Source organism: Desulforadius tongensis, assembly GCF_016907915.1.
In the GTDB taxonomy this organism is placed as follows: domain Bacteria; phylum Bacillota; class Desulfotomaculia; order Desulfotomaculales; family Desulfohalotomaculaceae; genus Desulforadius; species Desulforadius tongensis.
This window is the reverse complement of record NZ_JAFBCW010000008.1, coordinates 1-57,671: the sequence shown is the minus strand read 5'-3', so window position 1 is coordinate 57,671 and position 57,671 is coordinate 1. Positions and strand designations below refer to the sequence as shown.

The 57,671-nt window shown below is 48.1% G+C and carries 54 protein-coding genes, 4 tRNA genes and 1 riboswitch (1 of these 59 running past the window's edge); of the genes, 52 read left to right on the top strand and 6 right to left on the bottom strand.

Translation table 11 applies throughout. The annotated features are described in order from the left end of the window. Positions 1 to 1,672, top strand: the 3' portion of a protein-coding gene (gene htpG / locus JOC37_RS04640) for a molecular chaperone HtpG (RefSeq protein ID WP_204616626.1). 176 nt of this gene lie to the left of the window's left edge; the window shows 1,672 of its 1,848 coding nt (coding positions 177–1,848); its start codon lies beyond the left edge, outside the window; it ends in the stop codon at positions 1,670 to 1,672. A 113-nt stretch (positions 1,673 to 1,785) separates the two neighbouring features. Here the strand turns inward: htpG and cydB are convergent, their stop codons facing one another. Then, positions 1,786 to 2,826: a cytochrome d ubiquinol oxidase subunit II gene (gene cydB, locus JOC37_RS04635; RefSeq protein WP_238480754.1), complete on the bottom strand. Its 1,041-nt coding sequence runs from the start codon at positions 2,824 to 2,826 to the stop codon at positions 1,786 to 1,788. Then, positions 2,826 to 4,163 carry a cytochrome ubiquinol oxidase subunit I gene (locus JOC37_RS04630; protein WP_204616624.1) on the bottom strand — a complete coding sequence of 446 codons (1,338 nt, stop codon included), beginning with the start codon at positions 4,161 to 4,163 and terminating at the stop codon, positions 2,826 to 2,828. The genes cydB and JOC37_RS04630 overlap by 1 nt, the downstream gene beginning before the upstream one ends. 277 nt (positions 4,164 to 4,440) lie before the next feature. Between JOC37_RS04630 and JOC37_RS04625 the strand changes: the two genes are divergently transcribed. Together JOC37_RS04625 and JOC37_RS04620 are read left to right on the top strand one after the other, a co-directional pair. After that, positions 4,441 to 5,682, top strand: a complete 1,242-nt coding sequence (locus JOC37_RS04625; protein WP_204616720.1) for a putative DNA modification/repair radical SAM protein — start codon at positions 4,441 to 4,443, stop codon at positions 5,680 to 5,682. A gap of 25 nt (positions 5,683 to 5,707) precedes the next feature. Continuing rightward, entirely contained in the window at positions 5,708 to 6,445 is a 738-nt protein-coding gene (locus JOC37_RS04620) for a TIGR03915 family putative DNA repair protein (RefSeq protein WP_204616622.1), read from the top strand. Between the two features lie 19 nt (positions 6,446 to 6,464). Here JOC37_RS04620 and JOC37_RS04615 read toward each other — a convergent pair whose 3' ends face one another. After that, positions 6,465 to 7,574 carry an HD-GYP domain-containing protein gene (locus JOC37_RS04615; protein ID WP_204616620.1) on the bottom strand — a complete coding sequence of 370 codons (1,110 nt, stop codon included), beginning with the start codon at positions 7,572 to 7,574 and terminating at the stop codon, positions 6,465 to 6,467. Positions 7,575 to 7,597: 23 nt separating this feature from the next. After that, positions 7,598 to 8,662 (bottom strand): potassium channel family protein, encoded by a 1,065-nt coding sequence (locus tag JOC37_RS04610; protein WP_204616618.1) that lies wholly within the window; start codon positions 8,660 to 8,662, stop codon positions 7,598 to 7,600. A 288-nt stretch (positions 8,663 to 8,950) separates the two neighbouring features. Beyond that, positions 8,951 to 9,049, top strand: a riboswitch (glycine riboswitch). Between the two features lie 169 nt (positions 9,050 to 9,218). On the opposite strand from JOC37_RS04610, the gene JOC37_RS04605 reads away from it, so the two are divergent. The 6 genes from JOC37_RS04605 (at position 9,219) to JOC37_RS04580 (ending at position 14,943) form a co-directional block, all read left to right on the top strand. Then, a complete protein-coding gene (locus JOC37_RS04605) occupies positions 9,219 to 10,610 on the top strand; it encodes an alanine/glycine:cation symporter family protein (RefSeq protein ID WP_204616617.1) in 1,392 nt (463 codons plus the stop codon). Positions 10,611 to 10,732: 122 nt separating this feature from the next. Then, positions 10,733 to 11,371: an LUD domain-containing protein gene (locus JOC37_RS04600; protein WP_204616615.1), complete on the top strand. Its 639-nt coding sequence runs from the start codon at positions 10,733 to 10,735 to the stop codon at positions 11,369 to 11,371. Between the two features lie 144 nt (positions 11,372 to 11,515). Beyond that, on the top strand, positions 11,516 to 12,910 hold the full coding sequence (locus JOC37_RS04595; RefSeq protein WP_204616613.1) for a hypothetical protein: 1,395 nt from the start codon (positions 11,516 to 11,518) through the stop codon (positions 12,908 to 12,910). Between the two features lie 122 nt (positions 12,911 to 13,032). Then, positions 13,033 to 13,506, top strand: coding sequence for a LysM peptidoglycan-binding domain-containing protein (locus JOC37_RS04590; protein WP_204616611.1), 474 nt, complete (start codon positions 13,033 to 13,035; stop codon positions 13,504 to 13,506). Further along, positions 13,487 to 13,993, top strand: a complete 507-nt coding sequence (locus JOC37_RS04585; protein WP_204616609.1) for a hypothetical protein — start codon at positions 13,487 to 13,489, stop codon at positions 13,991 to 13,993. Before JOC37_RS04590 ends, JOC37_RS04585 begins: the two co-directional genes overlap by 20 nt. A 137-nt stretch (positions 13,994 to 14,130) precedes the next feature. Continuing rightward, entirely contained in the window at positions 14,131 to 14,943 is an 813-nt protein-coding gene (locus tag JOC37_RS04580) for a histidinol-phosphatase (protein WP_204616607.1), read from the top strand. Positions 14,944 to 15,160: 217 nt separating this feature from the next. Here the strand turns inward: JOC37_RS04580 and sigK are convergent, their stop codons facing one another. After that, positions 15,161 to 15,862, bottom strand: a complete 702-nt coding sequence (gene sigK, locus JOC37_RS04575; RefSeq protein ID WP_204616605.1) for an RNA polymerase sporulation sigma factor SigK — start codon at positions 15,860 to 15,862, stop codon at positions 15,161 to 15,163. A gap of 161 nt (positions 15,863 to 16,023) precedes the next feature. On the opposite strand from sigK, the gene JOC37_RS04570 reads away from it, so the two are divergent. From JOC37_RS04570 to JOC37_RS04510, 13 genes are all read left to right on the top strand, one after another. Next, a complete protein-coding gene (locus tag JOC37_RS04570; protein ID WP_204616598.1) occupies positions 16,024 to 16,239 on the top strand; it encodes a hypothetical protein in 216 nt (71 codons plus the stop codon). A 167-nt stretch (positions 16,240 to 16,406) separates the two neighbouring features. Next, a complete protein-coding gene (locus tag JOC37_RS04565) occupies positions 16,407 to 16,898 on the top strand; it encodes an HIT family protein (protein ID WP_204616596.1) in 492 nt (163 codons plus the stop codon). Positions 16,899 to 17,036: 138 nt separating this feature from the next. After that, positions 17,037 to 17,113, top strand: a tRNA-His gene (locus tag JOC37_RS04560). Positions 17,114 to 17,130: 17 nt separating this feature from the next. Continuing rightward, positions 17,131 to 17,205, top strand: a tRNA-Gln gene (locus JOC37_RS04555). Positions 17,206 to 17,214: 9 nt separating this feature from the next. Continuing rightward, positions 17,215 to 17,290, top strand: a tRNA-Lys gene (locus tag JOC37_RS04550). 12 nt (positions 17,291 to 17,302) lie between these two features. Further along, positions 17,303 to 17,387, top strand: a tRNA-Leu gene (locus tag JOC37_RS04545). Positions 17,388 to 17,669: 282 nt separating this feature from the next. Beyond that, the gene (gene tig, locus JOC37_RS04540; RefSeq protein WP_204616595.1) at positions 17,670 to 19,010 is read left to right on the top strand and encodes a trigger factor; all 1,341 of its coding nucleotides are present in this window, start codon (positions 17,670 to 17,672) and stop codon (positions 19,008 to 19,010) included. A 33-nt stretch (positions 19,011 to 19,043) separates the two neighbouring features. Further along, positions 19,044 to 19,634 carry an ATP-dependent Clp endopeptidase proteolytic subunit ClpP gene (gene clpP / locus JOC37_RS04535; RefSeq protein ID WP_274380918.1) on the top strand — a complete coding sequence of 197 codons (591 nt, stop codon included), beginning with the start codon at positions 19,044 to 19,046 and terminating at the stop codon, positions 19,632 to 19,634. A gap of 15 nt (positions 19,635 to 19,649) precedes the next feature. Then, positions 19,650 to 20,900: an ATP-dependent protease ATP-binding subunit ClpX gene (clpX, locus tag JOC37_RS04530; RefSeq protein WP_204616593.1), complete on the top strand. Its 1,251-nt coding sequence runs from the start codon at positions 19,650 to 19,652 to the stop codon at positions 20,898 to 20,900. Positions 20,901 to 21,038: 138 nt separating this feature from the next. Continuing rightward, a complete protein-coding gene (lonB, locus tag JOC37_RS04525; RefSeq protein WP_204616586.1) occupies positions 21,039 to 22,757 on the top strand; it encodes an ATP-dependent protease LonB in 1,719 nt (572 codons plus the stop codon). A gap of 204 nt (positions 22,758 to 22,961) precedes the next feature. Continuing rightward, a complete protein-coding gene (gene lon / locus JOC37_RS04520) occupies positions 22,962 to 25,382 on the top strand; it encodes an endopeptidase La (RefSeq protein ID WP_204616577.1) in 2,421 nt (806 codons plus the stop codon). Next, positions 25,379 to 25,963, top strand: a complete 585-nt coding sequence (gene yihA, locus JOC37_RS04515) for a ribosome biogenesis GTP-binding protein YihA/YsxC (protein WP_204616576.1) — start codon at positions 25,379 to 25,381, stop codon at positions 25,961 to 25,963. The genes lon and yihA overlap by 4 nt, the downstream gene beginning before the upstream one ends. A 91-nt stretch (positions 25,964 to 26,054) precedes the next feature. After that, complete coding sequence (locus tag JOC37_RS04510; RefSeq protein WP_204616574.1) at positions 26,055 to 27,164, top strand: GerAB/ArcD/ProY family transporter; 1,110 nt, start codon at positions 26,055 to 26,057, stop codon at positions 27,162 to 27,164. Positions 27,165 to 27,176: 12 nt separating this feature from the next. On the opposite strand, the gene JOC37_RS04505 is transcribed toward JOC37_RS04510, so the two are convergent. Continuing rightward, positions 27,177 to 28,265, bottom strand: coding sequence for an ABC transporter substrate-binding protein (locus tag JOC37_RS04505; RefSeq protein WP_204616572.1), 1,089 nt, complete (start codon positions 28,263 to 28,265; stop codon positions 27,177 to 27,179). Between the two features lie 151 nt (positions 28,266 to 28,416). On the opposite strand from JOC37_RS04505, the gene JOC37_RS04500 reads away from it, so the two are divergent. From JOC37_RS04500 to proB, 30 genes are all read left to right on the top strand, one after another. Continuing rightward, on the top strand, positions 28,417 to 28,869 hold the full coding sequence (locus tag JOC37_RS04500) for a TIGR04086 family membrane protein (RefSeq protein ID WP_204616570.1): 453 nt from the start codon (positions 28,417 to 28,419) through the stop codon (positions 28,867 to 28,869). Between the two features lie 406 nt (positions 28,870 to 29,275). Then, positions 29,276 to 31,918, top strand: coding sequence for a valine--tRNA ligase (locus JOC37_RS04495; RefSeq protein ID WP_204616568.1), 2,643 nt, complete (start codon positions 29,276 to 29,278; stop codon positions 31,916 to 31,918). 86 nt (positions 31,919 to 32,004) lie between these two features. Continuing rightward, complete coding sequence (locus JOC37_RS04490) at positions 32,005 to 32,235, top strand: type II toxin-antitoxin system HicB family antitoxin (protein ID WP_204616561.1); 231 nt, start codon at positions 32,005 to 32,007, stop codon at positions 32,233 to 32,235. A 4-nt stretch (positions 32,236 to 32,239) separates the two neighbouring features. After that, positions 32,240 to 33,550 (top strand): bifunctional folylpolyglutamate synthase/dihydrofolate synthase, encoded by a 1,311-nt coding sequence (locus JOC37_RS04485; RefSeq protein WP_204616559.1) that lies wholly within the window; start codon positions 32,240 to 32,242, stop codon positions 33,548 to 33,550. Positions 33,551 to 33,624: 74 nt separating this feature from the next. Next, positions 33,625 to 35,472 (top strand): spore germination protein, encoded by a 1,848-nt coding sequence (locus tag JOC37_RS04480; protein WP_204616557.1) that lies wholly within the window; start codon positions 33,625 to 33,627, stop codon positions 35,470 to 35,472. Next, the gene (locus tag JOC37_RS04475; RefSeq protein WP_204616555.1) at positions 35,378 to 36,700 is read left to right on the top strand and encodes a Ger(x)C family spore germination protein; all 1,323 of its coding nucleotides are present in this window, start codon (positions 35,378 to 35,380) and stop codon (positions 36,698 to 36,700) included. The genes JOC37_RS04480 and JOC37_RS04475 overlap by 95 nt, the downstream gene beginning before the upstream one ends. Before the next feature lie 11 nt (positions 36,701 to 36,711). Then, positions 36,712 to 36,942, top strand: a complete 231-nt coding sequence (locus JOC37_RS04470; RefSeq protein WP_204616554.1) for a hypothetical protein — start codon at positions 36,712 to 36,714, stop codon at positions 36,940 to 36,942. A gap of 137 nt (positions 36,943 to 37,079) precedes the next feature. Then, complete coding sequence (locus tag JOC37_RS04465; protein ID WP_204616716.1) at positions 37,080 to 37,718, top strand: redox-sensing transcriptional repressor Rex; 639 nt, start codon at positions 37,080 to 37,082, stop codon at positions 37,716 to 37,718. 207 nt (positions 37,719 to 37,925) lie between these two features. Continuing rightward, positions 37,926 to 38,183 (top strand): DUF4321 domain-containing protein, encoded by a 258-nt coding sequence (locus JOC37_RS04460; protein ID WP_204616552.1) that lies wholly within the window; start codon positions 37,926 to 37,928, stop codon positions 38,181 to 38,183. A gap of 14 nt (positions 38,184 to 38,197) precedes the next feature. Next, a complete protein-coding gene (locus tag JOC37_RS04455) occupies positions 38,198 to 38,782 on the top strand; it encodes a Maf family protein (protein WP_420797275.1) in 585 nt (194 codons plus the stop codon). Positions 38,783 to 38,904: 122 nt separating this feature from the next. Continuing rightward, positions 38,905 to 39,588 carry a RadC family protein gene (radC, locus tag JOC37_RS04450; protein WP_204616550.1) on the top strand — a complete coding sequence of 228 codons (684 nt, stop codon included), beginning with the start codon at positions 38,905 to 38,907 and terminating at the stop codon, positions 39,586 to 39,588. A gap of 30 nt (positions 39,589 to 39,618) precedes the next feature. Next, on the top strand, positions 39,619 to 40,650 hold the full coding sequence (locus JOC37_RS04445; protein ID WP_204616548.1) for a rod shape-determining protein: 1,032 nt from the start codon (positions 39,619 to 39,621) through the stop codon (positions 40,648 to 40,650). A 16-nt stretch (positions 40,651 to 40,666) separates the two neighbouring features. After that, on the top strand, positions 40,667 to 41,527 hold the full coding sequence (gene mreC / locus JOC37_RS04440) for a rod shape-determining protein MreC (protein WP_204616546.1): 861 nt from the start codon (positions 40,667 to 40,669) through the stop codon (positions 41,525 to 41,527). Further along, positions 41,520 to 42,029, top strand: coding sequence for a rod shape-determining protein MreD (mreD, locus tag JOC37_RS04435; protein WP_238480753.1), 510 nt, complete (start codon positions 41,520 to 41,522; stop codon positions 42,027 to 42,029). The genes mreC and mreD overlap by 8 nt, the downstream gene beginning before the upstream one ends. Positions 42,030 to 42,045: 16 nt before the next feature. Next, entirely contained in the window at positions 42,046 to 44,010 is a 1,965-nt protein-coding gene (mrdA, locus tag JOC37_RS04430; protein WP_204616544.1) for a penicillin-binding protein 2, read from the top strand. Between the two features lie 135 nt (positions 44,011 to 44,145). Then, positions 44,146 to 44,562 carry a septum site-determining protein MinC gene (gene minC, locus JOC37_RS04425; RefSeq protein ID WP_238480752.1) on the top strand — a complete coding sequence of 139 codons (417 nt, stop codon included), beginning with the start codon at positions 44,146 to 44,148 and terminating at the stop codon, positions 44,560 to 44,562. A gap of 49 nt (positions 44,563 to 44,611) precedes the next feature. After that, on the top strand, positions 44,612 to 45,406 hold the full coding sequence (minD, locus tag JOC37_RS04420; protein WP_204616536.1) for a septum site-determining protein MinD: 795 nt from the start codon (positions 44,612 to 44,614) through the stop codon (positions 45,404 to 45,406). 17 nt (positions 45,407 to 45,423) lie between these two features. Then, positions 45,424 to 45,693: a cell division topological specificity factor MinE gene (minE, locus tag JOC37_RS04415; RefSeq protein WP_204616535.1), complete on the top strand. Its 270-nt coding sequence runs from the start codon at positions 45,424 to 45,426 to the stop codon at positions 45,691 to 45,693. Positions 45,694 to 45,813: 120 nt separating this feature from the next. Next, complete coding sequence (rodA, locus tag JOC37_RS04410) at positions 45,814 to 46,995, top strand: rod shape-determining protein RodA (RefSeq protein ID WP_204616534.1); 1,182 nt, start codon at positions 45,814 to 45,816, stop codon at positions 46,993 to 46,995. Positions 46,996 to 47,158: 163 nt separating this feature from the next. Continuing rightward, a complete protein-coding gene (locus JOC37_RS04405; protein WP_204616533.1) occupies positions 47,159 to 47,947 on the top strand; it encodes a murein hydrolase activator EnvC family protein in 789 nt (262 codons plus the stop codon). 16 nt (positions 47,948 to 47,963) lie between these two features. Beyond that, a complete protein-coding gene (locus tag JOC37_RS04400) occupies positions 47,964 to 48,839 on the top strand; it encodes a M50 family metallopeptidase (protein ID WP_204616532.1) in 876 nt (291 codons plus the stop codon). Between the two features lie 196 nt (positions 48,840 to 49,035). Next, positions 49,036 to 49,158 carry a hypothetical protein gene (locus tag JOC37_RS13435; protein WP_274380917.1) on the top strand — a complete coding sequence of 41 codons (123 nt, stop codon included), beginning with the start codon at positions 49,036 to 49,038 and terminating at the stop codon, positions 49,156 to 49,158. Between the two features lie 37 nt (positions 49,159 to 49,195). Further along, positions 49,196 to 51,058, top strand: coding sequence for a TIGR03960 family B12-binding radical SAM protein (locus JOC37_RS04395; RefSeq protein WP_204616530.1), 1,863 nt, complete (start codon positions 49,196 to 49,198; stop codon positions 51,056 to 51,058). Next, on the top strand, positions 51,045 to 51,737 hold the full coding sequence (locus JOC37_RS04390; protein WP_204616528.1) for a TIGR03936 family radical SAM-associated protein: 693 nt from the start codon (positions 51,045 to 51,047) through the stop codon (positions 51,735 to 51,737). Before JOC37_RS04395 ends, JOC37_RS04390 begins: the two co-directional genes overlap by 14 nt. A gap of 53 nt (positions 51,738 to 51,790) precedes the next feature. Next, positions 51,791 to 53,464, top strand: a complete 1,674-nt coding sequence (locus JOC37_RS04385) for an Rne/Rng family ribonuclease (RefSeq protein ID WP_204616527.1) — start codon at positions 51,791 to 51,793, stop codon at positions 53,462 to 53,464. A 215-nt stretch (positions 53,465 to 53,679) separates the two neighbouring features. Next, entirely contained in the window at positions 53,680 to 53,991 is a 312-nt protein-coding gene (gene rplU / locus JOC37_RS04380; protein WP_204616525.1) for a 50S ribosomal protein L21, read from the top strand. 48 nt (positions 53,992 to 54,039) lie between these two features. Beyond that, positions 54,040 to 54,312, top strand: a complete 273-nt coding sequence (rpmA, locus tag JOC37_RS04375; protein ID WP_204616518.1) for a 50S ribosomal protein L27 — start codon at positions 54,040 to 54,042, stop codon at positions 54,310 to 54,312. Between the two features lie 121 nt (positions 54,313 to 54,433). Then, entirely contained in the window at positions 54,434 to 54,988 is a 555-nt protein-coding gene (locus JOC37_RS04370) for a Spo0B domain-containing protein (RefSeq protein WP_204616516.1), read from the top strand. Positions 54,989 to 55,032: 44 nt separating this feature from the next. Next, the gene (gene obgE, locus JOC37_RS04365) at positions 55,033 to 56,301 is read left to right on the top strand and encodes a GTPase ObgE (protein ID WP_204616514.1); all 1,269 of its coding nucleotides are present in this window, start codon (positions 55,033 to 55,035) and stop codon (positions 56,299 to 56,301) included. Between the two features lie 124 nt (positions 56,302 to 56,425). Continuing rightward, complete coding sequence (proB, locus tag JOC37_RS04360; RefSeq protein WP_204616512.1) at positions 56,426 to 57,580, top strand: glutamate 5-kinase; 1,155 nt, start codon at positions 56,426 to 56,428, stop codon at positions 57,578 to 57,580. Positions 57,581 to 57,671 lie beyond the last annotated feature (91 nt).

Genomic DNA, 57,671 nt, shown 5'->3' with positions numbered 1-57,671 from the left:
GGATAAGGATTTACCCCTGGAAATATCTATAAATGTGGATGAACAAGCACACACCTTGAGCATTTCCGATACCGGTATCGGTATGACCGGGGATGAGTTGGTACAGAATTTGGGAACCATTGCCCACTCCGGGTCAAAGGTTTTCCTTAAGCATTTAGCAGAAAGTGATAGTAAAGATGTTAATTTAATTGGCCAGTTTGGGGTAGGCTTTTATTCTGCCTTTATGGTGGCGGAAAAAGTTACGCTGTTAACCCGCTCATATAAACCGGAAGCCCAGGGATGCAGGTGGACTTCGGAGGGTACGGGCAGTTATACCATTAGTGAAGAAGAGGGCTTAAGCCGGGGAACGAAAATTATCCTGCATTTAAAGGATAACGCCCGGGAATTTGCCAAGCCCGATACTGTGAAAAGAATAATTAAACAGTATTCAAGTTTTGTGCCTTTCCCCATCCTGGTTAACGGGGAAAAAGTAAATACCATTCAGGCAATTTGGACTAAGAACAAGAACGAAGTTACAGAAGAAGAATACAAAGAGTTTTACAAATACATAAGCAATGCCTATGATGAGCCGTTATTCCGGCTGCATTTTTCAGCGGATGCACCCCTGTCCATTAACGCCCTTTTATTTGTACCCAATGATAATTTTGAACGGTTCGGCTTTGGACGCCTGGAGCCGGGGGTAAACCTGTACTGCAAAAAGGTATTGATTCAGCAGCAATCCGAGCATATACTGCCCCAGTGGCTGCGTTTTGTAAAGGGTGTGGTGGATAGTGAAGAACTGCCGTTAAATATATCCCGGGAGAATATGCAGGACAGTGTGCTGGTATCCAAGCTGCGCCGGGTTATCACCAAGCGTTTTCTCAGGTTTCTCAATGAACAGGCCGAGAAAGAACCGGAAAAATACCATCAGTTTTGGGAAAGGTTCAGCATGTTTATTAAAGAGGGTGCGGCGTCAGATTTTACTCACCGGGATGAGCTGGTGAAGCTGCTGCGCTTTGAATCCAGCAAATCTGAACCGGGCAAGTTGATTTCCTTAAAAGAATATGTGGGGCGGATGAAGGAAGGACAACAGGCCATTTACTACATTAATGGTCCCAGCAGGGAAGCCATTGAAGCCGGCCCGTATTTAGAAGTGTTCCGCAGCCGGGATATAGAGGTAATTTATACCCGCGAAGCGGTGGATGACTATATATTAACCCAATTGGGCGAGTATGAAGGCAAAAAGTTAGTATCTGCAGACCAAGAAAACCTGGATCTGACCGGCGATGATGGGGGTAAGGAAAAAGGATTACCTGAAGATGAAGTAAAAGAACTGTTGGAATGGATGAAGAAAACACTGGGAGAAAAAGTCAGTACGGTGCGTGAATCCAAACGCCTGGTGGACAGCCCGGCCATTATATTGAGCCCAGGTTATACGACCAACAGCATGGAGCGGATGATGCAGCTGGTGAATAAAGATGGGCACAAAATTGCACCTAAAACGATGGAAATTAACACTAAGCACTCCATTATCCAAAAGCTAAACGCTTTAATTAAAAAAGATGAAACCTTGGCCCAAATAGCTGCAGAGCAGATATATGATAACGCTCTGATATCAGCCGGGTTAATTGTGGATCCCAGGGACATGGTGGACCGCATGTACCAGATTTTAGAAAAAGCCATGGAGAGTTAAAAATTTGCTGTTCATTTTAAGACCACCTTTTATTAAATTATAAAAGGTGGTCTTAATTACGTTACCGGCCAAAGTTTTGCTTCTGCCGGTGAATGCGGTTTTATTTATCGTCTTTATCCCGGAAAATTAATTTTAGATACGGTGGGGTGCGTTTTTGCACTGCCCGTAAACTTTTTGTAAATGTATGAGCTGTATAAAATCACCAGCGGCATGCCGGTAAGGGCTAAAATCAGCATTACCGTAAGAGTCAGCTGGGAAGAAGAAGCGTTGTAAATAGTTAAACTATTGGCCAAATCCGGGTTGGAGGGTACTAAATACGGGAATAAGCTGGCTGCCGCTATACCCAGCACTCCTAAAATGTTTAAGGCTGAGGCCATAAATGGTTTCCACTTATCCCGCTTTAATGCCGTTGGGTATAACACCATACCAATCACCGCCATAAGCGGCAGTACAAGCAGCACGGGTTGGTGGAAAAAGTTTTCAAACAACCTGGGGGTGCTGGCATAACTCCACACTGTGCCGGTTAAAAACAGCGGTACATAGGCCAACCAGGCGCTTCGTCCCCAGCGCCGGGCCTTTTCTTCCAGCGGCCCTTCGGTTTTGGCGGCCAAAAAGGCGGCGCCGTGCATGGTGAACATGGCCAGGCTTACCAGGCCCAGCAGCAGCGAGTAGGGGTTTAGCAAATCGAAAAAGCTGCCGGTGAAGTTGTGTTCAGCGTCCAAAGGAATACCCCTCAGTATATTGCCCATGGCTACGCCAAATAAGACGGATGGCAGTATACTGCCTAGAGCAAATCCCCAATCCCAGGCCCTTTTCCAGCGGGGGCACGGCACTAAATGCTGAAATTCAATGGAAACGGCGCGGAAAATCAGGGCGAACAGCAGCAGCATTAAAGCCAGGTAAAAGCCGCTGAATACCGTGGCGTAAACCATGGGAAAGGCAGCAAAGATAGCCCCGCCGCCGGTTAAAAGCCATACCTGGTTGCTGTCCCAAAAAGGGCCGATGGTGTAAAACATGGTCTTTCTTTCTTCTTCGGTTTTGGTAAACAGGTGCAGGCTGCCAATGCCCAAATCAAACCCGTCCAGCAGGGCATAGCCGGTAATCAGAACTGCTACCAGTATAAACCAGGCTGCCTGTAATGTTTCCAGCGTCATTATATAGTCACCTCCTTACCGGGCTCTAAAGATTCACCGGGACCGTCATTGATTTTCTTGCGCAGCAGATAAATCCAGGCAGAGAACAGCACAATATAGATTGCAGTAAAGATAATGATTGAAAACAATATTTGTACAGCGGGAACGGTGAAGGAAGCACCGTCAATGGTTTTCATAACTTTGTAAACTATCCAGGGCTGCCGCCCTACTTCTGCCGCGGTCCATCCCAGCTCGTTAGCTATAAAAGGCAGGGGGATGGAGTACAGCAGCAGTTTTTGATAAAACCTGTGCGTGTAAATTTTCCCGCTGTAGAGGAGGTAAATTCCCACCAGTGTCAGCAGTATAAAGTAACTGCCCAGTGCAACCATTAAGTGGAAAGAGGTAAAGGTTATACCCAACGGCGGCCATTCATCTCTGGGAAAATCCTTTAATCCCTTGACTTCGGCATTAAAATCTCCGAAAGCCACCCAGCTCAAAAGTTTGGGAATGCCGATGGCAAACCGGGTGGTTTCTGCTTCGGCATCGGGAATACCGAACAGCAGCAGTGGGGCGCCCTTTTCCGTTTCAAATGCTCCCTCGAAGGCGGCCAGCTTTTCCGGCTGGGTTTCTGCCACCTGCACTGCATGGTAGTGCCCCAGGGCGCACTGCAGCAGTGAAGCGGCCAGAGCTGCAATCAGGGCAATTTTTAAACTGTTTTTAGCAAAGTCCAGGTGCTTTTTCTTTAACAGGTAGTGGGCGGAAATACCCATTACAAAAAAAGCCCCGGTGATTAAAGTGCCGTCAACGGTATGTAAATAGCGGGGTACAGTGGAAGGATTAAACACCGCGCTCCAAAAATCAGTCAGCTCAGCCCGGCCGTTAACAATGTGGAAGCCGGCCGGTGTCTGCATCCAGGAGTTGGCCACGATAATCCAAAAGGCAGACAGGGTGGATCCCAGGGCCACCATTAAGGCCGAGAACCAGTAAAATACCTTAGATACCCGGTCTTTACCCCATATTAAAACTCCAATAAAGGCAGACTCCAGGAAAAAGGCAAAAATACCTTCCGCCGCCAGCGGGGCGCCAAAAATGTCCCCTACAAACCGGGAATATTCCGACCAGTTGGTACCAAATTGAAATTCCATTACAATTCCAGTGGCTACTCCCATCACAAAACTGATGGCAAACAGTTTTATCCAAAACTGCGATATTGTACGGTAGAGTTCGTTTTTAGTTTTTAAATACAGTGTTTGCATAATTACAATTAACCAGGCCATACCGATGGTAAGCGGCGGGAAAATAAAATGAAAACCTACCGTAAGAGCAAATTGTATACGCGATAACAGTGCAGCGTCCATTTTTTTATCTCCCTTTCTAAAGTGATTGGCGGTTTAAGCTGCTGCTTGATTTTGTTAACCGAAACAGTGTAAATTATCACCTCCCGGGAAATATATTACATATAGTGCACTATTTTGGTATACATTAGTATAATTGATAGTCAGAGATTTCTCAATATGCTGCTCGAATTTTTTTAAAATTTTTATCAATACAGGTAAGAGTTTTGTGATGCCTACCAATAAGAATGCAGATATGTTATAATGCTGGGAGAACATATATTCTGTGAGGGGAGTATTGATGGATCTGGCGGAAAAACTTAAGATATTATCTGCCGCTGCTAAATACGATGTTTCATGTTCGTCCAGCGGAAGTAATCGCCAAAATATCCCCGGCGGGGTGGGGAATGCTGCTTACAGCGGTATCTGCCACAGCTGGACTGATGACGGCCGCTGTGTGTCCCTTTTAAAAATACTGTTTACCAATGACTGCTGTTATAACTGTGCCTACTGTGTGAACAGAATTACCAGCGATATTCCCAGGGCCTCTTTTACCCCGGAAGAAGTGATTGAACTAACCATCAGCTTTTACCGCCGGAATTACATAGAAGGCCTGTTTTTAAGTTCTGCTATTTACCGCAGTGAAGACTATACCATGGAGCAGCTTCTGAGGACGGTAAAGAAACTGCGCGGCGAATATAAATTTAACGGTTACATACACTTGAAAGCCATACCGGGGGCGGATTTAAAGTTGATTTCAGAGGCCGGTAAGTACGTTGACCGGATGAGTGTGAATATTGAACTTCCATCGGACAGGGGGCTGAAACTGCTGGCCCCCCGGAAAAAGAAAGAAATAATACTAAAGTCAATGGGCGGTATAACATCTTACATTGATCAATATAAAGAAGAGCGTAAATTATTTAAACATGCGCCATCCTTTGTTCCGGCGGGGCAAAGCACCCAGCTGATTGTGGGAGCAACGCCGGACTGTGATCTGCGCATTATTAAGCTTTCAGAAAGCTTGTACCGCAGTTTTAACTTGAAAAGGGTTTATTATTCTGCTTATGTGCCGGTATCAGATGATCCCAAACTGCCCAGTATAACAAACCCCCCGCTGGTGAGAGAAAACAGGCTTTACCAGGCAGACTGGCTGCTGCGGTTTTACGGTTTTTCTGCCGGTGAGCTGCTTAGTGAAAACAACCCCAACCTTGACCTGGAGCTGGATCCTAAAGCAAGCTGGGCTTTGCGGAATCTGCACCTGTTTCCCATTGAAATAAACAAAGCCGACTACCGGATGCTGCTGCGGGTTCCGGGTATAGGTGTTAAATCGGCAAAGAGAATTGCTGCCGCTCGCAGGGTAGGATCGCTGGGGTATGAAGATTTAAAGAAAATTGGCGTGGTGTTAAAAAGAGCCCGTTATTTTATTACCTGCCGGGGAAAGTATTATGGTGAAACTGCTTTTCGGCCGGATTTCCTTAGACAGAAACTGCTGGACAAAGTACCGGCAGATTCTGGTGGTGAACAATTAACGATGTTCACGTAACATTTTTCAGGTAGGAGTTTTGAACATGCGTTACTACATTTATGACGGCAGCTTCCAGGGGCTGTTGACTGCCATTTATGAATCCTACTATCGCAGCGCTAAACCGGAAGATATATTACCCCGGCATAGGTTTACCGGTAACTTATTTGCGCAGGTGGAAGAAATTGATACCGATGAAATAAAGGCAGACAAGGTTTTTCAGGCCATTAAAAACAAAATATCTCCCACTGCCCTGCGCCGTGTTTTTTATGCTTTCCTGTCAGAGATAACGGGTGTGGAATTGTTAATTTATCGCTACCTGCAGTTGGGCTGGAAAGTGGGAAGGGATATTGACCGGCACCTCACGGACCACCGGGTAGCGATGATACATAAGATCAGCCAAAAGGTGGGATTAGAAAAGCACCGCCTGCTGGGGTTGATTCGCTTTCGAAAACTGAAAGGGGAAATATATTACGCGCCCATAGAACCGGATTATAACATTGTCAGCCTGGTGGCTCCCCACTTTGCCAGGCGCTTGAGTGATCAAAACTGGGTTATTCATGACCGGAAAAGGGATGTGGCAGTCCTTTATAACCAAAAGGAATGGGTGATGACGGTGCTGGACCCCGGCCGGGATTATGTTTTGGCGGAGGAAGAAAAATACTGCCAGCAGATGTGGAAAAACTATTTTAGAAGTGCATCTGTGCCGGGCCGTACCAACCTGAAATTACAGCGGCAGTTTATGCCCACCCGCTACTGGCGGTATTTGATAGAAAAGCAATGAGGTGCCCGCGGAGTTAAATTCAGCTTAAGCCGAGTTTTTCCAGCAACCGCTGTACTTCGTTGTTATTTAAAACTTTAACCACAGTTATTTCATCTTCATCCACCAGGGATATTTCCTCTGGTGACGGCAGGGGGCGCCCGCTGCTGTCAAATAATACCCTTACCCGGGGAAACAATGAGTAACCTTTGGGTGTATCCAAAACGATGGCTGTTTGCCCGTTGTTTAACTCCACCAGCGTGCCGGTGGGATATGCCGCTATATTATGCAGGAATTTTTCCACAACACAGCTGTCGAATAAATAGTTGCCGGAAGCGGCACACATTTCATAAGCTTCATGGGGTGGATAAGCCCTGCGGTAAATGCGGTTTGCCGTCAGGGCATCAAACTTATCTGCTATGGCGGTGATTTGGGAGTACAGGTGAAAATCTGCTCCTTTGATACCGTAAGGGTAACCAGAACCGTCGTAACTTTCGTGATGCTGCAGAGCGATGATGGCCGGTATGTCGTCCAAGCCTTCGGCAGAGCGGATTAAATTGTACCCGTGAATGGGGTGCTGTTTCATTATTGAAAATTCCTCCGGGGTAAGCCGGCCCGGTTTGTTTAAAATTTCGTCCGGTATCATTACCTTGCCTAAATCATGCAGCAGGGCTCCAATACCTAAAACAGCCAGCTCTTCTCTGCTGAAGCCCATGGTAATGCCGGTCATAATAGATAAAACGCAAACATTTACTGAATGGGCAAAAGTATAATTATCCTGATCCCGTAAATCTACTAAATTTAGCATTAATGATTCTTGGGACAGCAGATCGCTGGTAAACCTGCTTACCGTTTGATAGAAAGACTGGGGTTCAATGACCAGCCGGCCTGACTCCTGTGTATCCAGCAGTACTTTTTTTACCTGCTGGACAGCGGCCACCCTTGTTTCTTCAGCAATAACATCCTTTACCTTGATATCCGGCAGCAGGCCGTCATCTATAAATACAAAGGGTACCCCGTGATTGATTAACTTTGATATGTAACCGGGGGTTAGTAAAGCTCCTGCTTTTAAGAGCACTTCTCCCCGCTGGTTGTAAATGGTGCGCCCTACTTTTAAACCCGGTTTGAGAGAAAAAACATCTACTCTGCGCATACTAACTTTCTCCCAAAGATAGATTATAATTTTAGCGGGCAGGAAAAGCCCAATATTTTTTCCGCTTTTTCCATTTCGTCAGGAGTGCCGAAGACAATAATAATATCCCCGGGAAGAATTTTTTCATCGGCACTGGGGTTGGCCAAAGTTTGTTTGTTTCTCACAACGGCTAAGATATGCATCCCGTACTTTTCACGCAGGTTTATATCTTTTATTGCTTTATTAGCCAGGGGACAGTCTTTTTCAATAAAAAACTCTTCTAACTTTAAACTGTACTCATCTAAAAAGGTTTGTACAAAATCGCTGGTGATGGGTTTTACGGCGGCCATGGCCAGCCGCGTTCCTGCGGGCAAACCAACCACCGTTACCCAGTCGGCGCCGGCTCTTCTTAAGCGGGTTTCGTTTTCCTTTTTATCTGCCCGGGCTACCACACGAATATTTTTATTTAAATCTTTAGCCGCCATGGTGATTAAGATGTTGTCCCCGTCTTCGGGTAGGGCGGTGATTACAGCGGTGGCGCGTTTGATGCCGGCTTTCTCTAAAACGGCGTCTTCGGTGGCATCTCCTAATAACGTCAGGTGCCCCTGATCGCGCAAAATTTTGCACCTTTCTTCATTGATGTCTATTCCCACACAGGCTATGCCCTCTTTTTGCAGTCTTCTTATTGCCGCACTGCCGGCACGGCCCAGGCTGCAGACGATAATATGGTTTCTGAGCCGGGAGATTTTTCTTTCCATTACTATTTCACTCCAAAGATGAAGTATTTTGCCCTCAATCAGTGTTGTTACCAGCAGAGAACTAAAAAAAGAAATGTAGCCCACGCCTGTAACAACCATCAGTATAACTGTCTTTTGACCGGCTGTGGTTTGGGGGGTGATGTCCCCGTAGCCAACGGTAAATACCGTGATTACAGCCATGTAAAAGGCTTCATACATGGATAGGCCTTCGTATTTGGCGATTAAAAAGATGCATGTTATAAATATAATCAGCTCTATCAGGCTTATGTACAGTAATACCCGCAGGCCCGGGTACAGGTGTACAAATCTGGTTGATTTTGTTTCATCCGTACTTTGTTGGAAATCATCCATGGACATTAGACATCCTTTGCGCAAGCTTTTGGTAGTTGTTATTCTAGCAAATTCGAGTTTTTCCTGCTAATAAAACTGCTGTCCAATAAGCTGTAAATTTTAAGTTTCACAATTGCGAGAAAAGAAAGACTTTATTCTTTTCCATTGCTTATTCTAAAAATTAGCATTATAATACCGGACATAACAAACCTAATATTCTGTACTGGATGAAATTTACGGGAGAGAGGCGTGTAAAGCCCACCGAAGGAGTCAAACTCTCAGGTGCTTTTAAAAGCAGGTACCGTAAATGGACAGGACTCTGGAGAGACCCTGTGATTAGGGCGCCGAAGGGGCAAAACAGCAGGCGCGTGCTGTTAATCTCTCAGGCAAAAGGACAGAGTATGCTGGGTAACTGCCGGAAGGTATTATGCAGGTAGTACCTCTGCTTTGGCGGTTTCCAGTGCCGGTTTTGTAATGTGACGTCACACCGGTACGTGCCCTGAATACTTTTCCAGAGTCAAATCTGTGTTGGATTTGGCTCTTTTTTATTTTCCAAACAGTAAGGAGATGACGTTATATGGATTGGTTGAATTTGTTACAAGAAATCGACAGCTGGATTTGGGGACCGCCGCTGTTGATGCTGCTGGTGGGGACAGGTATTTACCTTACCGTCAGGCTGAAATTATTACAAATAATTCGCCTGCCCATGGCCTTAAAACTTATTTTTACTGCTCAAAATGACGGTAAAGGTGATGTTAACAGTTTTGCCGCTCTTTGTACCGCCCTGGCTGCCACCGTTGGTACGGGAAATATAGTTGGTGTGGCCACGGCAATTAAAGCCGGCGGGCCGGGGGCGCTGTTTTGGATGTGGCTGGCGGCCTTTTTTGGTATGGCTACCAAGTACTCTGAAGCCCTGCTGGCTGTTAAATACCGTTCGGTGGATGCCAACGGCCAAATTTCCGGGGGGCCGATGTACTACATAGAAAATGGAATGGGTTCCAAGTACCGCCCGCTGGCCGTTATGTTTGCCGTGTGTGGGGTGCTGGTTGCCTTTTTTGGTATTGGTACCTTTCCCCAGGTAAATGCCATCGTTTCCACGGTGGAACTTTCACTGGGTGTACCGGTACCGGTGACGGCAGCGGTGCTGACACTGCTGGTGGCCCTGGTAACCATTGGGGGCTTGAAGCGTATAGCCGGCGTGGCATCAAAGGTAGTACCCTTTATGGCATTGTTTTATGTACTTATTTGTTTGTGCACATTAATTGCTTACGCTGAACAGGTTCCCCAGGCCGTTAAATTGATTATTGAGAGTGCCTTTAGCGGCACGGCGGCAGCCGGTGGATTTTTAGGTGCCACCGTGCTGATGGCCATTCGTAACGGTGTGGCCCGGGGGGTATTTTCCAACGAAGCCGGTTTGGGTAGTGCACCCATTGCCGCGGCAGCGGCTAAAACGAAGTGGCCGGCCAAACAGGGATTAATCTCTATGACCGGTACCTTTATCGATACCATTATTGTATGTACCATGACCGGTTTGGCCCTGGTGGTTACCGGAGCCTGGTCCGGTAAGGCCGCGGGGGCGGCAATGACCCAGGAAGCCATTTCGGCTGCCTTTCCCGCTGTGGGACCATATATCTTAACCATGGGCCTGGTGTTATTTGCCTTTACCACCATCCTGGGCTGGAACTATTACGGGGAACGCTGCTGTGAATATTTATTCGGCACCAAGAGTATTAAGCCCTACCGCGGTATTTTTATCGGGCTGGTGGCTGCCGGTGCCTTTCTGAAACTGGATGTAATTTGGTTAATTGCCGATATAGTGAACGGGATGATGGCCATACCCAACCTGATTGCTTTACTGGCTCTATCGGGGGTAGTGGTAATGGAAACCAACCGTTATTTACAGCATTTGCAGCGGAAAGAAACCACCGGGGCCTGCGGTGAAACTTATAATAAACAATTAAATAACTAGGGGGTTAAACAGGGTAGGGGCCGGTAAAAAGCCGGCCCTGTTTTTTCTCACCGCAGCATGTTATAATTTCAACTTAGTTAGTAAATAATAACCTGCAGTTTATATTAGGGGAGGTAAAAGCAGTGAATGTACAAAAATGGCACCACGACACTCTGGGGCAGAGGGTTGTAGAAGCCTTAAAGAAAAATGAGTTTGATGCGGTTTACTTTTCTAACAGTGAAGAAGCAGTTCAATACGTGTTAAGTTATATCTCAGAGGGAACTACGGTGGGGATGGGCGGTTCCGTGACTTTAAACCAGCTGAACATTCCGGAAAAGGCCCGGGATAAGGGGGCACGGGTGCTGAATCATAATCTGCCGGATTTATCGGCGGAAGAAAAGATGGAAATCAGGCGTGAGCAGCTCACCAGCGATGTCTTTCTTTGCAGTACCAACGCTCTAACCCTGGATGGGTACTTGGTTAATATAGACGGGGTTGGCAACAGGGTTGCTGCCATGACCTTCGGCCCCCGGAAAGTGTTGATAGTGGCGGGGGTAAATAAGATTTGTACAGATGTACACTCAGCCCTGCAGAGAATACAGCTTACAGCTGCCCCTCAAAACAACAAGCGGTTGAACCTGCCAAATCCCTGCGCTGCTGCCGGGGTTTGCATGGACTGTAAAAGTAAAACCAGAACCTGCAGAGCTTATTCCATAATGAAGAGAAAACCCATGCTTACCGACATAACGGTTGTGGTGGTTGGTGAAAACCTGGGCTATTAAAATTATGCCGCTGACCAATAAGGTCAGCGGCTTTTAAAATTTAACCATTCTGTTACTATTTTTTACAGAACTTACATTATAATTAGGAACAAATAATTAGGAACAAAGATGACAAAAAATTTGCAGCACGGGGGGAAGTAGAAGTTGAGCAGCAAACTTAAAAAAGGTATAGCGGCCTTACTGGCAGGCACCCTGCTTGCCGGCTGTAGTATGTCATTAAGCCCAAACGAGCTGGTGAAACATCCTAAAATGGAAGTTAACCAGCAGGAGATAAAACAGGCGGTGGAGAGATTTCTGCCCCAGGGGGCCAAATTAACCATTCCCCTGCGCCCGGAAAAAGCAAGCGCCTTTGAACAGGTGGATTTGAACGGGGACGGCTCGGATGAGCTGGTGGCGTTTTACAAAAAGGGGCAGGATATTTTGGAGCTGGGTATACTGATTCTGGGAAAAGAGGAGGAACAATGGACGCTGCTGGATAATATCGAGGAACCGGGGCAGAGTATTGAATATGCAGAGTTTCATAACATAACCGGTGACAAAGCACCGGAACTGGTGGTGGGCTGGTCCGGCGGCAGCGGGATGAATAGTGAGTTATCGGTATATACCCTGCAGAACAAAAAAATGAAGCAGTTAATGCGGAAAAACTGTGCAGATTTTTCTGTTGGTGACTTAGACGGTGATTTAAAGGCAGATATAGCCGTATTCTTTAGAACTGACAAAGAGGTACTGCCCTACGCGGTGGAGCTGCCTTATGCGGTGGTGCAGCTGTACCGTTATGTGGATGGAAAGCTGAAAATGACCAATGAAATGGAATATGAAGCAGTTTATCCGGACAGGGTGACCATTGGCAATGCCACCAAGGACAAGCGGGGTATCTTTGTAGATGTAGTTGCGGGGGCCCACTCCGCCTATACCCAGCTGCTGATGCTGGAAAATGGCCGTTTTAAAAACATGATTGGAACACCCAAGGGCGATTTTCCCATTACTTTTAAAGCCTACCCGCTTCCCAGCCAGGACATTGACAATGACGGCATTATAGAGATTGGAATGATGACTGAACCGCCCGGCACGGAGAATTTGGCCATGGTGGACATCCCCTGGGTCAATGTATGGTATAAATGGAACGAAGGGGGCGGGCTGATCCCGGTGGCAGAGGATTATTCTGACTGGGAGGAAGGATACAGGTTTAAGATTCCCGGCAGCTGGAAGGATAAGTATACCGTTAGAGAAGTAACGGGGGACGACGGGAAAGTGCAGTCGGTGGATTTTTATTATACCGGGCGGGATAAAAAAGAAATGGCCAAATTATTTTCCATCCGTTACGTGGCCCAGGAAAAATGGTTAACAGAAAGGCAGAGGCTGTATGAAAATAATGTCAGCTACACTGTTTTGAGGGAAAATGGAAAAAATATATTAATAGGTGTTCTGCCCGGCGGCAATCCCGACCTGGCAGGCAGTGATTTAAAAGAGTACAGGAAGATGCAGTTAAATCAGGAAAGTATTAAGCAGTTATTTCAAAGCCCTTTAAGTAATAGCTGAATGGTTAACCCCGGGTAATTAAATCCGGGGTTTTTTTGCCTGCAGTAAGGCAGGTATAGTGAGCGCTTTATAGAATAATTAGTTATGCCGGTTTAAGTTTAATGCGGAAAGGTTGTTATTTGATGAAAAATAACAATTCCATGGAAATAAAGGGGAAAACAGTCAGCCAGTTAGAAAAGCATTTTATAGAAAACCATAAAAAAAGGCTTAAATGGCAGGGTATATTAACTGCCCTGCTGGCCGGAGGGGTATGCCTGTTTGTAATGATGTGGATGTGGAACCTGGGGCAGGAACTTACCGCCCTGCGGTTAGAAGTTGAACGGCTGGCGGTAGAGAATGCTGCCCTGCGTAAAGAGATTGTTAGCATTAAGACTCAAAATACAACTGCTGAAAAGCATCTTGACGGGGAAGGTGAATATATATATCACCATATCCAAAGCGGTGACTCCTTTGCGGCCATTTCTAAGCGCTATTACGGTACAGAAGTTTATGCTTCTCAACTGGCTCGAATAAATGGGATTCCCGCTGCTGCTAGATTACACCTGGGGCAGGTAATTAAAGTACCCAGGGAACCCTATGAATGGTGGAAAAGTTAGGGGGTGGACAGCGGTTTTGAAGTTAAAACTCTTAGTACTATACTTGGGCATATTATTGTTTGCTTTTGGTTGTTCGGAGTCGAACAGCAAGAATACAGTTTCCAAAGATTGCTTTTCTAATGAAGACTGGGAGATTAAAGCAGTGTTACAATGGGATGAAAAAGAGGTAATGGGTAAAATTGAAGCAGGATATTTAGGTCAAGAGCCCCTTGAATTTGTGGTGATAGAACCTAAATTTAATGTGGGTAAATGGCCCGAAGGCTATATACCACCGCACAGCGGTAAATATACGTGGAATGCTGAAAAACCTGAGGGTTCAATACCAGATGCAATGGAAACGTCTTGTATGTCTATATCAATTTTGCCACAAAAGCCCAGTAGGATAATGAGTGGTGCTGAAGCTGCGGAAATCCTAGAAAAAGTTAAAGTTAAGGTTCAGTGGAAGACTGTAAATGGTGAGCTAAAAACTATAAATGTTCCTAACTAAGTATCTATGAAGGAACGCAGCTGGTGGAAATTCCGGTTATGCAGTTTACGGTTTATTTTACGTGAAAATTTGCCCCGTTCGCTTATGTGGGATAAGTCCTCCAGCTGAATAACTGCACCCGGGAGGTTAAACGGAACATGTTAACAGATTATCATATTCATGTGGAGAAAGGGCCTTATTCAGTTCAGTGGTTGATGGAATTTTCCCGGCAGGCTGCTGAGGTCGGCCTGGGCGACTGGGGGATATCGGAACATGCCTACAGGTTTGTGGAAACCCGCCGTATTTTTTGGAATTCATGGGTGGAACCCAGGCAGACACAAACTATGGAAGATTATTTTACGATGATTTTAAAGGCCCGGGAACAGGGGATAAAAGTTAAGTTTGGCATTGAGATGGACTATTTTCCGGGAAAGGAAAAAGAAATTGCTGAATTTATAAACAGCTATCCTTTTGATTATGTAATCGGTTCTGTACACTGGATAGATGATTGGGGAATTGACTTGGCAGAAATGAAAGAACGGTGGGAAGAAAGAAGGGTTGAAGATATTTGGTCCGATTATTTTGACCGCGTAGTGTGCCTGGCGGAGAGCGGGCTTTTTGATATTGCCGGGCATATTGATTTAGCTAAAATCTTTAAATATATTCCCGCCAGTGAGCAGTTTTTAAAAGAACAGTATCACAGGGTGGCGGGGGCGCTGGCCAAAGGTGGAACCTGTATCGAGATAAGCACCGCGGGATTGAGAAAACCCGTTGGGGAAATTTATCCCCACCCCCTCCTGCTGAAGACCTGCTTTGAGTACGGGGTGCCCATAGTTATCAGTTCAGATGCCCACTGTCCCCAGGATGTAGGGGCAGATTATGATCGGGCCGTTGAACTGGCCCGGAAAGCAGGTTATTCTGAGGTGCAGGTTTTTTCCCGGCGCAGGGCGGAGCCCCATCCCCTGGGATAAAGTATGCCTTAGTTATCCACAAGCGTGCAAACCGGCAAAACGGCGCGGCACAGGGGAGTGCGGCGCCGGTGCAAATTTTATCCACAGAGTTATTAACAATCATCCACACCCGTCCACAGGTATTCATCTGCTTTCGGATGCCCGCGATCCGGCTGCCGACGCGGTTGTCGATTCCAAAGCGCCCGCTTAAAAGGCCCACCGGTTTTTAGCCGGTTAGTTAATGGGCGGCCAGTATTTGAGTTAATCTTTTTAAGCCCTTAGTTTCAATGCGGGAAACATAAGAGCGGGAGATTCCCATATCGCGGGCTATTTTTCTTTGACAAAGGGGTTCATCACCATTTAAACCGTATCTTTGGATAATAACTCTTCGTTCCTTGGGCGGCAGTTTGGAAACTGCGGACATTAACCTTTCCAGCTCCTGGTTGGCTTCCACTTCTTCGTAAACTATTTCTGTATCTGTACCCAGGCAGTTTTCCCAGGTTAATTCGTTGCCTTCTTTATCGCAGCCGATGGGCTGTTCCAGGGAAACCAGCGCGCTGTCTTTTTGCTTGCTTCTCAAACACATTAGAATTTCATTGTGAATGCACCGGGAAGCATATGTAGAAAATTTTGCCCGTTTGATGTCAAAGGTATTGATGGCCTTAATTAAACCGATAGTACCAATGGATATTAAATCGTCATAGGTTTCTTCGGTGGTGTCTTTGTATTTCTTGGCTATGTGTGCTACCAGGCGCAGGTTTCTTTCTACCAAAACGTTAAAGGCTTCGGCATCGCCGGCCTGGTATTTTTTAAAATAATTAATTGTTTCTTCGGCACTTAACGGTTTTTTAAAGCTGTTATTAACAACATAGGAAATAAGCAGCGTTAAACCGTTGAGCAGTGATAAACTCAGTAAAAGTGTACCCAGCCCGCCTAACATTAAACCCCTCCTTATGAACTTATATGAGGTGCTTTATTCTATGATTGTTAACAAAAAATAGTGTCAAAAAAGGGAAAAATTTTTGATGGAAAATTATGCAATTAATGAAACGTTTTAGCCTGCGGTACGTCTATATAAGTGAAAGGACAAGGGGTGATGAAATGTTTAACCCGTTATATACAAGAACTTATTTAAACAAGAAGACGGCCGGCAGGTTGGAAGGCAGAATTATTTACAACCATGTGCTGATATTACCCGACGGGCGGGAAATATTAATTGACAGCTATCATCCCGGGGAGGGCGGGTGGGGGCTGCTGCAGTACCCGTTTCAAAAAATAGATTTTAAATCCATATCCGAATTATTGAAGAAGTATTAATATGCTTGAAATTCAACCCTGCACTTTTAAATGGTGCGGGGTGTTTTAAATTTTCGGCCGGGGGCAGAAAAAAAGTATTTGTACCTGCTTTCACCTGCAGGAAATATATAGATAATATCGAAAAGTAACATAATACATAAAAATTTACCCCATAGGAGGAAATGGTTATGGAGCGTATTTGGGCACCCTGGCGTACGGTATATATCGGTAAGGATCACGGTTCAGCATGTATATTTTGTGAAAAGCTGCAGTCGTCTGCAGATGAAGAAAACTACGTGCTGCTGCGCGGGGAGAAAACTTTTGTGCTGTTGAATTTATACCCTTATAATAACGGCCATCTGCTGGTGGCCCCTCAAAGACACGTGGGCGATATCACCGAGCTGGATGAAGAGGAGTCCTTGGAACTTTTCCAAATGACCCAAAAAATGATTGCGCTGCTGCGTAAAGCATTTAATCCCGATGGATTTAACGTTGGGGTGAATTTAGGTAAAATTGCCGGTGCCGGTATCCCGGGACATTTTCACATTCATATCGTTCCCAGGTGGGGCGGGGATACTAATTTTATGCCGGTAATTGGTGATGTGCGGGTTATTTCGGAAGGTTTGGATTTAACTTATACCAAATTAAAAGAAGCGCTGGAACGGGATGGTGATCTTTAGGTGCGCGGGCTGATCGGCACTCCGGGACAAAAGTTACCTGATTGCCAATAATTTTCTCTCTAAAACCCTTGACATCTTTTTTTACCTTTGCTAATATTATTATTGCGTTTGGTGAGCGGCGATAATGCCGCAAATGTGGTGGATATAGCTCAGTTGGTCAGAGCGCCAGATTGTGGCTCTGGAGGCCGTGGGTTCGAGTCCCATTATCCACCCCATAATAAATGAATAATGCTGGGGTGTAGCCAAGCGGTAAGGCAGCGGTCTTTGGAATCGCCATGCGTAGGTTCGAATCCTACCACCCCAGCCAATTTTAAGTGAGCCATTAGCTCAGTTGGCAGAGCACCTGACTTTTAATCAGGGTGTCCCAGGTTCGAGTCCTGGATGGCTCACCATTATTATTTTATGCGGACGTGGCGGAACTGGCAGACGCGCTGGACTTAGGATCCAGTGGGTTTTCCCGTGTGGGTTCGACTCCCACCGTCCGCACCAAGCGAGCCGGTAACTAGTAATAGGATATTGACAATGTGTAATATTTATTGCATACTAGACATCAGAGTATTTACTGCCAGGGTTTGATTACCCTGGTATTTTGTGTTTTGTACATTAATGTACCAATGTATACAGCCATAATTAAGCTGCGGGAAGGAAATACCTGCCCAATGTAGAATAAAGCATGTTAAGTAAAGAACTTTTTGGTTAAAATAGATAATATTACAAAGCGATGGTAAAATTATCTAGTATTAATACATATTTAAGGGGGAGCAAGTGGTAATGAAAGCAACTGCAGAAAAGCTGGAAAAAAATGAGGTAATGTTAGAAATAGAAGTGGACAAAGAAAAGTTTTCTCAAGCTGTTAACAGGGCAGCCAAGAAATTGGCCCGCCGGGTCAACATCCCGGGATTTCGTAGAGGTAAGGCGCCCAAGGTACTGGTTGAGCGGTATGTAGGTAAGGATGCTCTTTATCAAGAAGCAATAGAGGAAATTTTCCCCGGTGTATACCAGGAAGCTGTTAAAGAAACAGAAATTTCACCGATAGCCCAGCCGGAAGTGGAAAACATTCAGGCTGAAGAAGGTGAGCCTTTGGTATTTAAACTGAAGGTGGCTGTAAAACCGGAGGTTAAGCTGGGCCAGTATAAGGGTTTTGAAATTAAAAAGGCACCGGTTGAAGTTACGGAAGAAGACGTACAGAAAGAACTGGAAAACATGCAGAACCGCCATGCTAAGCTGATTACCCTTGACGAAGGTGAGCTGCAGGATGGCGATACAGCGATGATAGATTTTACCGGTTACGTTGACGGTGAGGAGTTTGAGGGAGGAAAGGCCGAAAATTATTCCCTGGTTATCGGTTCCGGTACCTTTATTCCCGGTTTTGAAGAGCAGTTGATAGGCTTGAAAGTGGGGGAAGAAAAGGAGGTAAATGTTACCTTCCCGGAGGATTACCATGCCGGGGAACTGGCCGGTAAGGAGGCTGTTTTTAAAGTTAAACTGAACAGCATCAAGCGCAAGGAACTGGCACCGCTGGATGACGAGTTTGCCAAAGACGTAAGTGAATTTGACACCCTGGAGGAATTAAAGGCCGATTTAATGAATAAGTTAAAGGAAGGAAAAGAGCACATGGCAGACGCGGCTGTCAGCCGTGAAGCGGTGGAAAAAGCGGTTGAAAATGCCCAATTGGAAATTCCGGAAGCGATGATTGAGCAGCGTCTGGATGAGATGATTAAAAATATGGAAAGCAGACTGCGCTCCCAGGGGCTGGGGCTGGAACAATATCTCCAGTATACAAATTCCAGTATAGATGAGCTGCGGGATAAAATGAAGGATGACGCAGAAAAAGAAGTACGCCGTGAGCTGGTATTGGATGAAATTGCCAAAGTAGAAAATATTTCTGTAACCGATGAAGAGCTGGATAAAGAAATTGCCGAGATGGCACCGCAGTTCCGTCAGGAACCGGGACAGTTGAAGTTAACTTTGGAATCAATGGGCAGCCTGGAAATGGTGAAAGAAGATATTTTAAGGCGTAAAATTGTAAAATATCTCACAGAGGAAGCTAATGTGATAGAAGAAAAGGCAGAAGAGAATAATAGTGGCACAAATGAGGCAGTATCAGAATAAGATTCATAATATAATCTGGGGAGGCGGATTTTTTTGTCCCACTTGGTACCGATTGTAGTTGAACAAACCAACCGTGGTGAGCGCTCTTACGATATTTATTCTCGGCTGTTGAAAGATCGTATTATTTTTATCGGCGGTCAAATTGACGATCATGTGGCAAATTTGATTATTGCCCAGCTGCTGTTTTTAGAGGCGGAAGATCCGGAGAAAGATATTCATATCTACATTAATTCCCCGGGTGGTGTGGTAACGGCCGGGATGGCCATTTATGATACCATGCAGTATATTAAGCCGGATGTATCCACCATTTGCCTGGGTCAAGCGGCCAGCATGGGGTCCTTCCTTTTGGCTGCCGGTGCACCGGGCAAACGGTTTGCGCTGCCTTATTCTCGGATAATGATTCACCAGCCTATGGGCGGTGTTCAAGGCCAGGCTACAGACATTGATATTCACGCCAAAGAAATTTTGCGGATGAAGGAAATATTAAACAAGCTGCTGGCTGAGCATACCAAGCAGCCGTTAGAAGTTGTTACCAGAGACACTGAGCGTGATTTCTTTATGTCTGCTGAGCAGGCCAAGGATTACGGAATCATTGACGAGGTGATAAGGGTACGGGAGAAATAAAAGAGAGGTGGAAGGATGTATAACGATAAAGGCCAATTGAAATGTTCCTTCTGCGGTAAACTGCAAGATCAAGTTAAAAAGCTTGTGGCAGGGCCGGGGGTATATATTTGCGATGAGTGCATAGAGTTGTGCAATGAAATTATTGAAGAGGAGTTAAACGATGACCTGGGCTTGGATCTTGCTGAAATTCCAAAGCCCAAGGAAATAAAAGATATATTAGAGCAGTATGTAATAGGGCAGGAAGCGGCCAAAAAGTCTTTGGCGGTGGCGGTTTACAATCACTACAAGCGCATTAACCTGGGCAGTAAAATTGAAGATGTGGAGCTGCAAAAGAGTAATATTATAATGATTGGCCCAACCGGCAGCGGGAAAACCCTTTTGGCTCAAACATTGGCCCGGTTGTTAAATGTGCCCTTTGCCATTGCTGATGCAACCTCTCTTACCGAGGCCGGCTATGTTGGTGAAGATGTGGAGAATATCCTGTTAAAACTGATTCAGGCTGCGGATTATGACGTTGAAAAGGCGGAAAAGGGTATTGTTTACATCGATGAAATTGATAAAATTGCCCGCAAATCAGAAAATCCGTCTATAACCAGGGATGTTTCTGGTGAAGGTGTACAGCAGGCCTTGCTGAAAATCTTGGAGGGAACGGTGGCCAGTGTTCCACCTCAAGGTGGACGCAAGCATCCCCATCAAGAGTTTATTCAGCTGGATACCACTAACATACTGTTTATATGTGGTGGTGCTTTTGACGGTATCGAGAAAATTATTCAAAACCGCATTGGTAAGAAAACCATGGGTTTTGGTGCGGATATAAAAACTAAGCGGGAAGAAAAAATTGGTGATATACTGAAAAATATCCTGCCCGAGGACCTGATTAAATATGGGTTGATTCCTGAGTTTGTGGGACGTTTACCGGTTATCGTGACCTTGGATGCCCTGGATGAGGAAGCCTTAATTCGCATCTTAACTGAGCCCAAGAACGCCCTGACCAAACAGTATGAAAAACTGTTTGAACTGGACGATGTTGTTTTGGAGTACCAGCCCGAGGCTTTGAAAGCCGTGGCGCAAAAAGCCATGAAACGCAATACCGGTGCCAGAGGGCTGAGGGCTATTTTAGAAGATGTGATGCTGGATATTATGTATGACCTTCCCTCCAGGAAGGATATTTCCAAGTGTGTGATAACAAAGGACTGCATTAATAAGAAAGAGCCTCCGATAATCTTAACTACTTCGGAAAGAAAGAAAAAAGAAGAATCTGCGTAAAAAAGGCCGCGAAATGCGGCCTTTTTCTTCTGACCTGAACCGGCCCTCCGATAAAATTTTCTGTTAATGGATAAATTTATCAAATTACAGCAATACTACTATTTAGTATTGATAGTGCTAAGGAGGGCTTGTGGCTGTATGCATGAATTTAGTGGCCTGGGCAGCATTTTAACATTTATTCAGGTGTTTTTTGCTGTGGTTATCGGGTTATATTTTTGGAATTTATTAAAAACTCAGCAGGGTAATAAAAATGCGCTGGAGCGGGAAGCTAAAAAGGAGCTGGAAAAACTGCAGCGTATGAGGGCGGTGGCCCTGACTGAACCGCTGGCTGAAAAAACCAGGCCGGCAAAGTTTGAAGAGATTATTGGACAGGATGAAGGGCTGAAGGCTTTGCGGGCGGCACTTTGCGGCCCCAACCCCCAGCATGTGATAATTTATGGGCCCCCGGGGGTGGGCAAGACTGCTGCCGCCCGCGTGGTATTGGAAGAGGCTAAAAAAAGTCCTTCTTCTCCTTTTAAAGAGAATGCCAAATTTGTTGAAATTGACGGCTGTACCGCCCGCTTTGATGAACGGGGTATTGCCGACCCGTTGATCGGCTCGGTGCACGATCCCATTTACCAGGGGGCCGGGCCGATGGGAATGGCCGGAATTCCCCAGCCTAAACCCGGTGCGGTAACCAAAGCCCACGGGGGAATATTATTTATTGATGAGATTGGGGAACTTCATCCCATACAGATGAATAAGCTATTAAAAGTGCTGGAAGACCGCAAAGTATTTTTGGAGAGTGCCTATTACAGTTCAGAGGATACTAATATTCCCCATCACATTCACGATATATTTCAGAACGGGCTCCCCGCGGATTTTCGCCTGGTGGCTGCCACCACCCGCACTCCCGAGGAAATACCTCCGGCGGTACGGTCCCGCTGTTTGGAAATCTTTTTCCGCCCGTTGTTGAGTGATGAAATTGGCATTATTGCTGCCAACGCGGCAGAAAAAATAAAAATACCTCTGCAGGAAGGCGTGCTGGATGTTATTAAACGTTACGCCACCAACGGCCGTGAAGCGGTGAACCTGATACAGATAGCTGCCGGTTTAGCCATTACTGAACAGCGGAATAAAATTTTAGTCAGCGATGTGGAATGGATAATTCACAGCGGGCGTTATTCACCCCGGGTGGAGAAGAAAGTGCCGGAAAGCCCCCAGGTGGGGGTGGTTAATGGTTTGGCTGTGTTTGGTCCCAACCAGGGAGCGGTGCTGGAGGTTGAGGCCACTGCCATTCCCGCGGCCAAAGGGCAGGGGAAAATAATTGTTACCGGTGTGGTGGAAGAGGAAGAAATGGGCGGCAGCGGTAAAACCATGCGCCGTAAAAGTATGGCCCGGGGTTCGGTGGAAAATGTACTAACGGCGCTGCGGCGGACTATGGAAGTGGATTACCGGGATTATGACATTCATATTAACTTCCCCAGCGGGGCTGCGGTGGATGGCCCTTCGGCGGGGGTAACCATTGCCACGGCGGTGTATTCCGCCATAACCGGAATACCTGTGGATAATAAAGTGGCCATGACCGGGGAAGTATCCATCAGAGGGATGATTAAACCGGTGGGCGGGGTGGTGGCCAAGGTAAATGCCGCCCGCCTGGCCGGGGCAGCGGAGGTATATATTCCCAAAGAAAATAATCAAAAGTTGTTTTCTGAAATTGAGGGAATTGAAGTTATACCGGTGGAAAAACTAGAGGAAGTAATTAAAGGAGCACTGCTGTATCCTGTTGTAAGGGATAAAAAGAGTGTTATTAACAACCCCGTGGAAGTTTTAACAGCTTCATCGCTTATGAACGGGCAGGTAGTCTCCAAGACATAAAAACGAGCTGTGGGGGTCTGTGCAGGGCAAATAATGAAGATTATCTTGAAAAACTTCAGGAAACCCGGCTTTTGCTGGGTTTCTCGGTCTTTTAACATTTATTGTTATGGAAGCAGACTGCCTGTTATGATAGAATATTCCTATCCCTTTAACATTCAGTTTGTTGAGGCACCGGTCATACACTAAGTGCTGAGGAGGTGCAGTATGAATTATACCGAAAGAGTATTACCCCTGCTGCCGTTAAGAGGTATTTTAGTTTTTCCTTATATGGTAATTCACCTTGATGTGGGTAGAGAAAAATCAGTACAGGCCATTGAAGAGGCTATGGCCAATGATCGCCATATTTTCTTGGTCACTCAAAAGGACGCCCAGACCGATGACCCGGTGGAAGATGATATTTATACTATCGGTGCGGTGGCCGAGATAAAACAGCTGCTGAAGCTGCCCGGCGGCACCATCAGGGTGCTGGTTGAGGGCGTTGCCAGGGCGGAAATAATTGAATACCAGGCTTATGAACCTTACTTTAAGGTTTTAATTAAACAGTATACCGAAGAGTTTGAAAAAGACACTGAAATTGAGGCGCTGATGCGCAACTTGGTTTACCGGTTTGAACAGTATGTTAAGTTATCTAAACGCATTCCGCCGGAAACGGTGGTTTCGGTGGTCAATTTAGAAGAACCGGGCCGCCTGGCAGATGTGGTAGCCTCTCACCTGTCGCTGCGCATTGAAGATAAACAGCGGGTACTGGAAGCGGTGGAAATTGTTCCCCGTTTAGAAAAATTGTGCGCTATTTTGGCCAAAGAGTTGGAGATCGTAGAGCTGGAGCGCAAAATTAACGTTCGTGTGCGCAAGCAGATGGAAAAGAATCAAAAGGAGTATTATCTGCGGGAGCAGATGAAGGCCATTCAAAAAGAGCTGGGCGACAGGGACGACCGGGCCGCTGAAGGGGAAGAGCTGCGCCGGCGGATTGACAAGACTAAGCTGCCGAAAGATGTTGAAGAGAAGCTGCTGAAAGAAGTAGAGCGATTAGAAAAAATGCCCCCCATGGCGGCAGAAGCCGCAGTGGTGCGCAATTACATAGAATGGGTATTGTCACTGCCCTGGAGTAAATCCACCCGTGACCGGTTGGACATTAAGGCTGCGGAAAAAATACTGGATGAAGATCACTACGGCCTGAGAAAGCCCAAGGAGCGTATTATTGAGTACCTGGCCATTCGCAAGCTGGCCAAGAAGATGAAGGGGCCGATTTTGTGTCTGGTTGGGCCGCCGGGTGTGGGTAAAACTTCGCTGGGCCGTTCGGTGGCCAGGGCTATGGAACGCAGGTTTGTGCGCATTTCCCTGGGCGGTGTTAGGGACGAAGCGGAAATTCGCGGTCACCGGCGTACCTATGTAGGTGCCATGCCCGGTCGTATCATCCAGGGGATGAAACAGGCCGGTTCCAAGAACCCGGTGTTTTTGCTGGATGAGATTGATAAAATGAGCATGGATTTCCGCGGCGATCCTTCTTCGGCGCTGTTAGAAGTGCTGGATCCCGAGCAGAACAACAGTTTTTCCGATCATTACATTGAGATACCTTTTGATTTATCCAATGTGATGTTCATTACCACTGCCAACAATAAATACAACATTCCCCGCCCGCTGCTGGACCGGATGGAGGTAATTGATATTTCCGGTTACACGGAAGAAGAAAAGATGCAGATTGCCATGCGTTACCTGCTGCCGAAGCAGATTAAAGAGCACGGTTTACCCCAGGGTTCTACTCAAATATCGGAAAACACCATTCGCAAGGTGATACAGGAATATACCCGGGAATCGGGAGTACGTAACTTGGAGCGCAATATAGCGGCGCTGTGCCGTAAAGCAGCCAGGCAGATTGTGCAGGATAAAAATAAAAAGGTAAAGATTACCGCCCAGAACCTGGCAAAATACCTGGGTGTTCCCAAGTACCGCTATAATGTGGCGGAAAAGGACGACATTGTAGGTGTGGCCACCGGCCTGGCCTGGACAGAGGTGGGTGGGGATACGCTGAGCATAGAAGTTACCACCTATAAAGGTCGCGGTAAACTGACACTGACCGGTAAACTGGGCGAGGTAATGAAGGAATCGGCCCAGGCTGCCCTGAGCTATGTGCGGAGCAGGGCGGCAGAGCTGGATATCAATGACGAGATTTTTGAGAAATACGACATTCACATCCACGTACCGGAAGGAGCCATTCCCAAGGACGGTCCCTCTGCCGGCATCACCATGGCCACCGCCATTGCATCTGCCCTTACCGAGCGCAAGATACGCCGGGATGTTGCTATGACCGGTGAAATAACATTAAGGGGACGGGTACTGCCGGTGGGCGGCATTAAAGAAAAGGTGCTGGCGGCCCGGCGGGCAGGATGCAGAACGGTTATTTTGCCGATGGACAATAAAAAAGATATGGAAGATGTGCCCAACAACGTAAAGGGCAAAATGGAATTTAAGTTTGTGGAACACATGGACAGCGTTCTCTCCATTGCTCTCAGGCCGGCGGAGCGGGAAGTGCATGACCGGTCCTCGGATGAGTCTCCTGAAATGCCCTACCAGCCCCGGCAGCAGGTGGAAGAGGTGCAGCAGGGGGGAGCGGTGATACCGTCATGAAAATAGTATCTGCCAGCTTTGTTACCAGTGCTGCCGATCAAAAGGGTTATCCCAAGAGTGAACTGCCCGAAGTGGCCTTTGCCGGGCGTTCCAATGTGGGCAAGTCTTCACTTATAAACATGCTGGTAAACCGCAGGTCCTTGGCCCGCACCAGTAAAAGTCCGGGACGGACACAGTTAATTAACTTCTTTTTAGTGAACGAGAAGTTTCATCTGGTGGATTTACCCGGTTACGGTTTTGCCAAGGTACCGGAAAAGGTTAAAATCAGGTGGGGGCAAATGATCGAGAACTATCTGCAAAACCGGGATAATCTGCGTGCGGTGGTAATGCTGGTGGATGCACGCCATGACCCAACAGGATTGGACCGGCAGATGTACCGGTGGATCTGTCATTATAATATTCCCGCTGTAATAGCGGCCACCAAAACGGATAAATTATCAAAAAACCAGCTCATTAAACAGCTTGCCCGCATCAAAAAAGAGCTTAAACTGCAGCCCGGCCACCAGCTGGTGGCCACATCGGCCCAAACCGGTGCCGGGCGCGGTGAACTGCTGAACATAATTGCAGATTTAATAAAATAATACCTAAAAATGCCTTGAAATACATTTCAAGGCATTTTTTAGTTTATGGCGGTAATAATAAGGATGATAGAAATTTTTTGGGAGTGACGGCATGACTGTTGATGCTTTCCGGCTGGACCCGGGGAAGATATCTCTCCGCCAGTTGATGTTTATAATTATCACCATGGTTATATCCACCGCGGATATTTTTCTGCCGGCCATTGTGGCCCAGCAGGCGGGCAGAGATTCCTGGATAGCGGTAATTATTGCCACTGCCGAGGCGCTGGTGGTGGCAGCGGTGGCAGCATCTTTGAGTCTGCGCTTTCCTAAATTAACCCTGGTACAGATTTTTCAAAAGGTGCTGGGCAGTTGGCTGGGATGGATAATGGCGTTTATTTTTGTAACCATTTTTTGCTTATTCTTATTGTGCATAGTGGTGGGTGAATTTGGCATTATTTTAAAATCTGCCTTCATGCAGAAGACCCCCCTGGCTGTTTTTAACGGTTTGCTGATAGTCATTGCTGCCTATGCCGTATACCAGGGGATAGAAACCATTGCCCGGGTAACAGAAATATTAATGCCGGTGGGAATAGCAGTGCTTGTGCTGGTGGGCCTGTTAATAACGCCGCATGTGGATTTCAATAAATTTTTACCCCTGCTGGATAATGGAGTTGGCCCGGTGATAAATGGTGCGCACAGATTGCTGTCTTTTTTGGGTGAGGGTGTGGTTGTTACCATGCTGGCACCGTATATAAATAGCCCGCAAAAGGTGCTGGGCACTGTATCACGGTCTATGGTGCTGCTGGGCCTGCTGCTGCTGGTGGGTGTTTTGGCCATCGCCATGTTTGGTCCCCAGGAAACGGCCAATATGACTTTTCCCGCTCTGAATATGGTAAGACAAATCCGGGTGGGGGACTTTTTGGAGCACCTGGATGCCGTTATTATGACCGTCTGGGTGGGAGGAATATATACCAAAACGGTGGTGATATATTATATAAGCTGTATCGGCCTTGCCCAGCTGTTTAATTTGCGCAGTTACAAACCGGTGATTTGGCCGCTGGGTATTCTTGTGTTATCGGCGTCCTTTGCATGGCTGAACAACCTGCCTGCGGTAATAAACTACCTGGCCAGCGCCTGGCCGGCCCAGGGGCTGATATTTGAATTTTTAATACCGTTTGTACTGTTGATAACGGCGGCAGCCAGGGGCTTGAGGGATAAATAAGGGTGTACCCGGCTATTTAAACAGACTTTTAATATACGGCCAATTAAATCCCGGTTTGGGCTTCTGCTTATCTTCCGGTACATAATGTATTTCTTTGACTGCTTTTTTGGCAAAACGGTTGGTGACAGCTTTGCTGTAAGCCGTTTTATTAACCAGTTCACCGGAACTTTCCACCGCCTGATAAAGGTTTTCATAACTGAGTTTATCTATTACCGGGTTAGTACCCCAAAGGTCTATTTTTTTGTAGCGTTCAATTATCGATATCAACATATCCCGGTGGTAACCGGGAAAGAATTCCCTCACCGCGTCGGCTATTTCTGCTGCGCTGTGATAGGTCATCCACTGCTGGGCTTTGTATAAACCGTTAACCAGCTTCTGCACTTCCCGGCTGTTGGTATCAAGATAGCTGGGTTTAGATATGTAAACAGCGGCAGGCATTTTTCCCGCTGCCCGCCCCAGTGATGCCACCACTTTCCCTGCACCTTGGCTTTCCAGCATGCCGGCAGCCGGTTCTTCGGCCACTAAAAAACTGGCACTCCCGGATTTAAAGGTGCCCGGCCTTAAATGGGGGGGCAGATTCTCAATTACATTAACCTGCCAGTTGGGAGAAATTTCGTGCCGGCGCAGAATATATTCCAGTACCAAACTGTTATCCTCTGTGGGGGGGCCGGATATAATGGTGCGTCTTTTTACATCTGTCCACTGGAAATGGGGCTTTTCTTCCCTGGCCAGAAAGAAGGCCCCGTTCCGCTGGGTAATTTCTGCAAAGGCCACCGGGCTGCTGGCTTTTCTGGGCGGTCCGGTTAAAATCACTTGGCCCGGCCCGGCTAAAATTACCCCTGCCTTTCCTTCCTGCAGCAGTTCCAGGGCGTTTTGGCCCTGTTCCAGGGTAACTGTTTTAACCTCTATGTTTTGCTCCTCAAAAAATCCCAGCTGTAGGGCTAAATAATGGGGTATAAACAGCGGTGTTCGCCTTTCCTCCACAACCCGTACTGCGGGGGTTTTTTCTTCCTTTATATCCCCGGTTAAAATGTGCCTGACGTACACCAGGGTTGATAAAGCCGTTAATATGATGAACAGCCATAGTAATTTTTTTCGCACCGGGCATCCCCCTCAATGGAAATATCTCCATAATAATTCTATTAACCGAATGATTTTTAATGATAAAATTTGGGGTTGTCCGCATTAATTACTTTAACCGGGCATATTAATTTAGGAGAGTATTTCCATTTATGAGGAGGCTGGATTAACAATGAAAAGATTAACCTTTCTAAAATGGTCTTCCGCCGGGGGAGGACGGGAAAAAACCATTTACTTTAGTGCTCTGCTGCTGGGATTGGTATGGGCTTTAAGTATCAGTGCGGCGGTGATAACGGCACTGGGCTTATATGTAATAACCAGCGCCGCCCCGGTATACAATCTTTCCCGCCATCTGATGCTGATAACAGCCGGTGCCGTGGTGATGGGGGGGTTGGTTTGCGGGGCGCTGGTAGGGCGGCATGGGCTGCTGCACGGTTGGCTGGTGGGAAGCATTTATGCTCTTTTCTATGCCGTGTTAACGGTATACTGGGGTATCTATCATTTGGAGCCGGGCCTGGCACTTAATATAATGGTACTGATGGCCGCCGGGGGCGCAGGTGGAATTGTGGGGGTTAATCTGCCCGGCAGCGGGAAAAAGCGCCGAGCTTCTATGAGAAATTATTGATTGAAGCATTTTATGATATCAAAAGTTGACAGGATATTTTAAAATGATTAATATATAGGAGAATAATATACTGAAACGGCGTTGATGGGGAGGGGTTGCGACCCTTCGGGCTCCAGAGAGGGAAATTCCCGGCTGCGAAATTTCCCGCCTGAACCGCAAACCTGTCGCCCCGGAGCAGTTGGGCTGAACGCAGCATTAGCTGCCGGTAGGCTCAGCCGGGTAAGCCCGCTACAGCTGCATTAAGAGCCGGTTTGCTTTTGCATACCGGAAATCAAGGTGGTACCGCGGAAATAACTCCTTTTCGTCCTTGTGACCGGAAGGGAGTTTTTTTATGAAGGCATTTATGCTGTCTTACTCAGTGAGATAACATTTTTCAGGGCAGCGACTTTATTAAGGAGGCTGATCGATGTCTAACACTGAATTACCCAAAACCTACAATCCACGGGAAGTTGAAGACAAGTGGTATCAATACTGGGAAGAAAACAAGTATTTTCATGCCCGGCTGGATAAAAAACGCCAGCCTTTCAGCATTGTAATGCCGCCGCCCAATGTTACCGGGCAGCTGCACATGGGACATGCTCTGGATAACACCCTGCAGGATATTTTGACCCGCTGGCGGCGGATGCAGGGCTACAATGCCCTCTGGCTGCCGGGTACAGACCATGCCGGCATTGCTACCCAGGCCAAAGTTGAGGAGCAGCTGCAAAAAGAAGGCACCAATAAGTATGAACTGGGCCGGGAAAAGTTTTTAGAACGGGTATGGGACTGGAAACATCAGTACGGCAGCCGGATCACCACCCAGCTGCGCAAACTGGGCTCCTCCTGCGACTGGGACCGCGAGCGCTTTACCATGGACGAAGGATGCTCCAAGGCGGTACAGGAGGTATTTATCAACCTTTATAAAGCGGGACTGATATACCGGGACAACTACATTGTCAACTGGTGCCCGCACTGCAGAACTACCATTTCAGATATTGAAGTGGAACACAGTGAAAAACCGGGCCATCTGTATCACATAAAATATCCTTTTAAAGATAATCCCCACCAGTACCTGGTGATTGCCACCACCAGGCCGGAAACCATGCTGGGTGACGTGGCAGTGGCGGTTCACCCCGAGGACCACCGTTACTCGCATATGGTGGGCCGTACCTTGATACTGCCGCTGGTAGGCAGGGAAATCCCCGTTATTGCCGATGCCTATGTTGACCCCGCCTACGGGTCCGGCTGTGTAAAGATTACCCCTGCTCACGATCCCAATGACTTTGAAATTGGCCGCCGTCACCAGCTGCCCCAGGTGCAGGTGATTGGCAAAGACGGGTGTATGAATGAGCAGGCCGGTGAAAAGTACCGGGGTATGGACCGCTACCAGTGCCGCAGGCAGATTGTTAAAGATTTAGAGGAACAGGGACTGCTGGTTAAAATAGAGGACAACCCCCATTCGGTGGGCCACTGCTACCGCTGTGATACAGTGGTGGAGCCGATGATTTCCAAACAGTGGTTTGTAAAGATGAAACCGCTGGCAGAACCGGCTATCCAGGCAGTTAAAGACGGTAGAATTCGTTTTATTCCCCAGCGGTTCACCAAAATTTACTTGAACTGGATGGAAAACATTCGCGATTGGTGCATTTCACGGCAGCTGTGGTGGGGACACCGGATACCGGTTTACTACTGCCAGCAGTGCGGTGAAATGGCAGCTTCTAAAGAACCGCCGGCGGGATGTCCCCAGTGCGGGGGCAAAATGGAACAGGACCCGGACGTTTTGGATACCTGGTTCTCATCTGCCCTGTGGCCCTTTTCTACCCTGGGGTGGCCGGAACAAACCGAGGATTTGGAGCACTTCTACCCCACCAGCGTGCTGGTGACAGGCAGGGACATTATCTTTTTCTGGGTGGCCAGAATGATATTCTCCGGCCTGCATCATATGAAAGAAGTGCCCTTTAAAGAAGTATTTATACACGGCCTGGTGCTGGATGCCCAGGGACGTAAAATGAGCAAATCGCTGGGCAACGGTGTGGACCCGCTGGAGGTAATTGAAAGCCACGGCGCGGACAGCCTGCGCTTTATGCTGGTTACCGGCAACACACCGGGAAATGACCTGCGCTTCCATTTTGAGCGTTTGGATAAATCGCGCAACTTTGCCAACAAACTGTGGAATGCTTCGCGTTTTGCCCTCATGAACCTGGATGACTATGATGAAAATGCTGACCGCGGGGAACTGACACTGGCTGACCGCTGGATACTGAGCCGCTATCATAATGCGGTAAAGGAAGTAACCGATTTCCTGGAGCGCTACGAACTGGGTGAGGCGGCCCGGGTGCTGTATGATTTCAGCTGGAGCGAGCTGTGCGACTGGTATATTGAACTGATTAAACCCCGCCTGTACGGCAAAACCGCTCCCCGGGACCGGGCCGCTGCCCAGCATGTGCTGGTAACGGTGCTGAGGGGAACGATGGAACTGCTGCATCCCTTTATGCCCTTTATCACCGAGGAAATTTGGCAGCACCTGCCCCATAAGGGTGAAAGCATTATGCTGCAGGCTTGGCCGGAATACGACCCGGAACTGCGGGACCTGGAGGCGGAAAATGCCATGAGCTTGGTGATGGAAACCATTACCGAGATAAGAAGGATTAGGGGAGAAATGAAAGTACCCCCGGGTAAGGTGGCCGAAACCATACTGGTTGCTGCGGATGAAAACAGCCGGTCAATCCTGGCTGAGAATACCGGTTACGTGCAGGAGCTGGCCAAAGCGGAAGTGAATATAAAAGAGAGCCTGGCGGAAAAACCGGAACAAGCGGCCATGGGAGTGGCCCGGGGTGTAGAAGTAATAGTGCCGTTAAAGGGATTAATTGATATTGATAAAGAAATTGCCCGTTTGAAGAAAGAACTGCAGAACATAGAAAAAGAACTGCAGCGGGTGCAGGGTAAACTGAATAACCAGGGCTTTTTAGCCAAAGCACCGGCGGAAATAGTGGAAAAAGAAAAAGCAAAAGAAAAGGAACTGTTGGGCAAACAAACGGTTTTGGCGGGACGGCTGAAAATGCTGCAGTAATGTACTTAATACTGGTTTGGGCCTGCTTTCCCGGTGGGCCCAAACTTTTTCTTAAATTAGATATTTTTAACTAGGGAGGGTTCATTATGCCGTTAAAATGGACAACCGAACTGCAGGAAGAGGATAACGGCCGGCAGCTGGGTACAATTACCATGAGGGTGAAGGTAATTGTGGAAAGAGATGAAGAAAATAACCGCTACCACGCCTTGACGCCGGATCTGCCCGGGTGTGCCACTGTGGGTGCTACACCCCAGGAGGCGGTGGAAAATATGCGCCTCACTATACAAGACTGGTTGATTAAAGATAACTGTGGCTAGTAATATGAACTATCTTCAGGCACGGGACTACTTGAAAAACCTGACTAAATTTGGCATTAACCTGGGCTTGGATCGAATTAAAGAGCTGCTGAGGCGGTTGGGCAGCCCGCACCTGCAGCTTAAGGTTATCCATGTGGGTGGGACCAACGGCAAGGGTTCCACCACCAGCATGATTGCATCAATACTGCGGGCTGCCGGGTACAAAGTGGGCACCTTTACTTCACCGCACCTGCACAGGTACACAGAACGCTGCTGCATCAACGGCGAAGAAATAAAGGAACAGCAGGTGGCAGATCTGGTAAATCAGCTTAAACCCCACCTGGAGGATATGTGCGCCGCCGGTTTTGAGCACCCCACCGAATTTGAAGTGAGCACAGCCATGGCCTGCTGTTATTTTCACCGGCAGCGGGTGGATTTTGCTGTACTGGAGGTGGGCCTGGGGGGGGAGATAGATTCCACCAATGTGGTTCAGCCGCTGGTGTCGGTGATAACCAACGTCAGCCTGGATCATATGGACTACCTGGGGCATACTATTGAAGAGGTGGCCAGGGTGAAGGCCGGGATTATCAAAGAAAATGTGCCGGTGGTTACCGCCGCCCGGGAACCGGAAGCGCTGGCGGTGATAAAGGAAACATGCCTTAAGCGTTCCGCACCGCTGACCATAGTGGGGCGGGATATAACATGGCAGGCTGGAAAAACAGGTGCTCATCACCGGGGGCAGCACCTGGCCATTACCGGCAGGTTAAATCACTACCCGGACATATATTTGCCCCTGCTGGGATTGCACCAGCAGGTAAACGCTGCCACGGCAGTGGCGGCGCTGGAAATATTAAGTCTCCAGGGGATAACAATAACACCGGATATTGTGCGCCGGGGGCTGGCAGGGGTAAAATGGCCGGGGCGTTTTGAGATACTGCCGGGGCAGCCGGCGGTGGTGCTGGACGGTGCCCATAATGCGGCCGGTGCCCGGTCGCTGGTGCAGACATTAAAACAGCAGTTTGCCGGCCGGAGAATGGTGCTGGTACTGGGAATGTTATCGGATAAAGAAAGACAAAAAGTGATAGATGCACTGGTGCCGCTGGCAGCAGCGGTGGTGGTAACCAAACCCAACAACCCGCGCTGCGGGAATTGGCGGCAGGTGGCTGATTGGGCCAGGCGGTATATACCGCGGGTTTATGTTAGAGAACAGGTGCCCCGGGCAGTGGATACGGCGCTGGATATAGCCGGTTTGCAGGATGTGGTTTGTGTTACCGGTTCCCTTTATATGCTGGCTGAGGCCAGGGAGTACCTTTTGAAATTGAAGAATGAAGAATAAAGGTATGATCACATAAAATAAACATCCCCTACCAATAATAACTATGGGATATTATTGGAGGGGTTTTTTAATTTATGAGCAATAAAACTATTTTAAAAAAGCTGCTGGGTTTTATACCCAAAATGAAGCGGCCGGTGGCCAGCAAAAAACCGTCTGCAATTCCAGATGACCCGGTGGAACATATATTTAATGCCGGTGAACTGGAGAAAATGGAAGTTGATGGACGGTTGGATGTAAATATAGACGTACTGCGCGCCGTTATGGCCGGGAACAGTGATTTTGTGCTCAGGGAGTTTTCCATCGGCAGCGATGTGCGTGCCGCGGTGGCTTTTATCGACGGCATGGTGGCCACTGCTGAAGTACATAAAAACATTCTGCAGCCTTTAATGACTAATACGCAAAAATCAGACTGCGGTTTTGGCGGAACCTTTTCTTTTCAGCATATCCAGGATAGTTTGTTAACCATTGCCGATGTGCGGGTTGTGGACGATTATAAGCAAATTTTCGGCGGTATTCTTTACGGCGATGCCCTGGTGCTGGTGGATGGCCATAAAAAGGGCCTGCTGGTCAGTGTTAAAGGGTTTAGCACCCGGAATATCAGCGAACCGATTACTGAGGGCCTGGTGCGGGGTTCCCGGGAAGGTTTTACCGAAAGTTTGCGTCAAAACACCGCCATGGTTCGCCGGCGGCTGCAGACACCGAATTTGATACTGGAAAATTTGACCATTGGACGTATTTCCAACACCAAGGTGACCATTGGTTATGTGCGGGGACTGGTAAATCCCGGCCTGCTGAAGGAAGTAAAACAGAGATTAAGCCGCATTGAAATTGATGGAGTGATGGAAAGCGGTTACATAGAAGAATTAATTGAAGACAATCCCTATTCTCCCTTTCCCCAAATACACCACACCGAACGGCCGGATCGGGTGGCAGAAGCGCTGATGGCCGGGCGGGTGGCTATTTTTACCGACAATACTCCCTTTGTGCTGATAGTGCCGGGGGAATTTTTATCCTTTTTACAGACACCGGAGGATTATTACGAGCGCTATTTTTTGGCTTCTTTTGTGCGTCTTATACGTTACATAGCGCTGGCAGCGTCCCTTTTACTGCCCTCTTTTTATATTGCCATTGTTACTTATCACCAGGAGATGATACCCACCCCCCTGCTGGTAAGCGTTGCCGCCAGCCGGGAGGGGGTGCCCTTTCCGGCCCTGGTGGAGGCATTTTTAATGGAGTTTACCTTTGAGGCCCTGCGGGAGGCGGGCTTAAGACTGCCCCGGCCGGTGGGCCAGGCCATCAGTATCGTGGGTGCGCTGGTGGTGGGTGAGGCGGCGGTGTCTGCCGGCATTGTGTCATCGCTGATGGTAATTATAGTGGCGGTAACCGGTATTGCTTCTTTTGTCAACCCGGCCTTTAATATGGCTATCACCATGCGGGTACTGCGCTTTCCCATGATGCTGCTGGCCGGCAGTTTAGGCCTCTTTGGGGTGATGGCCGGCATACTGGCTATTTTAGTACACATGTGCAGCCTGCGCAGCTTTGGCGTTCCCTACCTGGCTCCCATTACTCCTTATCACAAGGAAGGGATGAAGGATGTGCTGATAAGGGCACCCTGGTGGGCCCAGCAGCACCGCCCGGAGGAAATCAGCAAAGACAACCCCTACCGCATGACTCCCGCTCAAAAACCATCCCCCCAGAAGAACAAAACAGGTGACCGGGGGGATGAAAAAGTGAATCAACAGCGGGGCCGGCCCTTTAGAACTGCCTGGCAGGAAGAAAGGAAGAAAAAAATGGAATTTGAAGATTACGGCCAGGACCACCGGGGGGGTGACCGCGGTAAAAGCGCTGATGAGCAGAATGAAGAACAAAATAAAGGTGATAAGAAAAAAAGACGCCAGCACCGGGTTCACAAAAAGAAATAAACTATTATCCATAGGTTTGGTGCTGCTGCTTCTTTTACTGCAGTCCTCCTGCTGGGATAAGGTGGAGGTGGAACAGCTGGCCATTGTAATGGCCATAGCGGTGGATAAAGGTGAAAACGGCCTGGTGCGGACCACGGTACAGGTGATTAACCCCAAGGGTATAGCCGGCGGCACAGGGAAAAACATGGCAGGAGGTGGTGGCGGCGGACAAAATCAGGCTTACCGGAACATTTCTGACCATGGCAGAACAATTTTTGAAGCGGTAAGGGGTATGCAGTCCAATATTCCCCGGGAATTATATTTTTCGCACAACCAGGTGGTAATTATATCCGAAGAACTGGCCCGGGAGGGAGTAGCAAAATTAATGGACTTTTTTGACCGCAATCCCCAAATTCGCCGCAACAACTGGCTGTTAATAAGCAAACGGGACGCCAGCCAGTATGAAATAATAAATGCTCCCAACCCGCTGGAGATAGTTCCCGCCCAGCGCATTGTGGGAATTATTAAAGAGAAGGAACGCAGTACCGCTTATGCCATCAACCAGCTGGGGGATTTTTTAGAACTGCTTTCCTGCCGGGGGGTGGATGCCTATACCGCCGGTATTGGTTTGTCACCCAATATGGCAGTGGCGGAAAGTGATCAAAATAAAAATACCGGCAGCGCAGGAGAAAGCCTCAGGGAAGATGTAAACGTAACCCAGACGGCGGTGTTTCGTGATGACCGCCTGGTGGGATGGCTGAACGAGCGGGAGTCCAGGGGGCTGTTGTGGATAAAGGGAAGGATGAGCAATGCCTCGGTGACTGTAGAATACGATCAGAAACATGGGAATGTGTCTGTTGAGGCACTGCAGGGAAAGGGAAAAATAAAACCGGTTGTTACCCGGGAAGGGCAGATAATAATGAACATAGATGTTAAAGTTAAGGGCAGTGTTTCAGAAGTGGATACTTTTATCGATCTTTCCAAACCGGAAAACCTGAGCCGGGTGGAAAAGAAATTGGCGCAGGAAATCAAGGAAGATATTAGGCTGGCGCTGGAAAAGGTTCAGCGGGAGTACAAAGCCGATGTTTTTGGCTTTGGAGAAAATTTGTACCGGCACTACCCGGGTTACTGGCACCAGGTTGCTAACAGGTGGGGAGAAATATACCCGGAAATTGAAGTGGTAATTAACGTCAAGGCAGAAATCCCGCGAACCGGGCTGGTATCTAAACCCATTGAGATGGCCAAATAGGGGGAATATCCATGGCTGTGGCGGTTTTAACGGTATTGTTCGGAGCGATTATAGCCTTTGAAGTGCCCAAGTTAATAAAAGAAAAAATGTGGCGTGAGCTTGCTGTTTTTAGTGTGATGATCCTATTGGCGGTGGTGTTGAGCTTCGGGTTAATTTTGGATCTGCTGCTGATTAACCCGGTGAGCGCATTAGAGGCTGTTTTTACGCCTATTACCCAATATTTGGATGGACTGCTGACCTGACAATATTTATTAGGTATTCTTTTCACAACACTACTTTTCAGAGGCACGGTTTACGATTATAATAGTTATAGCAGATAGTAAACTTGAAAATTCCATCCAAACAATGAATTTTTAGGCATAGAAAGAAGGTGACCTAGCTGAAAGCACTGAAAATACCGGAAGCCACAGTTACCCGCCTGTCTGTGTACTCAAGATTTTTGAAACAGCTGGACAAAAAAGGTGTCACTACGGTATCTTCGGGCGAAATAGCCGAAGGAGTTGGCGTCAGCCCTGCGCAGGTGCGCAAGGATTTGGCTTACTTTGGTGAGTTCGGCACCAGGGGGGTAGGTTATAACGTAAAGGATCTCATTCGCTATACCGTGAAGATACTGGGATTAACCGAGGCGTGGAACTTGGTGCTGGTGGGTGCCGGTAACATGGGCTCGGCCCTGGTTACTTATAAAGAGTTTAGAGATCGCGGTTTTAATATAGTGGCGGTATTTGACAATGACCTGACCAAAATAGGTAAAACAATTGCCGATTTGGAGGTAATGCCTCTGGAAAGAATGCCGGAGGTAATTAAGGAGTATAATGTGCGCATTGGTATGATTGCGGTGCCATCTAAAGCGGCCCAGGAAGTGGCCAATCTATTTGTGGAAAACGGCTTAGAAGCAATTTTAAACTTTGCGCCCATTACTCTCAATGTACCGGATCATATTGAAATACGCAATGTAGACCTGTCGGTGAAATTGGAAATTTTAACCTTTAACTTAACCATGAAAAAGCAGCTGTCTTAAGTAAGGTATAGCTTTGGCATTAGCCGCCGGACGGAAGGTGTTGTTTTGGAAATAACGGGGTGAACTATTTTTCGTTCACCCCGTTATAAATGTAGAAACAGGGAAAATAATAAGTTTAGTATAAAGTTTGTGTTAATAAAAGATATAACTTGTCTGAAGTTGGCGGGAATGATAAACTGAAAAGAAAGTAATTATTTGGAGGTATTTATGGCCAGAGTATTAGGTGGGGCACGCAGTGCCTGGCTTTTGTTTTTGCTATTGCTGGCCGGCGGAGTGGCCGGAAGTGCGGTGGGTGCCGCGTTATCTCCCATGTTCCCGGTGCTGAGAAATTTTTTTAATATCGGTTTGGCGACCACCAGTTTAAATTTGAATTTTTTTAGTGTTAGTTTTGGTTTTCACTTGGCGGTGGGGCCTTTTACCGCTCTGGGGTTATTTTTGGGTTATATAGCTTACCGTAAATTATAGGAGGAATATTTTCGGTGCTCATTCTAGCTTCTTCATCACCAAGACGCCGGGAACTGCTGCAGAGCCTGGGGCTTAAATTTAGAGTACAGGTTAAGCCTGTGGCGGAAGATTTTCCACCGGGTATGGAACCCGGTGCAGCGGTGGAATTATTGTCCCAGCGAAAAGCCAGGGCGGTGGCCGCTGAAACCGAAGAGGGATTGGTAATAGGTGCGGATACCGTTGTTGTTTATAATAACAAGATACTGGGAAAACCTGCCAGCGAGCGGCAGGCCAAAGAAATGCTGACTGTGCTGCAGGGTACCAGCCATTACGTCTACAGCGGGGTTGCGGTTGTTGACGCCCGGAGCGGAAAAACCGCTGTTACCCACCAGTGCACCAAAGTTAGTTTTAAGCCCATGACTGAAGAGGAAATTGATAATTACGTGTCTACCGGTGAACCGATGGATAAGGCCGGGGCCTATGCGGCGCAGGGTATCGCTGCCGTGTTTATTGCCGGAATAGAAGGCTGCTACTTTAATGTGGTGGGGCTGCCAATAGAGCGGCTGGCATACCTATTAAAAAAATTTGATTATGATGTATTGAATGAGGTAATCCGCTGAAGGTGTTAATGGTGCAGGCATTGTCCCTGTGATTTTCATTTGGGTTAGGTGTCATAATATTGTACAAGCACACCGGCTTCCTTGTATTCCTAACCTAATTTGACGGGTTGGGGGGCGGTATTTTGCGTTATTTAACCTTAAAGGAGCTGCCGAAAGAACTGCGTCCCCGGGAGCGGCTGCTGGCCCGGGGTGCTGCTGCGCTTTCTAATATTGAGCTTTTGGCAATACTGCTGCGCACCGGTACAAACAAGACTTCAGCGGTGGATCTGGCCGGGCGGCTGTTTGCAGAGTTTAAGGATTTAACGGGGCTAATGGAGGCCGCGGTGGAGGAACTGGCTTCCATAAAAGGGGTCGGTCCGGTGAAAGCGGTGCAAATTAAGGCCGCTTTGGAGCTGGGTAAGCGGTTGGCTTTCTCACCCGCGGCCAAGCGGGTTGCCATCCGGTCACCGGATGATGCGGCAGCACTGGTAATGGAAGATATGCGCCGCCTGGATAGGGAGCATTTCTGCGCGCTGCTTTTAAATACCAAAAATCAAGTATTATCTGTGGAAACAATCAGTGTGGGAACCCTTAATTCATCGGTGGTACACCCGAGGGAGCTGTTTAAGGCGGCAATAAAAAAGAGTTCTGCTGCCGTGATACTGCTGCACAATCATCCCAGCGGCGATCCCGCACCCAGCCGGGAAGATATCGCCATTACCAAGCGGATTGTTAAAAGCGGAGAAATTTTAGGTATATCTGTCTTAGATCATTTGATAATTGGAGATAATAGGTTTATTAGTTTGAAGTCTGAAGGTGTTATTTAACTTACAATTTACTACGGAAGGAGCCAGATAATGCGATTCGGGCTGTTTTCCAAAGATATGGGTATTGACTTAGGTACTGCTAACTCTTTGGTATATGTAAAAGGTAAAGGTATAGTATTAAGGGAACCATCGGTGGTGGCTATTCAAAGCGAAACCAATCAGGTGCTGGCTGTGGGGGAAGAAGCCAAGCAGATGATCGGCCGTACCCCGGGCAACATTGTGGCCATCAGACCGATGCGGGACGGTGTCATTGCCGATTTTGACACCACCCAAAATATGATTAAATACTTTATTAATAAAGCTCTCAAAAGCCGTGCCTTTTTAGTAAAACCCAGGGTGGTGGTCAGTGTACCCTCGGGGGTTACTGCGGTGGAGGAACGGGCGGTGCGGGAAGCGGCACTGCAGGCCGGGGCCAGGGAAGCATATTTAATAGAAGAGCCCATGGCTGCTGCCATTGGTGCCGGTTTGCCGGTGCATGAACCCACCGGCAATATGATTGTTGACATCGGCGGCGGCACCACAGAGGTGGCTGTAATTTCCCTGGGCGGTATAGTTACCAGCCGGTCTATCAGGGTTGCCGGTGACGAGATGGACGACGCCATCATTCAGCATGTGAAGCGTACTTATAATTTAATGATCGGCGAGCGCACCGCTGAAGAAGTAAAGATCAGCATCGGCACGGCATATCCTTTGAAAAAGACCGAAACCCAGGAAGTGCGCGGCCGGGATTTAGTAAGCGGTCTGCCGAAAACGGTAACCATTACTGCCGAAGAAATTTACAAGGCTTTATCGGAGCCTGTAACCAGCATATTGGAAGCCATTAAAGTTACCTTGGAGAAAACACCGCCGGAATTATCCGCCGATATTATGGATCGCGGCATTATGCTGGCCGGCGGCGGTTCGCTGCTGCGTGGGTTGGATCGTTTAATAAGCGAGCAGACGGGCATGCCGGTTCACCTGGCGGAAGAACCGCTGCTGGCGGTGGCTTACGGTGCCGGTAGAGTGCTGGAAAACATTGAGATACTGCGCCGGGTGTTGATTCAGCCCAAAAAGCTGGCATAGTGAAGGTGTGTTTTAATTGTCCCGCAGCAATTACAAAAAGATATTTTTGTTAACCGTGCTGGTGTTGATAACGCTGTTGGCAGTAAGGATGACCTCCTTAAAACGGGAGGAACTTACCCCGTTGGAAACAGCGGTTAAAGATAGTTTGGCCCCTGTGCAGGAGGTAACCATTGGTTTTGCCCGGGGACTGCATGATATGCTTTCTTCTGCTGCCAATTTAGGTCACCTGGCTGAAGAAAATAAAAAGCTGAAACAGGAAGTAAGAGAGCTTAAAAGCCGCCTTGACCGGGTAGAAGAATATAAAGTACAAAACCGCCGCTTGAAAGAAATGCTGCAGTACCGGGAATTTACCGTGGATAAATATAAGCTGATGACCGCCGCCGTCATTGGCCGGGATCCCGGGAACTGGTTCGGTACAATTACAGTTAACCGGGGAGCGAACGATGGTGTGGATAAAGATATGGCTGTGATTGTGCCCGGGGGGCTGGTGGGCCGGGTGGTGGCGGTATCCAAACACACGGCGGAGGTGCTGTTGATTACCGACCCCAGGAGCGGTGTGGCTGCGGTGGTGCAGCAGAGTCAGGAACCGGGAGTGGTGGAAGGTGTGGCCAACAGCACCGGGATGGTGCGCATGATTCACCTGCGAAGGGATGCCCCCGTAAAACCGGGGCAGGTGGTGGTAAGCTCCGGTGTGGGCGGAATTTACCCCAGCGGTGTAAGAATAGGGAAAATTATCAGTACCGAGAATGATCCCGGGGGGTTGTTCCAAACCGCTGCGGTGGAACCCTTTGTTGACCTGCGGGTATTAAGAGAAGTGTTTATAGTTACTGCTGTGTATACTCCCGAAGTAAATCTCCCATTGGAGGGTAATGAATAAATTGCGTGCCTGTTTATTATTTTTAATTTTAGGGGTGGCCCTGGTTTTGCAGGCCACCGTCTTTGATTTTGTCAGTATATTGGGGGTAAAACCGGATTTGGTTTTACTGGTGGTAATATTTTACGGCTTTATTCACGGCCAGCGTGAGGGGGCCTATTTGGGTTTTTTGGGCGGTTTGATGACTGACTTTTTAACCGGCCATTACATAGGTCTCAACGCGCTGTCAAAAATGGCAGCCGGGTACCTGGCGGGTATGGGACAAACCAAATTATATAAGGAGAATATTTTTATTGCCACCATTGTATCTTTGGCCGGTACGGTGGTTGGTCAAACAATCTATTATTTGCTGCTGCTGGTTACCGGGATAAAGGTTTCCCTTTATAATGGTTTTTTCCATGTCATTTTACCGGTGGCCCTGTATAATGGCCTGTTAACTCCCTTACTGTACGGCCGTTTTTACCGTTCCAGTACCCGTGGACTTTTAAAAATGCCTGAAGTATAAGAAAGGGTAATTGTTTATGGAACGAAAAGTGGTGAAGAAAAAAGCCCGGGTGTTGGCTGTGATGGTGGTGCTGGTATTTGCTGTACTGGTGGGCCGCCTGGCATACCTGCAGTTTTTCCAGGCGGAGAAATATACCACTTTAGCCAGGCAGAACCATATGCGATTAATTCCCATACCGGCACCCAGGGGTGAAATGTATGCCCGGGACGGAAAAACGAAAATTGTGGGCAATAAACCTGTGTACACAGTTTCACTGGTATATCTGGGCTTAAAAAATACTCCCCAGGTGGCCCAGCGGTTGGCGGAAATATTGAGTATTGATGCTGATGAGATAATGCAAAAATTAGATGCACAAAAGCTGCGGCTGTATCAACCGGTTAAAATTGCGGCCAATGTGCCGTTGGAAACGGTGCTGGAGATTGAACAGCACCGCTTGGAACTGCCCGGTGTGGTTATAGATATTGAGCCGGTGCGGGATTATCCCCTGGGCGGCATAGCGGCTCATGTGGTTGGTTATGTAAGGCAGATTAGCGAACAGGAATTAGAAGAAAGAAAGGATAAGGGCTACCGCCCCGGCGATGAGATCGGTAAACTGGGGCTGGAACGTAAATATGAAGATTATCTTCGCGGTACGGCGGGGGCGCGGCAGGTAGAAGTGGATGCCCAGGGACGACCGGTGCGGGACCTGGGAATATCAAAGCCGGTTCCCGGGAACGGTCTTATTTTAACCATCGACCATAAAGTGCAGAAGGCCGCCGATGAAGCGCTGGCCAGACAGATTAAATACCTGCAGGAAAACACCAAACATAAAGACGCCAAGGCGGGGGCCGTGGTGGCGGTGGACGTGCACAGCGGGGAGATTTTGGCCTTGGCCAGTTATCCCACTTATGACCCCAGGGTGTTTACAAAATTTCTGCCGGAGGAAACATGGCGTGAATTGGTTGAAAAGCAGGCCTTTACCAACCGGGCTTTAAGTGCCTATCCACCCGGTTCAACTTTTAAAATGGTGGTGGGCATTGCCGGGTTGGAAACCGGTATTATCGACCCGGACAAAAAGATGTTTGACCCCGGTTACTTTATGGCCGGTACGCGTATTAATGACTGGAAGCCGGGCGGCCACGGGTATGTTGATTTACGCAAAGCCATTCAGATTTCCTGCAACACTTACTTTGGCACCTACGCGCTGGAAATTGGAATAGATAAAATAGCTGAATATGCCGGGCAGTTCGGCCTGGGTTCGGTGCTGGGGATAGATCTATATCCCGGGGAAGAAGAGGGGATTTTGCCCACCCCGGAGTCTAAATATCAATTATGGAAACAAAACCTGAGCTCGGAGCAGAGGAAACAGCTGGAAGAGATAGAAGCTAAATATAAAGAGCTGATCGAAAATGCTGCCGGTGAAAAGGAACGGCAGCGGTTAAGAAGACAGCTGCGCCGTGAACGGCAGAGGATAAACTGGAACCTGGTATGGTATGATTACGATACCGGTAACACCTCCCTGGGCCAGGGTGATAGTAAGTACACCCCTCTTCAGCTGGCCTGTTACACCGCTGCCATTGCCAACGGGGGAACGTTATATAAGCCGCACCTGGTAAAAGAAATTATCGATCACAGGCACCGTACGGTAAAGAAATTTTCACCGGAAGTAATTCGCAAAATAGATGTGGCGCCGGAGAACCTAGCTGTAATCAGGGAAGGGATGAAATTGGTAGCCCAGCCCGGGGGCACTGCTTATTACCAAATGAAGGATTTGCCGGTGGCGGTGGGGGCTAAAACGGGAACGGCCGAAGTTTTTGGTGAAGACAACCATGCGTTAATAGTAGCCTTTGCCCCGGCAGATGATCCGCAAATCGCTGTGGCGGCAATAATACAGCACGGCGGGCATGGTGGTACCGGCGCCGGGCCGGTGGTGCACGATGTGCTGGCTGCTTACTTTGGAGGAGAGCTGGTTGATGGAAAATGGGTCTTTCCATCTGAATAAATGCCATTTTGTCTAAAAAATAAGGATTATTGCAAAATAACGGGGTAAAAACTCCGTTATTTTTCTATTATTTAGCAGGATTTGGTTTCTACGCGTAGAACTGTATATTCAGTTAAAGTACAGGAGGTTTTGGTGTTGTACGGGGGTAATAAAGGCTTTAATCAGCAGGAAGAACGGTTTGCAGCTGAATTGGAAGCCCTGTTTGACGAAAACACCATCCTGGTGCAGCGGACGCTGCGTTCCGGTCAGAGCATTTCCTATGACGGTAATATAGCGGTGCTGGGTGACGTCAACCCGGGTGCAGAACTGGTAGCCACCGGGGATGTTATTGTAATGGGTTCTTTAAGGGGGGTTGTACATGCCGGTGCTGCCGGTAATGTACGGTCGGTAGTGGTGGCTTTCAAGCTGCTGCCCACACAGCTGCGCATTGCCAATCACATTACCCGGGCACCGGACGAGGAAGCTGCTGTTTCCATGTCCCCGGAAATAGCGAGTATAAAAAATGGTGTGGTAACTATAGAAGCTTTTAATTCGGAATGGCAAGGCAGATAATTCTCTTTTTGACCCATGAGAATTGCAATACGTAAGGAGGAACAGCATTATGGGTGAAGTAATTGTAGTAACCTCCGGCAAGGGAGGGGTGGGTAAAACCACCACTACTGCAAATATCGGCACCGGTTTGGCGGCACTGGGTCACAAGGTAGTGCTGGTGGATGCCGATATCGGTTTAAGAAACCTGGACGTGGTACTGGGGTTGGAAAACCGTATTGTTTATGACATTGTGGATGCCACCAGCGGCAGCTGCCGTTTGCGCCAGGCCATAATTAAGGATAAAAGATTGGAAGGGCTTCATCTGCTGCCCGCAGCGCAGACCAAGGATAAAACGGCGGTAACTCCCGAACAGATGAAGGAGCTGTGTGCGGAGTTAAAGAAAGAATTTGAATATGTAATAGTTGACTGCCCGGCTGGTATAGAGCAGGGATTTAAGAACGCCATTGCCGGGGCGGAAAAAGCGATAGTGGTTACCACCCCGGAAGTTTCTGCGGTTCGTGATGCCGACCGGATCATCGGGTTGTTAGAAGCAGCGGAGCTTAAGGAACCGAAATTGATTATCAACCGCCTGCGGGCCCGCATGGTTAAGGCCGGTGATATGATGAGTATAGATGATATGATTGACATACTGGCCATTGACCTTTTGGGGGTGGTTCCGGAGGATGATCAGGTGGTTATCAGTACCAACAAGGGTGAACCTGTGGCGCTGGACGAAAAATCCCTTTCGGGCCAGGCTTATCGCAACATAGTGAAGCGGATAAGAGGGGAAGAAGTGCCGTTGATGGATCTGGAATCCGAAAGCGGGTTCTTTAAGGCTTTACGTCGTCTTATTGGCCTGAAGTAAAGGGGGGAATTTGAATTTTGTTAGACTTTATAAGTCGCATGTTTAGTAAGGAGAATACCAGCAAGAATGTGGCCAAGGAGCGCCTGCGCCTGGTATTGGTTCACGATCGTGCCAACATTTCACCCCAGTTGCTTCATTCTTTAAAGGCAGATTTGATTGCAGTAATTTCAAAGTACATGGAAATAGATGAAGATGCCTTAGAGGTTAATTTAAGCAGCAAAGATACCCAGGTGGCGTTGGTGGCCAACATACCGGTTAAAAAAATGAAACGTGCGGTTGGAGATTAATTGCTTTAAAAAGAGCCTGCCAGGGCTCTTTTTTTTTATAATTTAATTTGCATTTCACATCAACCATAATATAGGATATAATCTGGTTGTATGGATTAATAAACTTATCTGGAGGCACATATGTTATTTCGCAGGATATGGCGCAGGCTGGATTATGTGCTGTTGTGCACCGTGCTGCTGGTGATTGCTTTCAGCCTTATTACCATTGCCAGTGCCACCCATATTACCACCCCCAAAAATGTGGGAGAAGAAAGCCAGCTGCTTTTTGGAATTTTAAATTTAGATGCCATGAGCTTTGTAATAAAGCAGCTGATTTGGACGCTGATGGGCTTAATAATAATGCTGGCGGTAATATTTTTTAGTTATGAAGACTGGCCCAAGTATGCCCGGGCCCTGTATATTTTTAATGTCTTAATGCTGATGGCGGTGATATTTATCGGGAAAACTGCTTTGGGAGCCCAGCGCTGGATTGCTGTGGGGCCTTTCGTGCTGCAGCCGTCAGAGTTTGCTAAAATAATAATTATTGTTACCTTTGCCAACTTTTTGGCCAACCGGGAGGGAAAGTTAAACACCATTAAAGATTTTATTCCCGCCTTTGCTTTTATCGGTTTTCCGATGCTGTTAATACTGATGCAGCCCGATTTGGGCACCTCACTGGTGTTTATGGCCATTATGTTTGGCATGATGTTTATGGCCGGTGCCAATCCCAAGCTGCTGGGGGGAATTATTGGCGGTGGGGGGTTGGTGGGATTTGGCTGGCTGTATGCTTATTTTAAAAATCCCGGTAAGGTGTGGATACCCCTGCACGATTACCAGGTGGACAGGCTTACCATTTTTATGGACCCGTACCGTGACCCGCTGGGAGACGGTTATCACATTATCCAATCCCAAATTGCCATTGGTTCCGGCGGGCTGTTTGGTAAAGGCATATTTAACGGCAGCCAAAACCAGCTGAACTTTTTACCGGAGCAGCACACCGACTTTATTTTTTCAGTGGTGGGGGAAGAATTTGGCTTTGTGGGTACGGTGCTGGTGTTGGCATTGTTTTTTATTATCGTCTATCGCGGCATATTTATAGCTTCCCAGGCTAAGGACACCTTTGGTACACTTTTGGCCGCCGGGGTAGTATCTATGATGGTGTTTCATATTTTAGTCAATGTGGGCATGACGGTGGGAATAATGCCGGTAACCGGGCTGCCGCTGCCGTTTTTCAGCTATGGAGGCAGCTCGATGATTACAAATATGATTGCCATCGGCATACTGCAGAATGTTTACTCCCGGCGGAAAAAACTGGTGTTTTAGGTAGGGTAAGCGGGGTCGGCTGTTACAGCGCCGGCCCCGTTTGTTTTTTATACGGCGGGCCCCCTTTTCTTTAAAGCGCTGCCTGTCATATTTGACGGGCCGGAAAAATATACTGTACTGACAAGCTGTCCACAGCTGAAAACCTAAGTTGGGGGGAGATAAATTGAAATTTAAACTGCCTAAACTGCCGAATTTTAAATTGAAAAGCAGCAGCAAACTAGGGGATTATTCCTACAACTATTCCGGTTATAATCCCGATGATTGGGAATCTTACTACACTTCCAGGGGTAAGAAAAGTTTTAACAAAAAAGGGAAGAGCAGGTTTTGGCCCACCTTTTACCGCGTGGTGGTGGCGCTGGCCATTTTTCTGGTGGTGCTGACCCTGCGTGAAACCACTCACCCCGTGGGGGTGCGGGCCAGGGAAGAACTTAAATACCTGTTGACCACCGACTGGAATTTTCAACCGGCCCTGGATAAAGCGGTGCAGCTGGGCTTACAGGTTGTGAATATGGAAATGCCCTTTCATAATGAATTTTCCGGTGCCAGCCCGGCATTATCTTCCAAAATCAGCAGCCAGTACGCGCTGCCCGTCTCCGGCCGGGTGCTGAAAAAATACGGCTGGGTAAAGGACCCCGGTATGGGGCTGGAACGTTTTAATTCCGGAATATACATTGCTTGTTCCCCCGGCAGTAATGTAAAAGCATCCCGCAGCGGTAAGGTGGCCCGGGTGGGTACAGATCAAACCCTGGGCACTTTCGTACTGCTGGATCACGGCGGTGGGGACTTCACCTTATATGCCGGGTTGGGTAATGTAAATGTGAAAGAAAATCAGCAGGTAGAAAAAGAAATGATTATCGGTACTGTGGGCAGCGGTGCCGGTCTGCATTTTGAAATACGGGAAAACAATGAACTGGTGGATCCGTTAACTAAGTTACAGGGGCTGGCCCATTGAGGGGTGAAAAAGAAACATGAAGATCGGGCGGGTATACGGCATAGACATGTATGTCAACGGCTGGTTTTTGTTTCAATTAAGCCTCTTTTTTGTTGCCGGCATTCTGGACAAGGGCTTGATACTGTTTGGAGTGGTACTGGTACATGAAATTGCCCATACCATTGTGGCCATGCGCCTGGGTGTGCGGGTGTTGGAAGTGGAACTGCTGCCCTTTGGTGGAGTGGCCAGGTTGGGCAGTGAGCTGGCTTTGAATACCCAAAAAGAGATGGCGGTGGCGGTGGCCGGCCCCTTTTCCAACCTGGCTTTAATTGCCCTGGCCCTGGGATTCCGCAATTACGGGCTGTGGAATGAAGAACTGGGGCCTTTTTTTTTACAGTGCAATATGATGCTGGCCGGCTTTAACCTGCTGCCGGCCTTACCCCTGGACGGCGGGCGGGTGGTGAGGGCCTATTTAGCCCGGTGGATGGGGTTGAAAGAAGCCACTTATTTGTGCAGCGGTATGGGGCAGGCCTGGGCGGTATTGATTACTTCATTGGCTGTTATGGGACTGCTGCTGGGGATCAGCGGCCTGGATATTCTTATTCTCGGGTTGTTTATTTTTTATGCCGCCACCCGTGAAAAGAGTGCGGCTCCCTATCTTTTTGTACGCCAGCTCACAGAAAAGAAGCGCCAGCTGGCTGAAGCCGGGGTAATGCCGGCGGAAACGGTGGTATCCCTGGCGGAAGTGCCGCTGAGGGAAGTAATTAAACCCTTCGTACCCCGGAAATTTCATTTTGTAGTGGTGCTGGGCAGCGATATGCGCTACTTAACTTTAATCAGCGAAATAGAAGTGGTGGATGCCCTGCTCACTCACGGGATGGATTATCCGGTGGGGCAGGTGAAGGGAAAGTAAAACCTCTGCCGCTTGTGCCCCTTCAAAGGGTGAGGGGAGTAAAGTTTTTTAAAAGGGATTTGATATTTTATGGTAGAATGTTTAATGTTGGTAACGTATTAATTGGGCAATACTAATTATATAAAAGATTGAGATAGAATGAAAAGCAGGTGGCTTTTGTGCCGGTGAGCCCGGCAAACCGGGGGCCGCGCATGAATTGCGGCACCGGTATTTGAGCCGGGGAAGGTATGCCGGGCCGGTGTACCGGACCGGGCGGCTGGGTGTTAGTTCAGCCTGCGGCACGAAATTAGTGAGCAGCGTGCAGATGCTGCCGGCTTAGTGAGGGTAGAAGCTGTAATGGCAGGGAGGAAGTTTATATGCGGCAAAAACTGGAGAAACTACTGTTTCAGGTACAAAAACCTGCCCGTTATACCGGTGGGGAGTGGAATTCTGTAAAAAAGGACTGGGATGCGGTGAAGGTACGCATGGCCTTTGCCTTCCCGGATGTCTATGAAGTGGGAATGTCCTACCTGGGTTTGCAGATATTATACCACCTGGTTAACCAGCGTGAAGACGCGCTGATGGAACGCACCTTTGCTCCGTGGACTGATATGGAAGACTTGATGAGGAAGGAACAGGTTCCCCTGTTTACGCTGGAATCACACCGCCCGGTGCGGGATTTTGATATTCTGGCTTTTACTCTGCAGTATGAAATGACCTTTACCAATATTTTAAATATGCTTAACCTGGCCGGGCTGCCTTTAAAGAGTGCCCACAGGGATAAAAATATGCCCCTGGTTATTGCCGGCGGTCCCTGTGCCTTTAACCCTGAACCGCTGGCTGACTTTATCGATCTTTTTGTGCTCGGTGAAGGTGAAGAAGTACTGCATGAACTAATTGATGCCTATATAGAAGCGCGGGATAATAATTTAAGCCGGGAGCAGTTACTGCACAAACTGGCCGGTATTAAAGGCATATACGTTCCATCGTTTTATGAGGTGGAGTACCACACTGGCGGGAAAGTTAAGTCCGTTACCCCCAAGTACTCGGGAGTGCCGGCGGTGGTGAATAAGCGGCTGCTTAAAGATGTAAACGATGCTCCCTTTCCCACCCACCCCATTGTTCCTTCCATAGAGGCGGTGCATGACCGGGTGATGCTGGAAGTACAGCGGGGCTGTACCAGGGGCTGCCGTTTTTGCCAGGCCGGGGTGTTATACCGCCCGGTGCGGGAAAAAAATCCCCGCACCCTCTTGGAACAGGCTAAAAAAATAGTGGCCAACACCGGTTATAATGAAATTTCCCTTACATCCCTGTCCACCGCTGACTATTCCGGGGTGCGCCCGTTAATAACGGCGCTGTTGGACGAGCACTCAAGTAAGGGAGTTAATGTTTCGCTGCCCTCCCTGCGGGTGGATGCCTTTTCCGTTGATATGGCCAAGGAAGTGCAGCGGGTGCGGCGGACCACTTTGACCTTTGCCCCGGAGGCCGGCACCCAAAGACTGAGGGATGTCATCAATAAAGGAGTAACCGAGGAAAATTTACTTGATGCCGTGACCGCTGCTTTCGGTGCCGGGTGGCACGCTATAAAACTGTATTTCATGATTGGTCTGCCCACCGAAACGTACGAGGATTTAGACGGCATTGCCCGCCTGGCTAAAGCTGTGGTGAGGGCGGGATTAAGCCAAGGGGTTTCGCGCAGACGCTTGAAAGTTACTGTCAGCGCATCATCCTTTGTACCCAAATCTCATACTGCTTTTCAATGGGAACCCCAGGACAGCTTGGATGAGTTGAGAAATAAACAATTATACCTGAAGGGAAAACTAAAGGATAAATTTATCGCCTTTAATTACCATGATTCCCGCACCAGTTTTTTAGAAGCGGTACTGGCCAGGGGTGATCGCAGGTTAGGGCCTGTACTGCAGCGGGCTTTTCAGTTGGGCTGCCGGTTTGACAGCTGGGACGAGTGTTTTGAATATGAAAAGTGGCTTAAGGCCTTTGATGATGTGGGCTTAGACCCCAAATGGTACGCTTACCAGCGCTATGATTATGATGATGTGCTGCCCTGGGATCATTTAAATGCCGGGGTGAGCAAGCGTTATTTAGCGCGGGAACATAAAAAAGCCATCAAGGGACAGGTTACCGCTGACTGTCGAAGCGGCCGGTGTCCGGGCTGCGGCTTGTGTCCCAGTTTAGATGTTAAGCCGCTGCTGCTGGGGGGGGAAGAATATGCCCAAGTATAAAATAATGTTTGCCAAGACAGGGATGTCCCGTTTTATTTCACACCTGGATTTGTCCCGTTTGTTTGAAAGAGCCTTTCGCAGGGCGGGTCTGCCGATGGCCTTTTCCAAGGGGTTTAATCCCCATCCCAAAATGAGCATTGCGGCACCCCTGGCAGTGGGGATAGCGGGAGAACGGGAACTGTTGGAAATTGAGCTCACTGAAGAAATAAACAGCGGTGAAATTGCCCGCCGGTTAAACGAAAAACTGCCCGAGGGGGTAAAGGTGCTGGCGGTGCAGAGGGCGGGGGAACAGAAAAAGTCCCTAATGGCCCTGGTGGAGCGGGCTGCTTACCGCATTGAATGCACTGCGGCCGAAAGTGTTGATCAGCAGGAGATCGATCAGGTAATTGGCAGCCTGTTAAATTGTTCTTCCATCATTGTGCAGCGGAAGGTAAAGAATAAAATAAAAGAAACTGACATCCGGCCGGGAATATGGGCTTTGGAAGGACGGGTTGATAATGGGAATATAATTATAGAGGCTGAACTGAGTACCGGAAATAAAGGTACCGTTCGTCCCGAAGAACTGATAAAGGAGTTAGAAAAGGCAGGGTTACCGATCAATTGCGCCTGCTGCCGCATTTACCGGACCGGTTTGTACGGTGACGGGGGAGAGGGAATAAAAGAACTGTGGCAGGCGTGATAATAAAGGGGATCAGGCCTGAGAGTGAGTTTTACCTCAGGAGATGATATTTTATGTACAAAGAAATAGTTGTTAATGTGCGGGAGGAAGAAAGCAGAGTTGCGGTTTTGGAAGACCGGCAGCTGGTGGAAATATATATTGAACGGGGGCAGAACCAGCGTTTGGTGGGCAATATTTATAAAGGACGGGTGGAAAATGTACTTCCCGGCATGCAGGCAGCCTTTGTAAATATCGGCTTAGAAAAGAATGCCTTTCTTTATGTGGAGGATGCCGTTAATACCCGGGGAGAGCTGCAGCACGGTTCAGAGAGGCCCAATATCAATGATGTTTTAAAACAGGGACAGGAAATTAATGTGCAGATTATTAAGGAACCAATTGGCAGCAAAGGCCCCCGGGTGACCACCAATATCACCCTGCCCGGCCGGTATATTGTATTAATGCCCACGGTGGACTACATAGGAATTTCCCGGCGCATAGAGAGTGAAGAAGAACGGGAAAGATTGAAAGAAATGGCAGCAAAACTGAAACCCGAGGGAATGGGGGTTATTGTTCGTACCGTTGCGGAGGGAATGCAGGAGGATGAAATTAAAAAGGACATTCAGCTGCTGACAAAACTGTGGTATAAAATTCAAAACAAAGCCAACAACGGGCCCGTTCCCAATTTGCTGCACCGGGATTTGGAACTGATACAAAGGGTGCTGCGGGATGTTTTCAGCGAAGATGTTGATAAACTGGTTATTGATTCCCGGGAGGAATACCAAAAGGTATTGGAACTGCTGGATATTATTGATCCGAAATTAAAGACAAAGGTTTGCTATGACCACCGGCAGAATATTTTTGAAGAGCTGGGAATCGAAACGGAACTGCAGAAGGCATTGAGAAGGCAAGTGTGGTTAAAATGCGGTGCTTACCTGGTTATAGACCAGGCAGAGGCACTGACGGCGATAGATGTGAACACGGGTAAATTTGTGGGCAGCACTGATTTGGAGGACACTGTATTAAAAACCAACTTGGATGCGGCGGTGGAAATAGCCCGGCAGCTGAGGCTGAGAAATATTGGCGGTATTGTAGTTGTAGATTTTATTGACATGGCGAAGGAAGAACACCGCCGGCAGGTTCTGCAAACGCTGGAGGAAGAGATTAAGAAGGATAAAACCAAAGTGAATATTTTAGGTATTACCCAGCTGGGTTTGGTGGAAATGACCCGTAAAAAGGTGCGCCCCAGCTTGAGTGAGGTAGTTCAAAAACCCTGTCCCTACTGTGAGGGCAGGGGCAGGGTGCTGTCGGAGGAGTCGGTGGGTATCCGGGTAAAAAGCGAAATCTTACAAATGGCCAAACTAACCGGTGCCGAAGCCATTTTAGTGGAAGCCAACCCGCTGGTGGCGGCCCGCCTTATTGGCAGCGGCGGTGCCGGGCTGAGGGAATTAGAGTATCAAATCGGAAAGCACTTATACATCCGCGGCTGTGCCAACCATCACATTGAGCAGGTAACAGTTAAACCCCTGCACAACCGGAAAGAAATTGAAGACAGCCCCCTGCCGGTGAAGCAGGGGGAAATACTGGAGGTGCAGGTTGAAGAACCCCATGCTGTCAACAGCAGCGACGGTATAGCCAGGCTGGATGGCTATATTTTGGATATAGAAGGGGCGGGGGCAATGGCCGGTAAAACGGTGTCGGTGGAAGTAAAGAATGTGTACCGGACCTATGCTAAAGCGAAGCTGCTGTAGCGGTTCTGCCGGCGCCAACGGGAGCAGCTGTGGGCAGGAGAGAGCGCGCCTTTATAACTTTTTCAAAGTATAGGCAGAGCTTTTCTTGACAATTACAGTGGGTTTGATAAAATATTGAACTGTAAGTGCTTATTTCGTCACCGCACGGGAGGGGTTTGGAAATGGCGCTGCCTACCCACTGCCCGGCGAGTCCTTTTAAGGGGAGGTGCAGGTTAGTGTACGCAATCATTGAAACCGGCGGCAAGCAGTACAAGGTGCAGGAAGGAGACACCTTGTTTGTGGAGAAGCTGGATTTGGAAGAGGGTCAAACATTTGATATTGACCGCGTTATGATGGTGCAGAAAGACGGTAAAGTTAAAGTGGGTACCCCCACCGTTGACGGTGCTAAAGTTACCGTTAAGGTAGTGCGTCACGGCAGGGGCCGCAAAATTATTGTTTTTAAATATAAGCCGAAAAAGAATTACCGTCGTAAGCAGGGTCACCGTCAGCCCTTTACCGAAATTGTAGTGGAAAAAATTCATGCTTAATACTTAATCGAACAGCAGGCCTCATGTAACGAAGGAGGTGGGGTTTTTATGGCTCATAAAAAAGGAGTAGGTAGTTCGCGTAACGGCCGGGATTCAGAAGCCAAACGGCTGGGTGTCAAGCGCGGCGACGGGCAGTTTGTTACTGCCGGGAGTATTCTTGTTCGCCAGCGGGGCACAAAAATTCACCCGGGTGTTAACGTAGGCAGGGGTGGAGATGATACCCTGTTTGCCAAAGTAGACGGTGTTGTTAAATTTGAACGCAAAGGTAGAAATAAAAAGCAGGTTAGCGTTATTCAACGTGATCGAGCTGTGGCTCAGTAAATATAAAGCCGACCTTAAAAGTGGTCGGTTTTTCTTTTTCCGGAAAGCTGAAAGGAAAAAATGTGCAGCGGGTCGAAGTATCACCCTTAGGTGATTATTTTAACGTGAAAGGGTGTTGCTGGTGAAGTTGCCCGAATTATTAGAAGTTATTCAAGTACAGAGGCATGACTTTTTAAACCACCTGCAGGTAATTTCCGGTCTGCTGCAGTTGAATAGAGGGGAGCGGGTGAAGGATTATATTGATCAAATCACCCGTGAGATGGCTCCTTTAAGTGCTGTTACCAGGCTTAAAGTCCCGGAATTGAAAGCGGTACTGCTGATTGCCGTTCATAAGGCTAAAAAACACCAGATAGATTTTGTTTATAACATCGACACCCACCTGGATGACTTTGCCGTACCGGGGGCGGTCTTGGCGGAAGCGGTGGAAGAATGTATTAACGCTGCCGTGGAGAGGCTTTCACCGGCTCATATCGAGGACAGGCGCCTGCTGTTTGCGCTGACGGAACGGGAAAATGAATTTGTTTTTAAGTTCCGGCTGCCGGGCCTGTCCCCCGGTGTGCTGGCCGGATTGGAAGACAAGTTAAGGTACAGCCGGGATTTATCAGAGCGGGATATTCATGCCGGGGTAGCGGCTGCATCGAACGGAACAGAAATCTACTTGACAGTACCAAGATAAGTCTATATTTTGTTTTATAGTACATAATATAACTGGGTGATGCTATGTTTTATGACAAGGCAAAAGTGTATGTGAAGGGCGGCGATGGCGGCAACGGATGTGTGGCCATGCGCCGGGAAAAATATGTGCCCGAGGGAGGCCCCTGGGGTGGAGACGGAGGTCGTGGGGGCAGTGTTATTTTTGTAGGGGATGAGGGGCTTAACACCCTGGCAGACTTTAGATATAAGCGGCACTATAAAGCCAAGCGCGGCCAGCACGGCATGGGCAAGGGCATGCACGGGCATTCCGGCGAGGACCTGAGGGTAAAAGTACCGGTGGGCACCATTATACGGGATGCGGAAACCGGTGAATTTATTGCCGATATAGTGGAGCACGGCCAGGAAGTGGTGGTGGCCAGGGGAGGCCGGGGAGGCCGCGGTAATATGCGCTTTGCCACCGCCAAAAATAAGGCTCCCACCATTGCAGAAAAGGGTGAGCCGGCGGAGGAACGCTGGCTGAGTATGGAGTTGAAATTGATAGCCGATGTGGGCCTGGTTGGATTTCCCAACGCCGGTAAATCCACCATTATATCCAGGGTTTCCGCCGCCAAGCCCAAGATTGCGGACTACCCTTTCACTACTTTGGTTCCTAATTTAGGTGTTGTAAGGGTATCTGAAGGGGAAAGTTTTGTGATGGCCGATATTCCCGGCCTAATTGAGGGGGCCCATGCGGGTGTCGGCCTGGGGCATGAGTTTTTACGGCACGTGGAACGCACCAGGCTGCTGGTGCATGTGCTGGATACCGCCGGAACGGAAGGCCGTGATCCGTTAAAAGATTTTTACGTAATTAACGGGGAACTGCAGAAATATAACCAGCAGCTGGCCCAGAGGCCCATGGTGATTGCGGCCAACAAAATGGACCTTCCCCAGGCGGAGGAAAACTTAAAAAGAATTAAACAGGAATTGGGAGAAAAATACGAGATATATCCTGTGTCGGCGGCAACCGGGGATGGTTTGGATAAATTAACCTACAGAATTGCCGGGCTGTTGAAAGAAATTCCCAAAGGGGTTCCGGCGCTGGGGGAAGAAGAAAGAAAGATTACCTACAAACCGGAACCGAGATTTACCCTGCATAAAGAGGATGGGGTTTTTGTGATCGGCGGCAGGGAGATTGAACGCCACCTGGCCATGACCGATTTAAACAATGAGCAGGCGGTGGAGCGCTTGGGCAGAATAATGGATAAAATGGGTATATATAAGGCGCTGGAAGAAGCAGGGGCTAAAGAGGGAGATACTGTGCGAATTTGCGATTTTGAATTTGAATATGTTTATTAGCATACCGGTAAGGGCTCGTTAAATGGGCCCGTTTTTCATTCCGGAACTTTAAACTATTTAATAAATATTCTATTTATTGTATAATATCTAATTAACCAAAAACAGGAAAACTGATGGTGATAATATGACAGGTACAGTGAGAATAGGTGTGCGGGATTTTAAAAATGTTCGGAGAGTGGTTATAAAAATTGGTTCCAGTTCTCTAACCTATTCCAGCGGTAAGCTTAATTTAACCCAAATAGAACTGCTGGTACGTCAAATGGCTGATCTGCACAATCAAGGTAAAGAAGTTATTTTAGTCACTTCCGGTGCGGTGGGAGCCGGAATGGGTAAACTGGGGCTGGGAAAACGCCCCCGCACCATTCCGGAAAAGCAGGCGGTGGCTGCCGTGGGCCAGGGAGTGCTGCTGCATATGTATGAAAAATTCTTTTTGGAATACGGGGTAACGGTGGCCCAGGTGCTGCTCACCCGTGGTGATTTTGCGGACAGGAGAAGGTTTTTAAATGCCCGTAATGCATTGGAAAAGCTGCTGCAGATGAAAGTTATTCCGGTGATTAATGAAAATGACACCGTTTCGGTGGATGAACTTAAATTGGGCGACAACGATTCTCTTTCCGCCCTGGTGGCGGCACTGGTAGATGCTGACCTGCTGGTGATACTGTCTGATATAGAAGGTTTGTACGACCAGGATCCCAGGAACAGTCCCCGGGCCAAACTGCTGCATGAGGTGTTTGATGTCACCGGTGAATTGGAAGCAGCGGCCGGGGGGGCCGGAAGCGATGTGGGAACCGGTGGTATGGTCACCAAGCTGCAGGCGGCTAAGGTGGCCGGGGAGACCGGGGTGCCGGTGGTAATTGCCAGGGCGGCTGAAAAGAATGTCCTCTGCCGGGTGATAAAGGGAGAGGTTTTGGGTACGGTATTTTGGCCCCGGGGCTGCAGATTGGAGTATAAAAAACGGTGGATTGCCTTTGCCAATACAGTGGCCGGAAAAATATTTATTGACAACGGGGCCAAAAATGCGCTGATAAAGCACGGTAAATCACTGCTGCCTTCAGGAATAACTGCTGTAGAAGGGTGTTTTGATATTGGCAACACTGTCAGCATAATCGATGCCGGCGGGGTGGAAATCGGCCGGGGACTGGTTAATTTTAATTCTTCCGAGGTGCGGAAGATAATGGGTAAACGCACCACAGAGATCGAGAAAATACTGGGACACAAGGATTACGATGAAGTGGTGCACCGCAATAACCTGGTACTGCTGGGATCAACATGCTGGTGAACTACCCCTCCCTTCGCTCCGCTCAGGAAGGGGCTTCCTGGACGAAACGAATTCGTAGGTTTCCTGCTTCATCGTAACCCTGACGGGTTAG

Bases quoted from the DNA above. Each gene is read 5' to 3' on its own strand.
- cydB (WP_238480754.1), bottom strand. From the start codon at position 2,826: ATGACGCTGGAAACATTACAGGCAGCCTGGTTTATACTGGTAGCAGTT.
- JOC37_RS04630 (WP_204616624.1), bottom strand. From the start codon at position 4,163: ATGGACGCTGCACTGTTATCGCGTATACAATTTGCTCTTACGGTAGGT.
- JOC37_RS04625 (WP_204616720.1), top strand. From the start codon at position 4,441: ATGGATCTGGCGGAAAAACTTAAGATATTATCTGCCGCTGCTAAATAC.
- JOC37_RS04620 (WP_204616622.1), top strand. From the start codon at position 5,708: ATGCGTTACTACATTTATGACGGCAGCTTCCAGGGGCTGTTGACTGCC.
- JOC37_RS04615 (WP_204616620.1), bottom strand. From the start codon at position 7,574: ATGCGCAGAGTAGATGTTTTTTCTCTCAAACCGGGTTTAAAAGTAGGG.
- JOC37_RS04610 (WP_204616618.1), bottom strand. From the start codon at position 8,662: ATGGATGATTTCCAACAAAGTACGGATGAAACAAAATCAACCAGATTT.
- JOC37_RS04605 (WP_204616617.1), top strand. From the start codon at position 9,219: ATGGATTGGTTGAATTTGTTACAAGAAATCGACAGCTGGATTTGGGGA.
- JOC37_RS04590 (WP_204616611.1), top strand. From the start codon at position 13,033: ATGAAAAATAACAATTCCATGGAAATAAAGGGGAAAACAGTCAGCCAG.
- JOC37_RS04585 (WP_204616609.1), top strand. From the start codon at position 13,487: ATGAATGGTGGAAAAGTTAGGGGGTGGACAGCGGTTTTGAAGTTAAAA.
- JOC37_RS04580 (WP_204616607.1), top strand. From the start codon at position 14,131: ATGTTAACAGATTATCATATTCATGTGGAGAAAGGGCCTTATTCAGTT.
- sigK (WP_204616605.1), bottom strand. From the start codon at position 15,862: ATGTTAGGCGGGCTGGGTACACTTTTACTGAGTTTATCACTGCTCAAC.
- JOC37_RS04570 (WP_204616598.1), top strand. From the start codon at position 16,024: ATGTTTAACCCGTTATATACAAGAACTTATTTAAACAAGAAGACGGCC.
- JOC37_RS04565 (WP_204616596.1), top strand. From the start codon at position 16,407: ATGGAGCGTATTTGGGCACCCTGGCGTACGGTATATATCGGTAAGGAT.
- tig (WP_204616595.1), top strand. From the start codon at position 17,670: ATGAAAGCAACTGCAGAAAAGCTGGAAAAAAATGAGGTAATGTTAGAA.
- clpX (WP_204616593.1), top strand. From the start codon at position 19,650: ATGTATAACGATAAAGGCCAATTGAAATGTTCCTTCTGCGGTAAACTG.
- lonB (WP_204616586.1), top strand. From the start codon at position 21,039: ATGCATGAATTTAGTGGCCTGGGCAGCATTTTAACATTTATTCAGGTG.
- lon (WP_204616577.1), top strand. From the start codon at position 22,962: ATGAATTATACCGAAAGAGTATTACCCCTGCTGCCGTTAAGAGGTATT.
- yihA (WP_204616576.1), top strand. From the start codon at position 25,379: ATGAAAATAGTATCTGCCAGCTTTGTTACCAGTGCTGCCGATCAAAAG.
- JOC37_RS04510 (WP_204616574.1), top strand. From the start codon at position 26,055: ATGACTGTTGATGCTTTCCGGCTGGACCCGGGGAAGATATCTCTCCGC.
- JOC37_RS04500 (WP_204616570.1), top strand. From the start codon at position 28,417: ATGAAAAGATTAACCTTTCTAAAATGGTCTTCCGCCGGGGGAGGACGG.
- JOC37_RS04495 (WP_204616568.1), top strand. From the start codon at position 29,276: ATGTCTAACACTGAATTACCCAAAACCTACAATCCACGGGAAGTTGAA.
- JOC37_RS04490 (WP_204616561.1), top strand. From the start codon at position 32,005: ATGCCGTTAAAATGGACAACCGAACTGCAGGAAGAGGATAACGGCCGG.
- JOC37_RS04485 (WP_204616559.1), top strand. From the start codon at position 32,240: ATGAACTATCTTCAGGCACGGGACTACTTGAAAAACCTGACTAAATTT.
- JOC37_RS04480 (WP_204616557.1), top strand. From the start codon at position 33,625: ATGAGCAATAAAACTATTTTAAAAAAGCTGCTGGGTTTTATACCCAAA.
- JOC37_RS04470 (WP_204616554.1), top strand. From the start codon at position 36,712: ATGGCTGTGGCGGTTTTAACGGTATTGTTCGGAGCGATTATAGCCTTT.
- JOC37_RS04460 (WP_204616552.1), top strand. From the start codon at position 37,926: ATGGCCAGAGTATTAGGTGGGGCACGCAGTGCCTGGCTTTTGTTTTTG.
- JOC37_RS04445 (WP_204616548.1), top strand. From the start codon at position 39,619: ATGCGATTCGGGCTGTTTTCCAAAGATATGGGTATTGACTTAGGTACT.
- mreD (WP_238480753.1), top strand. From the start codon at position 41,520: ATGAATAAATTGCGTGCCTGTTTATTATTTTTAATTTTAGGGGTGGCC.
- mrdA (WP_204616544.1), top strand. From the start codon at position 42,046: ATGGAACGAAAAGTGGTGAAGAAAAAAGCCCGGGTGTTGGCTGTGATG.
- minD (WP_204616536.1), top strand. From the start codon at position 44,612: ATGGGTGAAGTAATTGTAGTAACCTCCGGCAAGGGAGGGGTGGGTAAA.
- rodA (WP_204616534.1), top strand. From the start codon at position 45,814: ATGTTATTTCGCAGGATATGGCGCAGGCTGGATTATGTGCTGTTGTGC.
- JOC37_RS04400 (WP_204616532.1), top strand. From the start codon at position 47,964: ATGAAGATCGGGCGGGTATACGGCATAGACATGTATGTCAACGGCTGG.
- JOC37_RS04395 (WP_204616530.1), top strand. From the start codon at position 49,196: ATGCGGCAAAAACTGGAGAAACTACTGTTTCAGGTACAAAAACCTGCC.
- JOC37_RS04390 (WP_204616528.1), top strand. From the start codon at position 51,045: ATGCCCAAGTATAAAATAATGTTTGCCAAGACAGGGATGTCCCGTTTT.
- JOC37_RS04385 (WP_204616527.1), top strand. From the start codon at position 51,791: ATGTACAAAGAAATAGTTGTTAATGTGCGGGAGGAAGAAAGCAGAGTT.
- rpmA (WP_204616518.1), top strand. From the start codon at position 54,040: ATGGCTCATAAAAAAGGAGTAGGTAGTTCGCGTAACGGCCGGGATTCA.
- obgE (WP_204616514.1), top strand. From the start codon at position 55,033: ATGTTTTATGACAAGGCAAAAGTGTATGTGAAGGGCGGCGATGGCGGC.
- proB (WP_204616512.1), top strand. From the start codon at position 56,426: ATGACAGGTACAGTGAGAATAGGTGTGCGGGATTTTAAAAATGTTCGG.